Origin of the sequence: Staphylococcus saccharolyticus (genome assembly GCF_900458815.1) — a bacterium.
GTDB classification, from domain to species: Bacteria; Bacillota; Bacilli; order Staphylococcales; family Staphylococcaceae; genus Staphylococcus; species Staphylococcus saccharolyticus.
On record NZ_UHDZ01000001.1, the window covers coordinates 692,056 to 749,726 of the forward strand.

General features: G+C 32.6%; 62 protein-coding genes and 10 pseudogenes (2 of these 72 only partly in view). 64 read left to right on the top strand and 8 right to left on the bottom strand.

The window, feature by feature from the left end:
• Positions 1–601: pseudogene (locus DYE57_RS03155) on the top strand (AEC family transporter); it begins 306 nt to the left of the window's first position.
• A gap of 108 nt (positions 602–709) precedes the next feature.
• Here the strand turns inward: DYE57_RS03155 and DYE57_RS03160 are convergent.
• The 3 genes and pseudogenes from DYE57_RS03160 to DYE57_RS03170 all read right to left on the bottom strand — a co-directional run bounded on the left by DYE57_RS03160 (position 710) and on the right by DYE57_RS03170 (position 3,477).
• Positions 710–1,485: pseudogene (locus DYE57_RS03160) on the bottom strand (SDR family oxidoreductase).
• Positions 1,486–1,513: 28 nt separating this feature from the next.
• Positions 1,514–2,317: pseudogene (locus DYE57_RS03165) on the bottom strand (GRP family sugar transporter).
• A gap of 281 nt (positions 2,318–2,598) precedes the next feature.
• Positions 2,599–3,477, bottom strand: a complete 879-nt coding sequence (locus DYE57_RS03170) for a GNAT family N-acetyltransferase (RefSeq protein WP_115312841.1) — start codon at positions 3,475–3,477, stop codon at positions 2,599–2,601.
• Positions 3,478–3,629: 152 nt separating this feature from the next.
• Here DYE57_RS03170 and DYE57_RS03175 point away from each other — a divergent pair, with 152 nt between their 5' ends.
• A complete protein-coding gene (locus tag DYE57_RS03175) occupies positions 3,630–5,765 on the top strand; it encodes a DNA topoisomerase III (RefSeq protein ID WP_115312842.1) in 2,136 nt (711 codons plus the stop codon).
• A gap of 112 nt (positions 5,766–5,877) precedes the next feature.
• On the top strand, positions 5,878–7,212 hold the full coding sequence (locus tag DYE57_RS03180) for an NCS2 family permease (protein WP_115312843.1): 1,335 nt from the start codon (positions 5,878–5,880) through the stop codon (positions 7,210–7,212).
• Between the two features lie 47 nt (positions 7,213–7,259).
• Here the strand turns inward: DYE57_RS03180 and DYE57_RS03185 are convergent, their stop codons facing one another.
• On the bottom strand, positions 7,260–7,664 hold the full coding sequence (locus DYE57_RS03185; RefSeq protein WP_115312844.1) for a hypothetical protein: 405 nt from the start codon (positions 7,662–7,664) through the stop codon (positions 7,260–7,262).
• Positions 7,665–8,016: 352 nt separating this feature from the next.
• On the opposite strand from DYE57_RS03185, the gene rpsJ reads away from it, so the two are divergent.
• From rpsJ to rpsI, 35 genes are all read left to right on the top strand, one after another.
• On the top strand, positions 8,017–8,325 hold the full coding sequence (gene rpsJ / locus DYE57_RS03190) for a 30S ribosomal protein S10 (protein ID WP_001118667.1): 309 nt from the start codon (positions 8,017–8,019) through the stop codon (positions 8,323–8,325).
• Positions 8,326–8,352: 27 nt separating this feature from the next.
• Positions 8,353–9,015 (top strand): 50S ribosomal protein L3, encoded by a 663-nt coding sequence (gene rplC, locus DYE57_RS03195; RefSeq protein ID WP_115312845.1) that lies wholly within the window; start codon positions 8,353–8,355, stop codon positions 9,013–9,015.
• A gap of 29 nt (positions 9,016–9,044) precedes the next feature.
• The gene (rplD, locus tag DYE57_RS03200; protein WP_115312846.1) at positions 9,045–9,668 is read left to right on the top strand and encodes a 50S ribosomal protein L4; all 624 of its coding nucleotides are present in this window, start codon (positions 9,045–9,047) and stop codon (positions 9,666–9,668) included.
• Entirely contained in the window at positions 9,668–9,943 is a 276-nt protein-coding gene (gene rplW, locus DYE57_RS03205; RefSeq protein WP_103166936.1) for a 50S ribosomal protein L23, read from the top strand. Before rplD ends, rplW begins: the two co-directional genes overlap by 1 nt.
• Before the next feature lie 31 nt (positions 9,944–9,974).
• Positions 9,975–10,808: a 50S ribosomal protein L2 gene (gene rplB, locus DYE57_RS03210; protein ID WP_064206142.1), complete on the top strand. Its 834-nt coding sequence runs from the start codon at positions 9,975–9,977 to the stop codon at positions 10,806–10,808.
• Positions 10,809–10,875: 67 nt separating this feature from the next.
• Positions 10,876–11,154, top strand: a complete 279-nt coding sequence (gene rpsS / locus DYE57_RS03215) for a 30S ribosomal protein S19 (protein ID WP_115312847.1) — start codon at positions 10,876–10,878, stop codon at positions 11,152–11,154.
• A gap of 27 nt (positions 11,155–11,181) precedes the next feature.
• Positions 11,182–11,523 carry a 50S ribosomal protein L22 gene (gene rplV, locus DYE57_RS03220; protein WP_115312848.1) on the top strand — a complete coding sequence of 114 codons (342 nt, stop codon included), beginning with the start codon at positions 11,182–11,184 and terminating at the stop codon, positions 11,521–11,523.
• A gap of 23 nt (positions 11,524–11,546) precedes the next feature.
• Positions 11,547–12,200 carry a 30S ribosomal protein S3 gene (gene rpsC, locus DYE57_RS03225; protein ID WP_115312849.1) on the top strand — a complete coding sequence of 218 codons (654 nt, stop codon included), beginning with the start codon at positions 11,547–11,549 and terminating at the stop codon, positions 12,198–12,200.
• A 2-nt stretch (positions 12,201–12,202) separates the two neighbouring features.
• Positions 12,203–12,637, top strand: a complete 435-nt coding sequence (gene rplP, locus DYE57_RS03230) for a 50S ribosomal protein L16 (RefSeq protein WP_115312850.1) — start codon at positions 12,203–12,205, stop codon at positions 12,635–12,637.
• Entirely contained in the window at positions 12,627–12,836 is a 210-nt protein-coding gene (gene rpmC / locus DYE57_RS03235) for a 50S ribosomal protein L29 (RefSeq protein WP_000644737.1), read from the top strand. Before rplP ends, rpmC begins: the two co-directional genes overlap by 11 nt.
• Before the next feature lie 24 nt (positions 12,837–12,860).
• A complete protein-coding gene (gene rpsQ, locus DYE57_RS03240; protein ID WP_002432741.1) occupies positions 12,861–13,124 on the top strand; it encodes a 30S ribosomal protein S17 in 264 nt (87 codons plus the stop codon).
• Between the two features lie 30 nt (positions 13,125–13,154).
• Entirely contained in the window at positions 13,155–13,523 is a 369-nt protein-coding gene (rplN, locus tag DYE57_RS03245; protein WP_002432661.1) for a 50S ribosomal protein L14, read from the top strand.
• 40 nt (positions 13,524–13,563) lie between these two features.
• On the top strand, positions 13,564–13,881 hold the full coding sequence (gene rplX, locus DYE57_RS03250; protein WP_115312851.1) for a 50S ribosomal protein L24: 318 nt from the start codon (positions 13,564–13,566) through the stop codon (positions 13,879–13,881).
• Positions 13,882–13,906: 25 nt separating this feature from the next.
• Positions 13,907–14,446, top strand: coding sequence for a 50S ribosomal protein L5 (gene rplE, locus DYE57_RS03255; protein WP_115312852.1), 540 nt, complete (start codon positions 13,907–13,909; stop codon positions 14,444–14,446).
• Between the two features lie 23 nt (positions 14,447–14,469).
• Positions 14,470–14,655, top strand: a complete 186-nt coding sequence (locus tag DYE57_RS03260) for a type Z 30S ribosomal protein S14 (protein ID WP_001829713.1) — start codon at positions 14,470–14,472, stop codon at positions 14,653–14,655.
• A gap of 31 nt (positions 14,656–14,686) precedes the next feature.
• A complete protein-coding gene (rpsH, locus tag DYE57_RS03265) occupies positions 14,687–15,085 on the top strand; it encodes a 30S ribosomal protein S8 (RefSeq protein ID WP_115312853.1) in 399 nt (132 codons plus the stop codon).
• Between the two features lie 24 nt (positions 15,086–15,109).
• Entirely contained in the window at positions 15,110–15,646 is a 537-nt protein-coding gene (rplF, locus tag DYE57_RS03270) for a 50S ribosomal protein L6 (protein WP_115312854.1), read from the top strand.
• Positions 15,647–15,677: 31 nt separating this feature from the next.
• Positions 15,678–16,040 carry a 50S ribosomal protein L18 gene (gene rplR, locus DYE57_RS03275; RefSeq protein ID WP_115312855.1) on the top strand — a complete coding sequence of 121 codons (363 nt, stop codon included), beginning with the start codon at positions 15,678–15,680 and terminating at the stop codon, positions 16,038–16,040.
• A gap of 20 nt (positions 16,041–16,060) precedes the next feature.
• On the top strand, positions 16,061–16,561 hold the full coding sequence (gene rpsE / locus DYE57_RS03280; RefSeq protein WP_011275137.1) for a 30S ribosomal protein S5: 501 nt from the start codon (positions 16,061–16,063) through the stop codon (positions 16,559–16,561).
• A 16-nt stretch (positions 16,562–16,577) separates the two neighbouring features.
• Positions 16,578–16,757, top strand: coding sequence for a 50S ribosomal protein L30 (rpmD, locus tag DYE57_RS03285; RefSeq protein WP_002432330.1), 180 nt, complete (start codon positions 16,578–16,580; stop codon positions 16,755–16,757).
• Between the two features lie 16 nt (positions 16,758–16,773).
• Positions 16,774–17,214, top strand: coding sequence for a 50S ribosomal protein L15 (rplO, locus tag DYE57_RS03290; RefSeq protein WP_115312856.1), 441 nt, complete (start codon positions 16,774–16,776; stop codon positions 17,212–17,214).
• Positions 17,214–18,506 (top strand): preprotein translocase subunit SecY, encoded by a 1,293-nt coding sequence (gene secY / locus DYE57_RS03295; RefSeq protein ID WP_115312857.1) that lies wholly within the window; start codon positions 17,214–17,216, stop codon positions 18,504–18,506. The genes rplO and secY overlap by 1 nt, the downstream gene beginning before the upstream one ends.
• 17 nt (positions 18,507–18,523) lie before the next feature.
• Entirely contained in the window at positions 18,524–19,171 is a 648-nt protein-coding gene (locus tag DYE57_RS03300) for an adenylate kinase (protein WP_115312858.1), read from the top strand.
• Between the two features lie 188 nt (positions 19,172–19,359).
• Positions 19,360–19,578 carry a translation initiation factor IF-1 gene (infA, locus tag DYE57_RS03305; protein ID WP_001829792.1) on the top strand — a complete coding sequence of 73 codons (219 nt, stop codon included), beginning with the start codon at positions 19,360–19,362 and terminating at the stop codon, positions 19,576–19,578.
• Between the two features lie 31 nt (positions 19,579–19,609).
• On the top strand, positions 19,610–19,723 hold the full coding sequence (gene rpmJ / locus DYE57_RS03310; protein WP_001829709.1) for a 50S ribosomal protein L36: 114 nt from the start codon (positions 19,610–19,612) through the stop codon (positions 19,721–19,723).
• Positions 19,724–19,745: 22 nt separating this feature from the next.
• On the top strand, positions 19,746–20,111 hold the full coding sequence (gene rpsM / locus DYE57_RS03315) for a 30S ribosomal protein S13 (RefSeq protein WP_001829703.1): 366 nt from the start codon (positions 19,746–19,748) through the stop codon (positions 20,109–20,111).
• 20 nt (positions 20,112–20,131) lie between these two features.
• A complete protein-coding gene (gene rpsK / locus DYE57_RS03320) occupies positions 20,132–20,521 on the top strand; it encodes a 30S ribosomal protein S11 (RefSeq protein WP_049316025.1) in 390 nt (129 codons plus the stop codon).
• A 76-nt stretch (positions 20,522–20,597) separates the two neighbouring features.
• Positions 20,598–21,542, top strand: a complete 945-nt coding sequence (locus DYE57_RS03325; protein WP_115312859.1) for a DNA-directed RNA polymerase subunit alpha — start codon at positions 20,598–20,600, stop codon at positions 21,540–21,542.
• A gap of 16 nt (positions 21,543–21,558) precedes the next feature.
• Complete coding sequence (gene rplQ / locus DYE57_RS03330; protein WP_115312860.1) at positions 21,559–21,927, top strand: 50S ribosomal protein L17; 369 nt, start codon at positions 21,559–21,561, stop codon at positions 21,925–21,927.
• A 360-nt stretch (positions 21,928–22,287) separates the two neighbouring features.
• Positions 22,288–23,097 (top strand): energy-coupling factor transporter ATPase, encoded by an 810-nt coding sequence (locus tag DYE57_RS03335; RefSeq protein ID WP_115312861.1) that lies wholly within the window; start codon positions 22,288–22,290, stop codon positions 23,095–23,097.
• Positions 23,094–23,954, top strand: a complete 861-nt coding sequence (locus DYE57_RS03340) for an energy-coupling factor transporter ATPase (RefSeq protein ID WP_115312862.1) — start codon at positions 23,094–23,096, stop codon at positions 23,952–23,954. The genes DYE57_RS03335 and DYE57_RS03340 overlap by 4 nt, the downstream gene beginning before the upstream one ends.
• The gene (locus DYE57_RS03345; protein ID WP_115312863.1) at positions 23,944–24,750 is read left to right on the top strand and encodes an energy-coupling factor transporter transmembrane component T family protein; all 807 of its coding nucleotides are present in this window, start codon (positions 23,944–23,946) and stop codon (positions 24,748–24,750) included. The genes DYE57_RS03340 and DYE57_RS03345 overlap by 11 nt, the downstream gene beginning before the upstream one ends.
• A 3-nt stretch (positions 24,751–24,753) precedes the next feature.
• Positions 24,754–25,548, top strand: coding sequence for a tRNA pseudouridine(38-40) synthase TruA (truA, locus tag DYE57_RS03350; RefSeq protein WP_115312864.1), 795 nt, complete (start codon positions 24,754–24,756; stop codon positions 25,546–25,548).
• A gap of 267 nt (positions 25,549–25,815) precedes the next feature.
• Entirely contained in the window at positions 25,816–26,253 is a 438-nt protein-coding gene (gene rplM, locus DYE57_RS03355; RefSeq protein ID WP_115312865.1) for a 50S ribosomal protein L13, read from the top strand.
• Positions 26,254–26,272: 19 nt separating this feature from the next.
• Positions 26,273–26,665: a 30S ribosomal protein S9 gene (rpsI, locus tag DYE57_RS03360; RefSeq protein ID WP_001829714.1), complete on the top strand. Its 393-nt coding sequence runs from the start codon at positions 26,273–26,275 to the stop codon at positions 26,663–26,665.
• 61 nt (positions 26,666–26,726) lie between these two features.
• Here rpsI and DYE57_RS03365 read toward each other — a convergent pair whose 3' ends face one another.
• Positions 26,727–27,458: an NAD-dependent protein deacylase gene (locus DYE57_RS03365; protein ID WP_165417822.1), complete on the bottom strand. Its 732-nt coding sequence runs from the start codon at positions 27,456–27,458 to the stop codon at positions 26,727–26,729.
• A gap of 338 nt (positions 27,459–27,796) precedes the next feature.
• Here DYE57_RS03365 and DYE57_RS03370 point away from each other — a divergent pair.
• From DYE57_RS03370 to DYE57_RS03440, 14 genes and pseudogenes are all read left to right on the top strand, one after another.
• Positions 27,797–28,433, top strand: a pseudogene (locus DYE57_RS03370) (DeoR/GlpR family DNA-binding transcription regulator).
• A gap of 358 nt (positions 28,434–28,791) precedes the next feature.
• Positions 28,792–29,220 (top strand): galactose-6-phosphate isomerase subunit LacA, encoded by a 429-nt coding sequence (gene lacA, locus DYE57_RS03375; protein WP_115312867.1) that lies wholly within the window; start codon positions 28,792–28,794, stop codon positions 29,218–29,220.
• An 8-nt stretch (positions 29,221–29,228) separates the two neighbouring features.
• A complete protein-coding gene (lacB, locus tag DYE57_RS03380; RefSeq protein WP_115312868.1) occupies positions 29,229–29,744 on the top strand; it encodes a galactose-6-phosphate isomerase subunit LacB in 516 nt (171 codons plus the stop codon).
• 11 nt (positions 29,745–29,755) lie between these two features.
• Positions 29,756–30,673 (top strand): annotated as a pseudogene (lacC, locus tag DYE57_RS03385) (tagatose-6-phosphate kinase).
• A 3-nt stretch (positions 30,674–30,676) separates the two neighbouring features.
• A pseudogene (lacD, locus tag DYE57_RS03390) lies at positions 30,677–31,679 on the top strand (tagatose-bisphosphate aldolase).
• Positions 31,660–31,956, top strand: a pseudogene (locus DYE57_RS03395) (PTS lactose/cellobiose transporter subunit IIA). Before lacD ends, DYE57_RS03395 begins: the two co-directional pseudogenes overlap by 20 nt.
• 5 nt (positions 31,957–31,961) lie before the next feature.
• Entirely contained in the window at positions 31,962–33,638 is a 1,677-nt protein-coding gene (locus DYE57_RS03400; protein ID WP_115314117.1) for a lactose-specific PTS transporter subunit EIIC, read from the top strand.
• Between the two features lie 83 nt (positions 33,639–33,721).
• Positions 33,722–35,081 (top strand): annotated as a pseudogene (lacG, locus tag DYE57_RS03405) (6-phospho-beta-galactosidase).
• Positions 35,082–35,266: 185 nt separating this feature from the next.
• Positions 35,267–36,128 (top strand): annotated as a pseudogene (locus DYE57_RS03415) (alpha/beta hydrolase).
• 437 nt (positions 36,129–36,565) lie between these two features.
• On the top strand, positions 36,566–37,573 hold the full coding sequence (locus tag DYE57_RS03420) for an NADP-dependent oxidoreductase (RefSeq protein WP_115312870.1): 1,008 nt from the start codon (positions 36,566–36,568) through the stop codon (positions 37,571–37,573).
• 537 nt (positions 37,574–38,110) lie between these two features.
• A pseudogene (locus tag DYE57_RS03425) lies at positions 38,111–39,126 on the top strand (zinc-binding alcohol dehydrogenase family protein).
• 400 nt (positions 39,127–39,526) lie between these two features.
• Entirely contained in the window at positions 39,527–40,063 is a 537-nt protein-coding gene (gene amaP, locus DYE57_RS03430; protein ID WP_115312871.1) for an alkaline shock response membrane anchor protein AmaP, read from the top strand.
• 12 nt (positions 40,064–40,075) lie between these two features.
• On the top strand, positions 40,076–40,315 hold the full coding sequence (locus tag DYE57_RS03435) for a DUF2273 domain-containing protein (protein WP_115312872.1): 240 nt from the start codon (positions 40,076–40,078) through the stop codon (positions 40,313–40,315).
• Positions 40,316–40,395: 80 nt separating this feature from the next.
• Positions 40,396–40,902 (top strand): Asp23/Gls24 family envelope stress response protein, encoded by a 507-nt coding sequence (locus DYE57_RS03440; RefSeq protein WP_115312873.1) that lies wholly within the window; start codon positions 40,396–40,398, stop codon positions 40,900–40,902.
• Between the two features lie 59 nt (positions 40,903–40,961).
• Here DYE57_RS03440 and DYE57_RS03445 read toward each other — a convergent pair whose 3' ends face one another.
• On the bottom strand, positions 40,962–42,926 hold the full coding sequence (locus tag DYE57_RS03445; RefSeq protein WP_115312874.1) for an IucA/IucC family protein: 1,965 nt from the start codon (positions 42,924–42,926) through the stop codon (positions 40,962–40,964).
• 103 nt (positions 42,927–43,029) lie between these two features.
• On the opposite strand from DYE57_RS03445, the gene DYE57_RS03450 reads away from it, so the two are divergent.
• From DYE57_RS03450 to DYE57_RS03480, 7 genes are all read left to right on the top strand, one after another.
• Positions 43,030–44,211, top strand: a complete 1,182-nt coding sequence (locus tag DYE57_RS03450) for an MFS transporter (protein ID WP_115312875.1) — start codon at positions 43,030–43,032, stop codon at positions 44,209–44,211.
• The gene (locus DYE57_RS03455; protein WP_115312876.1) at positions 44,201–45,958 is read left to right on the top strand and encodes an IucA/IucC family protein; all 1,758 of its coding nucleotides are present in this window, start codon (positions 44,201–44,203) and stop codon (positions 45,956–45,958) included. Before DYE57_RS03450 ends, DYE57_RS03455 begins: the two co-directional genes overlap by 11 nt.
• 3 nt (positions 45,959–45,961) lie before the next feature.
• Entirely contained in the window at positions 45,962–47,023 is a 1,062-nt protein-coding gene (locus DYE57_RS03460; protein ID WP_115312877.1) for an alanine/ornithine racemase family PLP-dependent enzyme, read from the top strand.
• Between the two features lie 244 nt (positions 47,024–47,267).
• On the top strand, positions 47,268–48,263 hold the full coding sequence (locus DYE57_RS03465) for an ABC transporter substrate-binding protein (protein ID WP_115312878.1): 996 nt from the start codon (positions 47,268–47,270) through the stop codon (positions 48,261–48,263).
• A gap of 11 nt (positions 48,264–48,274) precedes the next feature.
• The gene (locus DYE57_RS03470; RefSeq protein ID WP_115312879.1) at positions 48,275–49,306 is read left to right on the top strand and encodes a FecCD family ABC transporter permease; all 1,032 of its coding nucleotides are present in this window, start codon (positions 48,275–48,277) and stop codon (positions 49,304–49,306) included.
• Positions 49,303–50,271, top strand: coding sequence for a FecCD family ABC transporter permease (locus DYE57_RS03475; RefSeq protein WP_115312880.1), 969 nt, complete (start codon positions 49,303–49,305; stop codon positions 50,269–50,271). Before DYE57_RS03470 ends, DYE57_RS03475 begins: the two co-directional genes overlap by 4 nt.
• Positions 50,272–50,517: 246 nt before the next feature.
• Complete coding sequence (locus tag DYE57_RS03480; protein WP_115312881.1) at positions 50,518–51,894, top strand: YjiH family protein; 1,377 nt, start codon at positions 50,518–50,520, stop codon at positions 51,892–51,894.
• 180 nt (positions 51,895–52,074) lie between these two features.
• On the opposite strand, the gene DYE57_RS03485 is transcribed toward DYE57_RS03480, so the two are convergent.
• Positions 52,075–52,389 carry a heme oxygenase gene (locus DYE57_RS03485; protein ID WP_115312882.1) on the bottom strand — a complete coding sequence of 105 codons (315 nt, stop codon included), beginning with the start codon at positions 52,387–52,389 and terminating at the stop codon, positions 52,075–52,077.
• Positions 52,390–52,581: 192 nt separating this feature from the next.
• Positions 52,582–52,842 (bottom strand): SunI/YnzG family protein, encoded by a 261-nt coding sequence (locus tag DYE57_RS03490; protein WP_115312883.1) that lies wholly within the window; start codon positions 52,840–52,842, stop codon positions 52,582–52,584.
• 182 nt (positions 52,843–53,024) lie between these two features.
• Between DYE57_RS03490 and DYE57_RS03495 the strand changes: the two genes are divergently transcribed.
• From DYE57_RS03495 to DYE57_RS03515, 5 genes are all read left to right on the top strand, one after another.
• Positions 53,025–53,534 (top strand): metal-dependent hydrolase, encoded by a 510-nt coding sequence (locus tag DYE57_RS03495; protein WP_115312884.1) that lies wholly within the window; start codon positions 53,025–53,027, stop codon positions 53,532–53,534.
• Between the two features lie 57 nt (positions 53,535–53,591).
• Positions 53,592–54,779, top strand: coding sequence for a UTP--glucose-1-phosphate uridylyltransferase (locus DYE57_RS03500; RefSeq protein ID WP_115312885.1), 1,188 nt, complete (start codon positions 53,592–53,594; stop codon positions 54,777–54,779).
• 18 nt (positions 54,780–54,797) lie between these two features.
• On the top strand, positions 54,798–55,484 hold the full coding sequence (trhA, locus tag DYE57_RS03505) for a PAQR family membrane homeostasis protein TrhA (RefSeq protein ID WP_115312886.1): 687 nt from the start codon (positions 54,798–54,800) through the stop codon (positions 55,482–55,484).
• Between the two features lie 141 nt (positions 55,485–55,625).
• A complete protein-coding gene (gene sdrM / locus DYE57_RS03510) occupies positions 55,626–56,972 on the top strand; it encodes a multidrug efflux MFS transporter SdrM (protein ID WP_115312887.1) in 1,347 nt (448 codons plus the stop codon).
• A gap of 415 nt (positions 56,973–57,387) precedes the next feature.
• Positions 57,388–57,671: the 5' portion of a SepA family multidrug efflux transporter gene (locus DYE57_RS03515; RefSeq protein ID WP_165417854.1), read on the top strand. 184 nt of this gene lie beyond the right edge of the window; 284 of the gene's 468 nt are visible here — the first part of the coding sequence; it begins with the start codon at positions 57,388–57,390; the stop codon falls past the right edge of the window.

Genomic DNA, 57,671 nt, shown 5'->3' on the forward strand with positions numbered 1-57,671 from the left:
TTTTCCTATCCTCTTGTTGATGCAATATGGCCTACTAAAGGTATGATTTATTTTGGAATGGTCGATATTGGTGGAGCAATCATAATGTTTGGAGTAACTTACTTTGTAGGAAGTTACTTTAGTGAAGGTAGTGATCAGTTTAACTTTAAATTTTTAGGTAAAAAATCGATTCAATCTGTACCTTTTCACATATATTGTTATGTTCATCCTTAATATGTCAGATATTCATATTTGGAACCCAGCAATCGACTTTTTTGGAATTTTATCAAAAGCTAATATGCCACTTTCTATGATTTTGTTAGGAGTTATGTTAAGTTTCAGTATTGATAAGGAATACTTACCTGTAACAATTAAATATTTATGTCTACACTATGGTTTAGGTATGATAGCAGGAACACTTGTCCATTTGTTCTTACCTGTATCAGAAAACGTAATTAAAACAACTTTACTAATAACTTGGTTGTTACCAATAGGGTTAGCAAATATCCCATATTCAATCCAATTTAAATATAAAATGCTTCCCTTTGTTGGAATGATGACAAATTTAACAATAGTTATAAGTATTGTCATATTGTATATCTATCAAGCTATTTTTGTTTAAAAAAGAAAACACCATGAAAAGTGAATTTGAATAAATTATATATGAAAAAAGCATGTAAGTGACTTTCATCAGCCACTCACATGCTTTCACTTATATGGGAGATTAAGGTTAACCTTTACCTCCCATAAATGCAGGATAGTTCATCATACCACCATCTACATAAAGAGTCGTACCATGAATATAACTAGCTAAATCTGAAGATAAGAATAAAGCGGCATTAGCAATAACTTGTGCATTTCCAATCTCACGTGCGGGTATCATTTTAATTGTTTCTTCACATGTTTTAAGATCAGAAAATTTTTCTTTGGTGTGTTCGGTTACAACTGCACCAGGTGAGATATTGTTAATACGAATATCATATTGTGCGTATTCCATTGACATTGTTTCCATCATTAATTTTAAACCGCCTATAATGCACATAGTTAGGACAAGGAATGGTGTCATGAACACTTGAGGTATTAATTATAATGCCTTTTTTATCTTCTTTAAGAAATTGATTAATAGCTTCTCTTGAACCTATAAACGCACCAGTTAAATTGATATCAATCACTTTTTGCCATTCGTCAAGTGTCTATGAGTCGGGATTGGGCTTTCAAAGCCAGCGTTATTAATCATTATATCAAGCGTACCAAAGTGTTTCACTGTAGTTTGTACTAAACGTTTAACATCGTTTTCTAAAAATATGTCATCTTGAACAGCTATTGATTCACTGCCAGCTTGAGCAATCGTTTTTTTATTTCTTCAATTTCATCATGGTGTCGTTCAGAACGATAGTTAATAACCACTTTGGCTTTTACTTTACCAAAATTTTCAGGAAAGGATTTACCGATACCAGAAGCAGCACCAGTAATGATAACTACTTTATTTTCTAAATCTTGAAACATTTGAACTCCCCCTAAAATATTATTGACTCTATTTTAAATTTCCTAGAAGAATAGAAGCGATAACAATCACGATAATTCCAGACCATATTCCTATCATTTGGCGACGATCTTTTTTCTCGCCTAAAATGAAAATACCACCTAAAGTAGAAAAGATAACAAGTAATTGTGATAAAGAAAAGCTTGTAGCCACGCCAACTTTAGGTTGAGAATAGAACATGAATAAGTTACCTATGTCTCAAATAACACCAGGTATAAGATTTAACGTTGTTGATTTAATGGAAGTTTTATGATTCATAGATAAGATGAATCTGCCGATAGCCATACCAATTGATTGAAAGAATAGGGCGTCTCTACCACTGACACCAAAGATATCTCCAAGTACGAGATAACCTACATATCCAACTGTAGATATTATTAAAATACCCATTGCTTTTTTAAACTCAGGATTGTCGGATGTACTTTCATTTTTTGCTTTCAGAGATGTTAAACCAATATCAACTACAAGTAGAATCATTGCGATTAACCCCATTATTACTTGAGTTAAAGTACTCCACTCACCTAAGAAAATGTTACTAAATAAAGTAGTACCTACGAGTTGCATACCTGTTGAAATAGGCATTGTTTTAGAAACACCTATTAAATTGACAGATTTTAATTGGTTACCTTGACCGAATGCCCATAAGGCACTAGAAATTAAACCAACAATGATAACAGTTAAATTGTCAAAAGCTGTATTACCTGTAACAAGTAAACAAAATCCAACTATTAATGTCCCTAAGGTTGTGCCACGAATTTGATTATAAGGTCCTCCACCTACAAAGACATTGATGATGACTACACTACCCTAAAAAAGGGCTGGTAAAAGTGCGATTAAAAAGTCTAAAACTTGCACTTATTACTCACTCTCCTAAAAATGATTAAGTGCCCATAAACACTTGGAAATCATTCTAAAGCAAATAAATATAGAAGTAAAAACAAAAACTTGAGAAAAATGATATTTTTTATAATTAATAAATATTTAGTGAGTATATTGTATTTTGCAAAGTAGTTATTAACTTTATGAATTTTGATTAAAGAACATTATTGTTTTTTATTGGACATATTTAGTAGTAGTTAGAAATCCTCATGAAGATGTCTTGATTCGTATTTATATTTCTTATATTCACTGTTGATTTGAAATCCCAATTCGTTAAAACGTTCAACACGCTTATTATTTTTACTACGAATTTTAAAATATACTTTGTGGAGAGGATAAAATTTGAAAGCAACATGTAACGCGTATTCTAATAAGTCAAAAGCAATCCCTTTTAGACGATAATTTGAGTGAGAACTAAAATACTTAATTTCTGCACTGTTACGTTTTTCATCAATAACTAAGTGTAAATAACCTTTAAGCAAACCTTCACTGACAAATAAAAATAGACGATGATGTTCGTTGAGAGAAGTTATAATATCTTGAGGTTTCATTGCATCATGTTTAAAGGTCATGTTATGCAATTTGCTAAATGCCCGATAAAAACCCTGTTGATATTCAATAATGGTTTGATTATTCAAAGATGAACCTAAGTCTTCGTGCGCCTCTAAATAATAATCTGTGAAGTTATAACTTGCATGTATAACTTTTATCAATGATTTATAATTTTGAGTTTCTTCCTCAAAGGAGAAGTTAAACACAGCGTCTTCAGGTTGATTTTTAATGAGGGTATCAAAGAGTGATTTAAATAGTTCTTGTGTTAATTCAAAATCTTCAGTTATAAATGGTCCAACAATTTTAAAACGATTGTAATCATAAGAAAACGCAAATAATAAACATTTGATTTCATTACCTGTTTGAAGCGCAACAATCCCTGGATTAATGATTGATTGTTTAAGTAGTGTATCTACATTTTCGTGATGTTGAGGAAGTTTATATAAGTAGGATGTTGAGAAGTAACTAGATGTTTCTATAAATGCTTTGACTTGTATTATATCTTTCAAATGCACAATGTTCATCAATATACCTCCGTCACTTATTGTATTAATTTAATTATATTATATTTCAAAAGAATTGAAAGTTTATCGATAACTTCACATGTTACAATGTGAATATTAATAACAATTAATGATACTTTGTTATGCAATTATAGACTAGAAAGGGAAATTTTATGAAATCTTTAATCTTAGCTGAAAAGCCTTCAGTGGCCAGAGATATCGCCAACGCTCTAAATTTAAATAACAAGAAGAATGGATATATTGAAGGTAGTCAATATATCGTAACATGGGCATTAGGTCATCTTGTTACTAATGCAACCCCTGAACAATATGATTCTTCTTATAAAGAATGGAATTTAAATGATTTGCCGATTATTTCTAAAAAGATGAAAACAGTTGTCATCGGTAAGACAAGTAAACAGTTTAAAGTTGTTAAATCATTAATATTAGATAAGAAAATAAAAAATATTATTATAGCAACTGATGCAGGTCGAGAAGGGGAATTAGTTGCACGATTAATTCTAGATAAAGTGGGCAATCAAAAACCTATTAAACGGTTATGGATTAGTTCTGTAACAAAAAAAGCAATACAAGACGGTTTCAAACATTTGAAGGATGGTCGAGCTTATAGCCATTTATATGAAGCAGCACTTGTTCGAAGTGAAGCGGATTGGATTGTAGGTATTAATGCGACGCGAGCACTTACAACCAAATATGATGCACAGTTATCGCTAGGACGTGTTCAAACTCCAACAATTCAGTTAGTACAGTCTAGACAAGAGGATATCAATCATTTTAAACCTGAAAAGTATTATATTTTATCAATTAATATAGAGGGCTATGAATTTCAATATGATACTCATCAGTGTTTAAGTAATAAACAAGAGCTGGAAACAGTAACAAATGAATTGAAAAACAAAGAGGGACGTGTTTTAGAAGTTAACTCTAAAAATAAAAAAACGTATCCTCAGCCACTTTATAATCTAACTGATTTACAACAAGATGCATATCGTCGTTTCAAAATGGGACCTAAGGAAACATTAAATATCCTACAAAATTTATACGAAAGACATAAAATTGTAACTTATCCCCGTACGGATTCTAATTACTTAACCAATGATATGGTAGAGACTATTAAAGAACGCTTGCAGGCGGTATTAGCAACAGAATTTAAATCACAAGCACAAGAATTAATGGGAACTGAATTTTCCAGTAAGATGCACATTTTCAATAACCAAAGGGTATCCGACCACCATGCGATCATACCTACAGAAGTAAGATCGACAATTGATTATTTAAGTAACAGGGAGTATAAGGTTTACATGCTTATTGTTGAAAGATTTTTAGAGGTATTAATGAAACCTTATAAATATGAGGCTATTACAGTTCATTTTAAAGTAGGACAATATCAATTTATTTTAAAAGAAAATATCCCAACACAATTAGGATTTAAAGTACTTAAACCTGATCAATTGACTAAAGAACAACGTCATCAATTTAAAGAGGGACAAACATTTAAAGTTCAAAGCTTAGAGATACATGAACATGAAACGAAACCACCAGAATATTTTAATGAAGGATCTTTATTAAAGGCTATGGAAAATCCGCAAAACTTTATTGAACTCAATGATAAAAAACATGCTCAAACACTTAAACAGACAGGCGGAATAGGAACAGTTGCGACACGTGCCGATATTATAGATAAGTTGTTTAATATGAATGCTATAGAATCTCGTGATGGTAAAATCAAAGTCACTTCAAAAGGAAAACAAATATTAGAGTTATCGCCGATTGAATTAACTTCGCCATTATTAACTGCACAATGGGAAGAAAAGTTAACTCAAATTGAGAAAGGAAAATACAATTCTCAAATATTCATGCAAGAAATGAAAGACTTTAGCTATGCAGTTGTTAATAAAATAAAGAATAGTGATCAAAAATATAAGCATGACAATTTAACCACTACGGAATGTCCTACGTGCGGTAAATTTATGATTAAAGTAAAAACAAAAAGTGGGCAAATGTTAGTTTGTCAGGACCCATCATGTAAAACTAAGAAAAATATTCAACGAAAAACAAACGCTAGATGCCCAAATTGTAAGAAAAAAATGACACTATTTGGTAAAGGTAAGGAAGCATTCTATAGATGTGTATGTGGTCATACTGAAACTCAAGCCCATATGGATAAGCGCATGAAAGACAAAACAAAAGGAAAGATTTCTCGTAGAGATATGAAAAAGTATATGAATAATAATGAGAAAGTTGATAATAATCCATTTAAAGATGCTCTAAAGAATTTGAAATTATAATTAAATATCGAACATAAAATTCACTGTTAATCAAAAAGTTCGCATTTAGTGTTGTTTTTTGGGAAATTAGGTATTAAACTATTAAAGTATTTCAAATAAAGGAGCATTTATTGTGAAAAAGTACTTCCAGTTCGATAAATATGGAACAAGTTATAAGAAAGAAGTTTTAGGCGGAATTACTACGTTTCTATCAATGGCTTATATTTTAGCTGTGAATCCACAAGTTTTAAGCTTAGCGGGTGTTAAAGGTGTTTCAAGCGATATGAAGATGGACCAAGGAGCCATATTTGTAGCAACTGCTTTAGCTGCATTCGTTGGTTCATTATTTATGGGGCTTATAGCTAAATATCCAATCGCATTAGCAACAGGTATGGGATTGAATGCATTTTTTGCGTTCACAGTTGTTTTAACTATGGGAATTCCATGGAAAGTTGGGTTAACTGGGGTATTATTCTCTGGAATATTCTTTGCAATTCTAACAGTTACAAGGTTGAGAGAAACTATTATTAATGCAATACCATATCAGATGAAGATGGCTGTTTCAGCAGGTATAGGCTTATTTATTACTTTTGTTGGTTTACAAAGTTCAGGGATTATTATTAAAAATGATTCAACATTAGTTACTTTGGGACATCTAACTCAAGCGCACGTTTTACTAGCAATATTTGGAATTATTATTACGGTCATCTTATATGCTAAAAAAGTTCCAGGATCAATTTTCATTGGTATGATTGTTACTGCTATTGTTGGTATGATTACTGGACAAATTCATCTGCCTTCAGAAATAGTAGGGAAAGTGCCAAGTATTAAACCAACTTTTGGAGCTGCTTTGGAGTCTTTTAAAGATCCAGGTCAATTATTTAATTTAAAGTTCTTAGTTGTTATTCTTACATTTTTATTTATCGATTTCTTTGATACAGCAGGAACACTTGTCGCAGTTGCCACTCAAGCTGGTTTAATGAAAGACAATAAATTACCAAGAGCTGGAAGAGCCTTGTTCTCAGATTCATTAGCTACCATTGTTGGTTCAATTTTTGGTACAACAACAACTACATCTTATATTGAGTCCACTTCAGGAGTTGCTGTAGGCGCTAGAACTGGGTTCGCAAGTATTATTACAGGAATTTGTTTCCTACTTGCTTTATTCTTTAGCCCGTTAATTGAAGTTGTGACAAGTGCAGTAACGACTCCAGCATTAGTTGTAGTTGGGGTATTAATGGCTGCGAACTTTGCTGAAATTAATTGGAAACGTTTTGAAGTTGCAGTGCCTGCGTTTATTACAATTATTATGATGCCGTTATCTTATTCTATTGCGACTGGTATTGCATGTGGCTTTATCTTTTATCCAATCACAATGTTAATTACTAAAAAGCATAAAGAAGTACATCCAATTATGTATGTTTTAATGTTTTTATTTATACTTTACTTTGTTTTTGTTCATAAGTAATACAAAAAGGTCGAAACCATAACAAGTTTCGACCTTTTTGTATAATACTATTTATTTTCATTATTGTCTCGTGTATCGTTCTTATATTGTGTATAGATAACTTTAGCATTTTTATTTGGCAAATAAGTAGGAGCAGACAATACAATAAATACAAAGAAAATCATTAGGAAAAATAAAATCCAGTGAATAATCATGCCTACTACAGGGATGACTGCTACAAAAGAGCCAATAATTCCAATGATGGGAATAATTACCATTGGCTTAATGGCATTTTGATTATCTACTAACAATATAATTGTAAGAACTAGATATAAGAAAGCATTAAATAGTAGTGGCTGCCAGCCAAAACTTAAAATAACACTTCCTCCTAGAAATGGAATACCGTAGAAAAACTCACATACAATTAAAAAGATACCGATGATTGCCAAAGTCATTTTAACTCTATTTTTCATTCTAATCACTCCCATTCTCTATCTATTATATATAAACATTTAGCACAAATATAATAATTCGTTCGAAAATAATAAAAGTTAATATAAAAAAGTAAAAAAGTTCCTTAAAAGGGTTGAACAACAATATTATTTCAAGTACAATAACCAAGTATGTGTTAGACAAAATATAGAACATTATTGAAAAACCTTGATTTATCAATGTTTTTCATGTATCATTTCTAATGTTGTACTTTAAGAAAGCGATGAAGCGAAAGGTTACTGACACACCCGGCCGCTTTGCCATGGCGTTGTGTGAGATAGTTTTCGTGGAGAAGTCTATCACTTAAATGTAGACGAATAAGGAGGGAAAATTATGGCAAAACAAAAAATCAGAATCAGATTAAAAGCTTATGATCATCGCGTGATTGATCAATCAGCAGAAAAAATTGTTGAAACTGCAAAACGTTCTGGTGCAGATGTTTCTGGACCAATTCCGTTACCAACTGAAAAATCAGTTTATACAATTATCCGTGCTGTGCATAAGTACAAAGATTCTCGTGAACAATTCGAGCAACGTACTCACAAACGTTTAATCGATATTGTTAACCCGACACCTAAAACAGTTGATGCTCTTATGGGCTTAAACTTACCATCAGGTGTAGACATCGAAATTAAATTATAATAGAAAATTTTAGGAGGTGGACTTTCTATGACCAAAGGAATCTTAGGAAGAAAAATTGGGATGACACAAGTTTTTGGTGAAAACGGTGAATTAATCCCTGTAACTGTAGTAGAATCAAGCCAAAATGTTGTATTACAAAAGAAAACTGAAGAAGTTGATGGATACAATGCAATTCAAGTAGGATTTGAAGATAAACAAGCATATAAAAAAGGTTCTAAATCTAATAAATATGCAAATAAACCAGCTGAAGGTCATGCTAAAAAAGCTGACACAGCACCTAAGCGCTTCATTCGTGAGTTCCGCAACGTAAATGTTGACGAATACGAAGTAGGTCAAGAAGTCTCAGTTGATACATTTGAAACTGGTGAGATCATTGATGTTACTGGAGTTTCTAAAGGTAAAGGTTTCCAAGGTGCTATCAAACGTCATGGACAAGCACGTGGACCAATGGCACACGGTTCTCATTTCCACAGAGCGCCAGGTTCTGTAGGGATGGCATCAGATGCTTCAAAAGTATTTAAAGGGCAAAAAATGCCAGGTCGCATGGGTGGAAACACTGTTACTGTTCAAAACTTAGAAGTCGTTCAAGTAGACACTGAAAATAGTGTGATTTTAGTTAAAGGTAACGTACCAGGACCTAAAAAAGGTTTAGTAGAAATCACAACTTCAATCAAAAAAGGTAATAAATAATTTAAAAAGCGAAAGGAGGAAATTGCATAATGGCTAATTATGATGTTTTAAAAGTAGATGGATCTAAATCCGGTTCTATTGAATTAAGTGATTCAGTATTCGCTATCGAACCTAATAATAGAGTTCTATTCGAAGCTATTAACTTACAACGTGCGTCATTACGCCATGGTACTCACGCTGTCAAAAATCGTTCAGCAGTACGTGGTGGTGGACGTAAACCATGGAGACAAAAAGGAACAGGGCGTGCACGTCAAGGTACAATCCGTGCACCACAATGGCGTGGTGGTGGTATCGTATTTGGACCAACACCAAGAAGCTATTCTTACAAAATGCCTAAGAAAATGCGTCGTTTAGCATTGCGTTCAGCATTATCTTTTAAAGTTCAAGAAAATGGATTTACAGTAGTAGATACTTTTGATTTTGATGCTCCAAAAACAAAAGAATTTAAAAATGTTTTATCAACTCTTGAACAACCAAAAAAAGTATTAGTTGTAACTGAAGACGAAGATGTAAACGTTGAATTAGCAGCTCGTAATATTCCTGGTGTGCGAGTTACAACTGCACTAGGTCTTAACGTTTTAGATATCACAAGTGCTGACAGTATTGTAATAACAGAAGCAGCTGCCAAAAAAGTTGAGGAGGTGCTCGCATAATGGAAGCAAGAGATGTTCTTAAGCGCCCCGTAATCACCGAAAAATCTTCTGAAGCAATGGCGGAAGATAAATACACTTTTGATGTAGATACCCGTGCAAATAAAACACAAGTTAAAATTGCTGTTGAAGAAATCTTCGATGTCAAAGTTGAAAATGTGAATATCATTAATTATAAACCTAAGAAAAAACGTATGGGCCGTTACCAAGGTTACACAAACAAAAGAAGAAAAGCGATTGTTAAATTAAAAGAAGGTTCAATCGACTTATTTAACTAAAAATAATTTACCAATAAGGAGGTAAGCGACAATGGCTCTTAAAAAATATAAGCCAATTACAAATGGTCGTCGTAATATGACTACTTTAGATTTCGCAGAAATCACTAAAACAACTCCTGAAAAGTCATTATTACAACCGCTACCGAAAAGAGCGGGACGTAACAACCAAGGTAAATTGACTGTTCGCCATCATGGTGGAGGACATAAACGTCAATACCGTGTTATCGATTTTAAACGAAACAAAGATGGAATCACTGCAAAAGTTGATTCAATTCAATACGATCCAAACCGTTCAGCAAATATTGCATTATTAGTTTACGCTGATGGTGAAAAACGCTATATTATTGCACCTAAAGGATTACAAGTAGGCCAAACAGTTGAAAGTGGTGCTGAAGCAGATATCAAAATTGGTAATGCTTTGCCATTACAAAACATTCCTGTAGGTACTGTAATTCATAATATCGAGTTAAAACCAGGAAAAGGTGGGCAACTTGCTCGTTCAGCTGGTGCTAGCTCACAAGTATTAGGTAAAGAAGGTAAATATGTATTAATCAGATTAAGATCTGGTGAGGTACGTATGATCTTATCTACATGCCGCGCTACAATAGGTCAAGTAGGTAACTTACAACATGAACTTGTTAATGTTGGTAAAGCAGGACGTTCTAGATGGAAAGGTGTCCGTCCTACTGTTCGTGGTTCTGTAATGAACCCTAACGACCACCCACATGGTGGTGGTGAAGGTCGTGCTCCAATCGGTAGACCATCTCCAATGTCACCATGGGGTAAACCTACTCTTGGTAAGAAAACTCGTCGTGGTAAAAAATCATCAGACAAACTTATCGTTCGTGGACGTAAGAAAAAATAATATAAAAAACTTATTTGGGTGTGCGGCTTAAAAGCTGCACGCACACAATAAGAAGGGAGGCGCCCAAATGGCTCGTAGTATAAAAAAAGGACCTTTCGTCGATGATCACTTAATGAAAAAACTAGAAGCTCAAGACGGAAGTGAAAAGAAACAAGTAATTAAGACATGGTCTCGTCGTTCTACAATTTTCCCAAATTTCATCGGTCATACTTTCGCAGTATACGATGGACGTAAACATGTACCTGTATATGTAACAGAAGATATGGTAGGTCACAAATTAGGTGAATTTGCTCCAACTCGTACATTCAAAGGACATGCTGCAGACGACAAAAAAACTAGAAGATAATTTTAATAAGTAGAGGAGGAAATCCTGATGGAAGCAAAAGCGGTTGCTAGAACAATAAGAATCGCACCTCGTAAAGTCAGACTGGTTCTTGACTTAATTAGAGGAAAAAATGCTGGAGAAGCTATTGCTATCTTAAAAGTAACAAATAAAGCTTCATCGCCAGTAATTGAAAAAGTATTAATGTCCGCCTTAGCAAATGCTGAGCACAACTATGATATGAATACAGATGAATTAGTTGTTAAAGAAGCATATGCAAATGAAGGACCAACTTTAAAACGTTTCCGCCCACGTGCACAAGGTCGTGCAAGTGCAATTAACAAACGTACAAGCCACATTACAATCGTCGTAAGTGACAGTAAAGAAGCTTAATAACTTTCTAAGGAGGGAATACTGTGGGTCAAAAAATTAATCCAATCGGACTTCGTGTTGGAGTTATCCGTGACTGGGAAGCAAAATGGTATGCTGAAAAAGATTTCGCTTCACTATTACACGAAGATTTAAAAATCCGTAAATTTATTGATAATGAATTAAAAGAAGCATCAGTTTCTCACGTTGATATCGAACGTGCTGCTAACCGTATCAACATTGCAATCCATACTGGTAAACCAGGTATGGTTATTGGTAAAGGCGGTTCGGAAATTGAAAAACTTCGCAACAAATTAAACACTTTAACAGATAAAAAGGTACACATTAACGTAATTGAAATTAAAAAAGTTGATATTGATGCACGATTGGTTGCAGAAAATATCGCACGTCAATTAGAAAATCGTGCTTCATTCCGTCGTGTACAAAAACAAGCTATCACAAGAGCTATGAAAAATGGTGCTAAAGGTATTAAAACTCAAGTATCAGGTCGTTTAGGAGGAGCTGACATTGCTCGTGCTGAACAATATTCAGAAGGAACTGTTCCACTTCATACATTACGTGCTGACATTGATTACGCACATGCTGAAGCCGATACTACTTATGGTAAATTAGGCGTTAAAGTATGGATTTATCGTGGAGAAGTTCTTCCTACTAAGAATGCTAGTGAAGGAGGAAAATAATAATGTTACTACCAAAACGTGTGAAATATCGTCGTCAACATCGTCCAAAAACAACTGGTCGTTCTAAAGGCGGTAATTACGTAACATTTGGTGAGTATGGTTTACAAGCTACTACAACGTCTTGGATTACATCTCGTCAAATCGAATCTGCTCGTATTGCTATGACACGTTACATGAAACGTGGTGGGAAAGTTTGGATTAAAATCTTCCCTCATACACCATATACTAAAAAACCTTTAGAAGTACGTATGGGTGCTGGTAAAGGTGCGGTTGAAGGCTGGATTGCAGTTGTTAAGCCTGGTAGAATCTTATTCGAAGTAGCTGGTGTACCTGAAGAAATTGCTCGTGAAGCATTACGTTTAGCAAGTCACAAACTTCCAGTAAAAACTAAGTTTGTAAAACGTGAAGAATTGGGTGGTGAAACAAATGAAAGCTAAGGAAATTAGAGACTTAACCACTTCAGAAATCGAAGAACAAATTAAATCTTCAAAAGAAGAACTTTTTAACCTACGCTTTCAGTTAGCTACAGGTCAATTAGAAGAAACTGCACGTATTCGCACAGTAAGAAAAACGATTGCACGTCTAAAAACTGTTGCTCGTGAAAGAGAAATTGAACAAAGTAAGGCTAATCAATAATAATTGAAAGAGGAGGTTACAAAAGTGAGTGAAAGAAACGATCGTAAAGTTTATGTAGGTAGAGTTGTTTCAGACAAAATGGATAAAACAATTACAGTTCTAGTAGAAACTTACAAAACTCACAAATTATACGGTAAGCGAGTAAAATACTCTAAAAAATATAAAACTCATGATGAAAACAATTCAGCTAAATTAGGAGACATTGTTAAAATTCAAGAAACTCGTCCTTTGTCAGCAACAAAACGTTTTCGTTTAGTTGAAATTGTTGAAGAGTCAGTAATTATATAATCAAGAATAGAGATAAGGGAGGTTTAACGAATGATCCAACAAGAAACACGTTTAAAAGTAGCAGATAACTCTGGTGCTCGTGAAGTTCTTACAATTAAAGTATTAGGTGGATCTGGTCGTAAAACAGCGAATATTGGCGATATAATCGTGTGTACTGTTAAAAATGCAACACCAGGTGGCGTTGTCAAAAAAGGCGACGTTGTCAAAGCTGTTGTAGTTCGTACTAAATCAGGTGTTCGCCGTAACGACGGTTCATATATTAAATTTGATGAAAATGCATGTGTTATCATCCGTGATGACAAAGGTCCACGTGGTACTCGTATCTTTGGTCCTGTTGCTCGTGAATTACGTGAAGGTAACTTCATGAAAATCGTATCATTAGCACCAGAAGTACTATAATTAAAAATCAACCAATCATACTATTTAAGGAGGTGCCCACATGCATATTAAAAAAGGTGACAACGTAAAAGTTATCGCAGGTAAAGACAAAGGTAAAGAAGGTAAAGTAGTTGCTACTGAACCTAAGAAAGACCGTGTCGTTGTGGAAGGTGTTAACGTTATTAAAAAGCACCAAAAACCAACTCAATTAAACCCTGAAGGTGGAATCTTAGAAACAGAAGCAGCAATCCATGTTTCTAATGTACAATTATTAGACCCTAAAACGAATGAACCTACTCGTGTTGGATATGAAACAGTTGATGGTAAAAAAGTTCGTGTTGCTAAAAAATCAGGCGAAGAAATTAAAACTAATAATTAATAACTAGGTGAAAGGAGGATCCACTTTGAACCGTTTAAAAGAAAAGTACAATTCTGAAGTTACAGAGAACTTAGTAAAGAAATTTAACTATAGTTCAGTAATGCAAGTACCTAAAATTGAAAAAATCGTAGTGAACATGGGTGTAGGTGACGCAGTTCAAAACTCTAAAGTATTAGATAATGCGGTAGAAGAGTTAGAACTTATCACTGGTCAAAAACCATTAGTAACTAAAGCTAAAAAATCTGTTGCAACATTTCGTTTACGTGAAGGTATGCCTATTGGTGCAAAAGTAACGCTTCGCGGAGAAAGAATGTATGAATTCTTAGATAAACTAATTGCAGTTTCATTGCCTCGTGTTCGTGACTTCCAAGGTGTTTCTAAAACAGCATTTGACGGTCGCGGTAACTATACATTAGGTATTAAAGAACAATTAATTTTCCCAGAAATTGACTATGACAAAGTAACTAAAGTTAGAGGAATGGATATTGTAATCGTAACAACTGCTAACACTGACGAGGAAGCTCGTGAATTGTTAACAAACTTCGGTATGCCATTTCGTAAATAATCTCTAAAAAGGAGGCTAATTAAGTGGCTAAAACTTCAATGGTTGCTAAGCAACAAAAAAAACAAAAATTCGCAGTTCGTGAATACACTCGTTGTGAACGCTGTGGTCGTCCACATTCTGTATATCGTAAATTTAAATTATGCCGTATTTGTTTTCGTGAATTAGCTTATAAAGGCCAAATTCCTGGCGTACGTAAAGCTAGCTGGTAATAATTAAGAGTCTGAAAGGAGGCAACAATCAATGACAATGACAGATCCAATCGCAGATATGCTAACTCGTGTGAGAAACGCAAACATGGTTCGTCACGAGAAGTTAGAATTACCTGCGTCTAATATCAAAAAAGAAATTGCTGAAATCTTAAAAAAAGAAGGTTTCATTAAAAATGTTGAATATGTTGAAGACGATAAGCAAGGTGTTATTCGTTTATTCTTAAAATATGGTCAAAATAATGAACGTGTTATTACAGGTTTAAAACGTATTTCTAAACCAGGTTTACGTGTTTATGCTAAAGCTAACGAAGTGCCTAAAGTATTAAATGGTTTAGGTATTGCACTTGTTTCAACTTCTCAAGGTGTTATCACAGATAAAGAAGCAAGAAAACGTAATGTTGGTGGAGAAATCATCGCATACGTTTGGTAATAATTAATAAGGAGGTGCCATAACATGAGTCGTGTTGGTAAGAAGATTATTAACATTCCTAGTGACGTAACAGTAACTTTTGATGTAAGTAATGTAACTGTTAAAGGTCCTAAAGGTGAATTAGAAAGAACTTTAAACGAAAGAATGACATTTAAACAAGATGAAAACACTATAGAAGTTGTAAGACCTTCTGATTCTAAAGAAGATAGAACAGATCATGGTACAACTCGTGCTTTATTAAATAATATGGTACAAGGTGTTTCACAAGGTTTCGAAAAAACACTTGAACTTGTTGGTGTAGGTTACCGTGCTCAAATGCAAGGTAAAGATTTAGTACTTAATGTTGGATACTCTCACCCAGTTGAAATTAAAGCTGAAAATGGCATTACTTTCGCTGTTGAGAAAAACACTACTGTTAAAGTATCTGGTGTTTCTAAAGAATTAGTTGGTGCTACAGCATCTAACATCCGTTCAGTTAGACCTCCAGAGCCTTATAAAGGTAAAGGTATCCGTTACCAAGGTGAATATGTTCGCCGCAAAGAAGGTAAAACAGGTAAATAATAGATAAATCTCTAAAGAAAGGAGTATTGAAATGATCAGTAAAATTGATAAAAACAAAGTACGTTTGAAAAGACATGCACGTGTTCGTACTAAATTATCAGGTACAGCTGAAAAACCACGTTTAAATGTGTATCGTTCAAACAAACACATCTATGCTCAAATTATTGATGACGTTAAAGGCGAAACTATAGTCCAAGCATCATCTCAAGATAAAGACATTGCAAGCGAATCTGCTTCAAAAGTAGACTTAGCTACTACAGTTGGTCAAGCAATTGCTAAGAAAGCAAACGACAAAGGTATTAAAGAAATCGTATTTGACCGTGGAGGCTATTTATACCATGGACGAGTTAAAGCATTAGCAGATGCTGCCAGAGAAAGCGGATTAGAATTTTAATTTAAAGGAGGGACACATTCATGGCTCGTAGAGAAGAAGAAACTAAAGAATTTGAAGAACGCGTTGTAACGATTAACCGTGTTGCTAAAGTAGTAAAAGGTGGTCGTCGTTTCCGTTTCACTGCATTAGTAGTTGTAGGTGATAAAAATGGTCGTGTAGGTTTCGGTACTGGTAAAGCACAAGAGGTACCTGAAGCTATCAAAAAAGCTGTAGAAGCTGCTAAAAAAGATTTAGTAGTTGTTCCACGTGTTGAAGGTACAACTCCACACACTATTACAGGTCGCTATGGTTCAGGTAGCGTATTTATGAAACCGGCTGCACCTGGTACTGGGGTTATTGCTGGTGGACCAGTTCGTGCCGTATTAGAATTAGCAGGTATTACTGATATCTTAAGCAAATCACTTGGTTCAAATACTCCAATTAATATGGTTCGTGCGACTATCAATGGTTTACAAAACTTAAAAAATGCAGAAGATGTTGCTAAATTACGTGGCAAATCTGTAGAAGAATTATACAATTAAGGAGGGAAAATAAGTTATGGCTAAATTACAAATTACCCTCACTCGTAGTGTTATTGGTCGTCCTGAAACACAACGTAAAACTGTTGAAGCATTAGGTCTCAAAAAAACTAATAGTTCAGTAGTTGTTGAAGATAACCCTGCAATCCGTGGGCAAATTAACAAAGTTAAGCATTTATTAACAATTGAAGAAAAATAATTAAGGAGGTGTCGAAATGAAATTACATGAGTTAAGAGCAGCTGAAGGATCACGTCGTGTACGTAATCGTGTAGGTCGTGGTGCTGCAACTGGTAACGGTAAAACAAGTGGTCGTGGGCAAAAAGGTCAAAAAGCACGTTCAGGTGGCAAAGTAAGACCAGGATTCGAAGGTGGACAATTACCTTTATTCCGTCGTCTGCCAAAACGTGGTTTCACTAACATTAACCGTAAAGAATATGCTATTGTTAACTTAGACCAACTTAATAAATTTGAAGATGGTACTGAAGTAACTCCAGCTTTATTAGTAGAATCTGGTGTTGTTAAGAATGAAAAGTCTGGTATTAAAGTACTAGGTAATGGTTCACTAGATAAAAAATTAACAGTGAAAGCTCATAAATTCTCAGCTTCAGCAGCAGAAGCTGTTGATTCAAAAGGTGGAGCACACGAGGTGATCTAATGTTTCAAACGCTTGTGCGTTTCTTTACAACAAGAGAAGTGCGTAACAAGATTTTCTTCACTCTAGCAATGTTAGTTATTTTTAAAGTAGGAACGTATATTCCAGCTCCAGGAGTTAATCCTGAAGCATTTAATCATCCACAGGGTTCTCAAGGTGCCACTGAGTTATTGAATACTTTTGGTGGCGGTGCCTTGAAACGTTTCTCTATATTTGCTATGGGAATTATGCCCTACATCACTGCATCCATTGTTATGCAGTTATTGCAAATGGATATTGTACCTAAGTTCACAGAGTGGGCTAAACAAGGTGAAATGGGTAGAAGAAAAATTAATAATGTAACACGTTATTTCGCTATTATTCTAGCTTTTATTCAATCAATAGGTATGGCATTCCAATTCAATAATTATCTCAAAGGGCAACTGATTATGGAAAAATCAGTTATGAGTTATTTATTGATTGCAGTTGTTTTAACAGCAGGAACAGCGTTCTTAATTTGGCTTGGTGACCAAATCACTCAGTTTGGTGTTGGTAATGGTATTTCTCTTATCATCTTTGCTGGTATTTTATCTACTTTGCCTTCAAGCATCGAGCAATTTGCACAATCAGTTTTTGTAGGCCAAGATGATAATTCATTGGCTTGGCTAAAAATTGTTGGATTAGTCGTTTCATTAATCTTACTAACTATTGGAGCAATTTTTGTACTTGAAGCCAAACGTAAAATTCCAATTCAATATGCAAAGAAACAATCTGCTCAACGATTAGGTTCACAAGCAACTTATCTACCTTTAAAAGTTAATTCGGCCGGTGTTATTCCAGTAATTTTTGCGATGGCGTTCTTCTTGTTACCAAGGACTTTAACTTTATTCTTCCCTAAAGCAGAATGGGCACAGAATATTGCTGATACTGCCAATCCTTCAAGTAATATTGGAATGATTGTTTATGTTGTATTAATTATTGCTTTTGCATATTTCTATGCATTTGTTCAAGTTAATCCTGAAAAAATGGCTGACAATCTAAAAAAACAAGGTAGTTATGTCCCAGGTATTAGACCTGGTGAACAAACCAAAAAATATATTACTAAAGTACTTTATCGTCTAACATTTGTAGGTTCTATTTTCTTAGCAGCAATAGCAATTTTACCGATTATTGCGACAAAATTTATGGGATTACCACAATCAATACAGATTGGTGGTACAAGTCTTTTAATCGTTATCGGTGTTGCAATAGAAACTATGAAAACTTTAGAAGCACAAGTGACTCAAAAAGAATATAAAGGCTTTGGTGGTAGATAATTTGTAGGAGGGCATTTATGAATATCATTTTAATGGGTTTACCTGGCGCAGGTAAAGGAACTCAAGCGAGTGAAATTGTTAAGAAATTCCCAATACCACATATTTCTACTGGCGACATGTTCAGAAAAGCGATTAAAGATGAGACAGATTTAGGTAAAGAAGCTAAATCATACATGGATCGTGGAGAATTAGTTCCTGATGAAGTTACTGTAGGTATCGTTAAAGAAAGAATTTCGGAAGACGATGCCAAAAAAGGATTCTTACTAGATGGCTTTCCAAGAACAATTGAACAAGCTGAGGCATTAAATCAAATCATGTCTGAGCTCGATAGAGACATTGATGTTGTCATCAATATTGAAGTTCCTGAGGAAGAATTAATGAATCGTCTTACAGGTCGTCGTATCTGTGAAAAATGTGGTACAACATATCATCTTGTATTTAATCCTCCAAAGGTTGATGGTATCTGTGATATCGATGGTGGAAAGTTATATCAACGTGAAGATGATAATCCAGAAACAGTATCAAATCGTTTGAGCGTTAATGTTAAACAATCAAAACCTATTTTAGAGTATTACAATGATAAAGGTGTTTTGAAAAACATTGATGGTTCAAAGGATATCGAAAAAGTAACTGATGATGTCATTGGTATCTTAAATCATTTGTAATAGATCAACGCTTTACGATCTATTTTTGTAGTGAATATTAGAGAAAATTGAATAGAATGAGTGACAAATAACGATAGTTAATTCCCGTATTTTTGTTAAACTTATATTATTTAATCACGAATAGATTCGTATCGTTAAGTTGTCTATTGACGATTACCTTACTATTGCAAGAAGGGGGAAGTTAATCAATGGCTAAACAAGATGTAATTGAATTAGAAGGTACAGTATTAGATACTTTACCAAATGCAATGTTTAAAGTAGAATTAGAAAATGGTCATGAGATTTTAGCACATGTAAGTGGTAAAATTAGAATGAATTACATTCGTATTCTACCTGGCGACAAAGTAACTGTTGAGATGTCTCCGTATGATTTATCGCGTGGTAGAATAACTTATCGTTATAAATAATCGTCACTCCATAATATAGGGAGGTATAAAAATGAAAGTAAGACCATCAGTAAAACCAATTTGCGAGAAATGCAAAGTCATTAAACGTAAAGGTAAAGTAATGGTAATTTGTGATAATCCTAAGCACAAGCAAAGACAAGGTTAATAAAAGAGAGGTGTAATTTAATATGGCACGTATTGCAGGAGTGGATATCCCACGTGAAAAACGCATTGTTATCTCATTAACATACGTATATGGTATTGGTACTTCAACTGCTAATAAAATCGTTGAAGAAGCAAACGTATCAGCAGATACACGCGTTAAAGATTTAACTGACGACGAATTAGGTCGTATCCGTGAAGTTGTAGATGGATACAAAGTAGAAGGTGACTTACGTCGTGAACAAAACTTAAACATTAAACGTTTAATGGAAATTTCATCTTATCGTGGAATTCGTCATCGTCGTGGCTTACCAGTTCGTGGACAAAAAACTAAAAACAATGCACGTACACGTAAAGGCCCAGTTAAGACAGTAGCTAACAAGAAAAAATAATAGGTAAAGGAGGCAAAATAATGGCACGTAAACAAGCATCTCGTAAACGTAGAGTGAAAAAGAATATTGAAAATGGAGTAGCACACATCCGTTCAACATTCAATAATACTATCGTAACTATCACTGATGAATTCGGTAATGCATTATCTTGGTCATCAGCTGGTGCATTAGGATTCAAAGGATCTAAAAAATCAACTCCATTTGCAGCTCAAATGGCTTCAGAAACAGCTTCAAAATCAGCTATGGAACATGGTTTGAAAACAGTAGAAGTAACAGTTAAAGGACCTGGTCCAGGCCGTGAATCAGCTATCCGTGCATTACAATCTGCAGGACTAGAAGTAACTGCAATTAGAGACGTTACTCCAGTACCACACAATGGTTGTCGTCCGCCAAAACGTCGTCGCGTCTAATTTATGATTGTATTGTTACAGGTCACTGAGCAAACAGTTTAAATCTAGTCGACGTATTTAAGGAGGATATTTGTAAATGATAGAAATTGAAAAACCTAGAATTGAGACAATTGAAGTTAGTGAAGATGCTAAATTCGGTAAATTCGTTGTTGAACCACTTGAACGTGGCTATGGTACTACACTAGGAAACTCCTTACGTCGTATCCTACTATCTTCATTACCAGGTGCAGCCGTTAAATACATTGAAATTGAAGGAGTTTTACACGAATTCTCAGCAGTAGATAATGTTGTTGAAGATGTTTCAACTATTATTATGAACATTAAGAAAATCGCATTAAAAATTTACTCTGAAGAAGATAAAACTCTAGAAATCGATGTTAAAGATGAAGGCGAAGTTACTGCAAGTGACATTACTCACGACAGTGATGTTGAGATTTTAAATCCAGAACTTAAAATCGCAACTGTGTCTAAAGGTGGACATCTTAAAGTGCGTCTTGTTGCTAATAAGGGTAGAGGTTACGCATTAGCTGAACAAAATAATACTAGTGATTTACCAATTGGTGTAATTCCTGTTGATTCACTATATTCACCTGTAGAACGTGTTAACTATACAGTTGAAAATACACGTGTAGGTCAAAGTAGTGATTTTGATAAATTAACTTTAGATGTTTGGACAAACGGTTCAATCACACCACAAGAGTCAGTCTCATTAGCAGCTAAAATAATGACTGAACACTTGAATATCTTTGTAGGTCTAACTGATGAAGCTCAAAATGCTGAAATCATGATTGAAAAAGAAGAAGATCAAAAAGAGAAAGTACTTGAAATGTCTATTGAAGAATTAGACTTATCTGTACGTTCTTATAACTGCTTAAAACGCGCAGGAATCAATTCTGTACAAGAGTTAGCTGATAAATCTGAAGCTGACATGATGAAAGTGCGTAATTTAGGTCGTAAATCTTTAGAAGAAGTAAAATATAAATTAGAAGATTTAGGATTAGGATTAAGAAAAGAAGATTGATAAAGGAGGTTAACTCATGGGTTATAGAAAATTAGGTCGTACTTCTGATCAACGTAAAGCAATGTTACGTGACTTAGCTACTTCACTTATTGTTAGTGAACGTATTGAAACTACAGAAGCTCGTGCTAAAGAAGTTCGCAGTATCGTAGAGAAGTTAATCACTCTAGGTAAAAAAGGGGACTTAGCTTCTCGCCGTAATGCAGCTAAAACTATACGTAACGTTGAAATCTTAAATGAAGATGACTCAACTCAAACAGCTCTTCAAAAATTATTTGGTGAAATCGCTGAACGTTACAATGAACGTCAAGGTGGTTACACTCGTATCCTTAAAGTAGGCCCACGTCGTGGTGACGGTGCTGAATCAGTATTTATTGAATTAGTTTAATATATAAGAGTAGGGCTTTAATCTAGTTTTTATGAACTAGATTGTTTATTCTAACTCTTCACCTTAATAAATACACTTACTACTTATATATAAAGCAAATGAGTGCAATGATAATGTTTGCCACATACAAATATTGTCTAGCTCAGAGTACCCCATCTAACTTAATATTTTTTAAAGCGTGAACTCAACATTTTGATGGGGTGCGCGCTTTTTTATTTAAGCTATAGTCAGTTATGCTATAGCTTTTTTTGATAACTTAATGTTAAAATGTATTATTCATACATATCCGATATACAGACAAATTGAATTATTGTAAAATATTAGAGTAATATAAAATATTAAAAATGAGGAGTGTTTAATGTGAAGGAGCTTAGCAACATAATAGAATTTCAAAATGTATCATTTCAATACCAAAGTGATGCTGCTTTCACATTAAATCAAGTTTCTTTTACAGTACCTTTAGGACAATGGACTTCAATTGTTGGTCATAATGGATCTGGTAAGTCTACTATTGCAAAGTTAATAGTAGGGGTAGAAGAAGCCAGTGAAGGAAAAATCCTCTTCAAAGGAAATACTGTAGATTCATCTAACCAGCACGAGGTTAGAAAACACATAGGCATCGTATTTCAAAATCCGGACAATCAATTTGTGGGCTCCATTGTGAAATTTGATGTTGCTTTTGGACTTGAAAATCATCAAGTTCTTCATGATGAAATGATTAACATAGTCGATACAGTTTTATATGAGGTTGATATGTTAGATAAAGCTGACTATGAACCTCAATCTCTTTCAGGAGGTCAGAAGCAACGTGTTGCAATAGCAGGAGTATTGGCACTTAATCCAGATATGATTATACTAGATGAAGCAACAACTATGCTTGATCCAAAGGGGAAAATCGCATTATTAAATCTTGTGAAAGAAGTAAAAGACAAAAATGATGTAACAATCGTTTCAATCACCCATGAGTTAGATGAAGTTATGGACGCTGATAACGTCATTGTTATGAATAAAGGATCAGTATTTAAACAAGGGAGACCGCAAGAAATATTTAAGTATGCTGATGAACTAACTGCTATTGGATTGAACTTACCTTTTCCATTAAAAATAAATCAACTTTTAGGGTTAGATTCATCTTTTGTATCTTATGAAGGACTATTAAAACTATTATGAGTATACGTTTAAACCATGTGAGTTATACCTATCAAAAGGGGACGCCATATGAATATAAAGCAATTGAAGACATTACCTTAAAGTTTGAGCAAGGAAAGTATTATGCAATTATTGGTCAAACAGGTAGTGGTAAGTCTACTTTAATTCAACATTTAAACGCTTTATTAAAACCTTCGGATGGATCAATCAATATTGATAGTGTAGAAATAACTAATAAAACAAAAGATAAATATTTAAAAAATATACGTCAATACGTTGGTATAGTCTTTCAATTTCCAGAATCGCAATTATTTGAAGATAGTGTAGAAAAAGAAATAGAATTTGGACCTAAAAATTTTAATATGGACTTAGAAAAAGTAAAAAATAAAGCTTTTCAATTATTCATTGATTTAGGATTCTCTAGAGAAGTCATGTCTCTTTCACCATTTCAAATGTCTGGCGGTCAAATGAGAAAAGTTGCGCTTGTATCAATATTAGCTATAGATCCTAAAATTATTATTTTAGATGAACCGACAGCTGGGTTAGATCCTAGAAGCAAAAATCAAATTATGTCTTTAATTAAACGTATTCAATTAGAGGAAAATAAAACAATTATTCTCGTATCACACGATATGGATGATGTAGCGCGATATGCTGATGAAATTATTGTCTTAAATAAAGGTAAAGTGGTTGAACAAGCAGAACCAAGATTTTTATTTAAACAAGTAGACAAGTTAATAAATTGGCACATTAATCTGCCTAAAACCATAAAGCTACAAAGAGATTTTGAGAATAAATACAACATATCCCTACCAAAATTAGCTTTGAATGAAGAAGAATTTGTGGAAATGTATAAGGAGTGGCGCAATGAAAAATAAATTGATCATTGGTCGTTATCTACCTACACAATCTGTTGTTCATCATCTTGATCCTAGAGCTAAGCTTATATTTGTTTTCTTTTTCATTATTCTAATATTCTTTTGTCATTCATTCGGAACGTATGCTTGGCTATTTGTATTAATTTTAATCTTTATGAAATTAGCGAAAATACCTTTTGGATTTTTAATGAAAGGATTAACGCCAATATTTTTCTTCTTAATATTTACATTTATAATGCATATTCTCTTTACTAGTGGTGGAGAGGTTCTTTTACACTTTGGATTTATAACAATTGAATCAAATGGAATCATCGAAGGTATATATATATCATTAAGACTGATTTTAATTGTTATGATTGCAACAATTATGACATTAACCACTAGTCCAATTGATTTAACAGATGCTTTTGAAAGGTTATTTGCGCCATTAAAAGTGGTAAAGGTACCTGTACACCAATTAAGTATGATGATGTCTATATCTTTAAGGTTTATACCAACATTGATGGATGAATTAGAAAAAATTATTTTAGCACAAAAATCTAGAGGTTCAGAAATAAGCTCTGGAAGTTTAATGACAAGAATCAAAGCCTTTATTCCTCTGATGATTCCGCTTTTTATTTCTGCATTTCAAAGAGCGGAAGAATTAGCAATTGCTATGGAGGTTAGAGGATATGATATGAATGTGAAACGGACAAGTTACAGATTGTTACAATGGAAATTAAAAGATACTATTACAATTACTTTGTTATTACCCATTGGAATACTTTTATTTATTATTAAATTCTCAGGAGTGTAACCATTGCGAATTTTAGTTGAAATTGCTTATCAAGGAAACCAATTTTTAGGATTCCAAATTCAACAACAAGGTCGTACCGTTCAACAACAATTTGAAAAGATACTTAAACGAATACATAAACATCATGTTAGAATCCATCCGTCAAGCAGAACAGACAGGGGAGTGCATGCATATCAGCAATATTTTCATTTTGATACTGAATTGCAAATAGACAATCAACGATGGAAATATGCGATGAATAGCGCTTTACCTAATGATATTTATGTTATAAGTGTGCAAACGGTAGATAAAAATTTCCATTGCCGATATGATTGTGTGGGAAAACGTTATCGTTACAAAGTTTATCAAGGTAAACATCGTAACCCCTTTAAAAGTGGTCTTGAAACATTTATAAAAGAAGATTTAGATTTTGAAAAAATGAATGAAGCAGCTCAACAATTTATAGGTTCTCATGATTTTACTGGTTTTTGTTCTCAGAAAACTGAAGTTGAAAGTAAGGTAAGGACTTTGTATCAAAGTGAAATAGTTCCTACCATTCAAGGATTTGATTATGTAGTTACAGGTTCAGGATTTCTCTATAATATGGTTCGTGTACTTGTAGCGTTTTTAATTGAGGTTGGAAAGGGAAAACGTCGACCTGATGAAGTGAAAAAACTTATAGGTGAGAAAAATCGAAATAATGTGCCATTTACGGCACCTGCGGAAGGCTTATATTTAGAGAAAATATATTTATTCCCAAAAGACTTACAAAAAGACTTTGGAAATCACATTAAGATACACTATAAAAAATCATTGTAAAATGATTAATTGTCATTGACAAAAACAGTATGAAATTATAAGATTATTAACGGTATTATTTTATATCACCCCGCGATAAGCCCCGGAAACTTATTGTGTTACAAAATATATAAGCAAAGTAGAACAACAGTTATTAAAATAAATGAAATCTTACGCTTTTAATCGTAACAATAATTAAGATTGGAAATGAGATAGTCATAGGTTCGAATGTGATTTATCATCACAACAATCATAAGCAAAGCATTTGTTTTTAGGAGGACAATTATTATGCGTCAAACATTTATGGCAAATGAATCAAACATTGAGCGCAAATGGTACGTTATTGATGCTGAAGGCCAAACATTAGGTCGTTTATCATCAGAAGTAGCTGCTATCTTACGCGGTAAAAATAAAGTAACTTATACACCACACGTTGATACTGGTGATTATGTAATCATTATTAATGCATCTAAAATCGAATTTACTGGTAATAAAGAACAAGATAAAATTTATTATCGTCACTCAAATCATCCAGGTGGCTTAAAAGCAATCACTGCTGGTGAATTAAGAAGAACAAATCCTGAACGTTTATTAGAAACTTCTATCAAAGGTATGTTACCAAGCACACGCTTAGGTGAAAAACAAGGTAAAAAATTATTTGTATATGGTGGCGCTGAACATCCACACGCTGCACAACAACCAGAAAACTACGAGTTACGTGGTTAATTAGAAGGAGGAAATTACATTGGCACAAGTTGAATATAAAGGCACAGGCCGTCGTAAAAACTCAGTAGCACGTGTACGTTTAGTACCAGGTGAAGGTAACATTACTGTTAACGAACGTGACGTACGTGACTACTTACCATTCGAATCATTAATCTTAGACTTAAATCAACCATTCGATGTTACTGAAACTAAAGGTAACTATGACGTTTTAGTAAACGTTCATGGTGGTGGATTCACTGGACAAGCTCAAGCTATCCGTCATGGTATTGCTCGTGCTTTATTAGAAGCAGATCCAGAATACAGAGGTTCTTTAAAACGCGCTGGATTACTTACTCGTGACCCACGCATGAAAGAACGTAAAAAACCAGGTCTTAAAAAAGCTCGTCGTTCTCCACAATTCTCAAAACGTTAATTTTGGCGAACTAACAAAAATAAGAAAGATAGTGCTTTTTCTTGCACTATCTTTCTTTATACTAATGTTTTATAATTTCTTTAATAATTTTTGTCATATCATCGTGTATAACTAATTTAGCAGCATAATCATATGGGGTTGGATCTCTATTGATAATAACTAAGTTGTCACCTTTGAATTCTGAAACAAAATCAGCAGCAGGTTGTACTATAAGTGATGAACCTAACACGATAAGTGTATCGGCTTTTTGAATTTTTTCTAATGCTTTGAATACAGTTTTTTGATTTAGCATTTCACCATAAAGAACAATATCTGGCCTAATTACACTACCACATTCTTCACAGTATTTAAGATGATGATTCATTACATACGATTTTGAATATTCACTATAACAGTTAATACAATAAAAGCGATTAAGAGTGCCATGTAATTCATCTATATAATGGCTACCTGCATCTTCGTGTAAGCCATCAATATTCTGTGTAATGACACCTAAAGATTTATGGTGTTGTTCCAACTGAGTTATCCATTGGTGTACTACATTTGGTTTTTTATCAGCTATTAAAAGTCTTTTATGATAAAAATCAATAAAGCTTTCTTTATCATCGTGTAAATGATCAATACTTAGTAAATATTCTGGAGACTGACCTTGTTTTGAAATTTCATCAAAAAGACCGCCCATTGAACGGAAGTCTGGAATACCACTTGCTACTGAAACACCTGCACCTGTAAAGAAGACTATTTTACTAGAATCGTCGATAATATGTTTCAATTGTTGAACTTCATTCCCCATTTTTTTCACCTCATTAGTATTTTCTTATTTGAACTAACTTGAAAATGATTTTTCACATGCTTATTATAATTTATTATTAAAGAATGCATGTTATGATTTAAAGTGAAGACGATAAACATTTTTAACTATTTATTGAAAATGTATTATTCTAAATAAAAATTCAAGCTATTTAAAGTATAATTTTAAATCATATAGTGTTATTGAAAGAAAGTAACTATCTCATTTTTAGAAAAATATTAGACACTAGTTATTTATATAAAATTAATAAAGAAACACATTTTTTATAATGAAATGTAGGAAGTGAAAAAGAAATGAATAAATATGATAGATTAGATTAAATTACTAAATTAGTAAACAAAAGAGGAACTGTAAGAACAAATGAAATTGTTGAAGATTTAAATGTATCTGATATGACTGTACGTCGTCGTTTAGCAGAACTAGAAGAGAAAGGTGTCCTTACGAAAATACATGGAGGTGCTAGAAGTAATTCAGCTTTTCAATACAAAGAGATGTCTCATCAGGAGAAACATACACATTATATGGAAGAAAAGAGATATATAGCAAAGAAAGCAGTCATCATACGCTTACAGTCATAACGAATTGTCTACTAGTGTTTAAAATATTAATGAAAAAACAATCATTACATTTTAGAGTTTACTTATTAGGAGGAGAAATGCGTGATTTAACTGAAGCATTGTTGGGGAAATGACAAACCAATTATTAGAACAATTAAGGTTTAGTAGTAATGGTGTTAAAGACGGTCTTGCAATGACTTCGTTAATTGATGAAGCTTATACACAACAAATAGCATTAAATCACTCACTTGAAAAATATTTACTTATTGATTCATCTAAAGTTGGTAAAGATGATTTTTCTTCATTTTGTGACCTTAAAGAATTGAATGCAGTCTTAATGGATAACAAAGATTTAGAGAAAAAAGAACGAATAGAATCGTATGTTGAAGTTATCAGTTAAAGTAAATTAATTCTATAAAGAGCCTGTGACATAAATAGTATGTTACAGGCTCTTTAAGGTTTTCACAGTAGTTAAAAGTCTTAAAAATACGCTTATATCAAGCTTTTTAAGTATAGTCTGGGGTTCTAACAAAGAGAATTTCATATAGAAATTCAACAAACAAAGCAAGTTGGGGTTACTTCACTAGGGTGAGACAACGAATTCAGAATGAATTCGATCTCACTTCTTTTTTGTTGGATTCAAAAGTTTAAATAAACATAAATTCATAAAATGTTTGAATTTAAACATAGTTAATTGAAAGCGCTTTTCTATTTTGAAACATATGTGCTTTCAAAATTAATTCACAAGGAGACTTATTATGACGATTATTATTGGATCAGATGTAGACGGCAAATGCTTAAAAGACTTAATTAAAGTTTACTTGGAAGAAAATGATAATGATATTTTAGATGTCACAGAGGGAAAAGATTTAGATTTTGTTGATTCAACAGTGTTAGTAGCTAAAGAAGTACAAAAATCTGATGAAAACTTAGGAATTGCTATAGATGCATATGTCGAAGGAAGTTTTATTGTTGCTACTAAAATTAAAGGCATGATTGCAGCGGAAGTTTCAGAAGAACGTTCGGCTTATATGACACGAAGTCATAATAATGCACGCATGATTACGATGGGATCTGAAATTGTAGGAGATACATTAGCTAAAAATGTAGCTAAAGAATTTGTGAATGGTCATTACGATGGTGGACGTCACCAAATCCGTGTATATATGTTAAATAAAATGTGTTAATTGGAGGAATGAAAATTGCTATAGGTTGCGATCATATTGTTACTGATACAAAGATGGAAGTTTCACAACATTTAAAAGCACAAGGTCATGAGGTCATTGATGTAGGTACTTACGATTTCACACGTACACACTATCCCATTTTTGGTAAAAAAGTAGATGAAAAAGTTGCGAGTGGCAAAGCAGATTTAGGAGTTTGTATCTGTGGTACTGGCGTAGGTATTAGTAATGCGGCAAATAAAGTGTCAGGAGTTAGAACTGCATTAGTACGTGATATGACATCAGCCCTTTATTCAAAAGAAGAATTAAATGCGAACGTTGTAAGTTTCGGCGGTAAAGTATCTGGAGAACTCTTTATCTTCGATATCGTTGATGCATTTATTAAAGCTGAATATAAATCTACTAAAAAAAATAAAAAGTTAATTGCCAAAATTGAACATCTTGAAAGTCATAACGCTAATCAAAATAATCCACATTTCTTTGATGAATTTTTAGAAAAGTGGGATAAAGGCGAGTACCACGATTGAGGAAGATAATCATGATATTAACTTTAACACTCAATCTGTCAGTAGATATTTCTTATCCACTAGAAGAATTACACATCAATACAATAAATAGAGTAAGTCAAGTAAGTAAAACAGCTGGAGGAAAGGGGCTTAACGTTACAAGAGTGTTGGATCAACTTAATGAGAATGTTTTAGCTACAGGATTTATTGGTGGTAAAATAGGAGAATTTATTGAAAGTAAACTCGATGAACATGAAGTTTCACACTCATTTTATCAAATTAAAGGTGAAACCCGTAATTGTATCGCTATATTACATAGCAGAAATCAAACAGAAATATTAGAAAAAGGTCCAACTGTTAGTAGAGAAGAGGCAAATGGATTTATAAACCATTTAAAACACTTAATTATTAAGGAAAAATGCGTTGTTATATCTGGAAGCCTTCCTGACGGTCTTGATACAAATTACTATTTAAAAATTATCGATATCTGTAGCACAAATAATAAACCGACAGTACTTGATTGCTCAGGTTTAGCGCTCAAAGCAGCACTTAAGAATAGTAATAAACCAACTGTTGTTAAACCTAACAATTATTAGCAATAACTATTCATGAATCAGTAGACGAACTAAAGCAAGCAACTACAAGTGAATTATTTAATGGAGTCGAATGGATTATCGTTTCGTTAGGCGCTAATGGTGCATTCGTTAGACATAACCAACGATTTTATAAAGTCAATATTCCTTCAATTGAAGTGATTAATCCCCGTTGGTTCTGGTGATTCTACGGTAGCTGGAATAGCTTCTGCAATCGTCAATCATGAAACAGATGAAGATTTGCTGAAAAAAGCTAACACATTAGGGATGTTAAACGCTCAAGAGGAACAAACTGGTTATGTGAATAAATCTAATTACGAGAAACTTTTTGATCAAATTGAAATCATAGAGGTGTAAAAAATGGTGAAAACAACTCAAAAAACGACATCAATAGAACAGCTTAGTAATAATAAAGGTATTATTTCTGCATTAGCATTTGACCAACGTGGGGCTTTAAAACGGATGATGGCTAAACACCAATCAGAAGATCCGACAGTAGAACAAATAGAACGCTTAAAAGTATTAGTTTCTGAGGAGTTAACGCAATATGCTTCATCAATTTTATTAGATCCAGAATATGGATTGCCAGCATCAGAAGCAAGTAATAACGATTGTGATTTATTACTTGTATATGAAAAAACAGGATATGACGTCAATGCGAAAGGACGATTACCAGACTGTTTAGTTGATTGGTCTGCAAAGCGTCTTAAAGAACAAGGTGCAAACGCAGTTAAATTTTTACTATATTACGATGTTGATGACGCTGAAGAGATTAACATTCAGAAGAAAGCATATATTGAACGTATTGGTTCAGAATGTGTCGCTGAAGACATACCATTCTTCTTAGAAGTCTTAACATATGATGATAATATTCCAGATAATAGTAGTGTTGAATTTGCCAAAGTTAAACCAAGAAAGGTTAATGAAGCTATGAAATTATTTTCTGAAGAACGCTTCAATGTTGATGTTTTAAAAGTAGAAGTTCCAGTTAACATGAAATATGTTGAAGGGTTTGCTAAGGGTAAAGTTGTTTATTCAAAAGAAGCAGCAGCACCATACTTTAAATATCAAGATGCTTCAACGCACTTATCATATATTTATCTTAGCGCTGGGGTTTCCGCAGAGTTGTTCTAAGAAACTTTAAAATTTGCACATGATGCTGGTGCTAAATTTAATGGTGTACTTTGTGGTAGAGTAACTTGGTCTAGTGCGGTTCAAGTTTATATCGAACAAGGTGAGGATACAGCTAGAGAATGGTTGCGTACCTACAGGATTTAAAAATATTGATGAATTAAACAATGTTCTTGAAGTAACTGCTACGTCAGGGGACGAACACATCATGAATAGAGAAGAAGTACATTGAAATAGTTGCCTACGCTTGAGACGCACGGTCTAAGTTTCTAGAAGCTTTAACAGCGGCACAAGAGGGAGATTTTGTCAAAGCTGATTCATTGATTGAGGAAGCAGAGCAATGTATTGCTGATGCGCATCGTGCACAAACGAGTTTACTTCAAAAAGAAGCACAAGGTGATGATATTGCTTATAGCGTGACAATGATGCATGGTCAAGATCACTTAATGACTACAATTTTACTCAAAGATTTAATGAAGCATTTAATACAACTATATAAAAGAGGGTGATGAGCTTGATGAAGAAATTAATAGCTCAGATAGAAAAGGGAAAACCATTTTTCGAAAAATTATCTAGAAGTATCTACCTAAGAGCAATTCGTGATGGCTTTATTTCAGCTATACCAGTCATCTTATTCTCTAGTTTGTTCTTATTAATTGCTTATGTACCAAATGTCTTTGGCTTTAAATGGAGTAAAGACATGGAAATGATTTTAATGAAAGCTTACAATTATACGATGGGTCTCGTTGCATTTCTTGTTGCAGGTACAACAGCCAAATCTTTAACAGATTCATACAATCGTAAATTAGAAAGTACGAATCAAATCAACTTTATCTCAACCATGCTTGTATCAATGTGTGGATTCTTATTCTTAGCTTCAGATCCAGCTAAAGATGGTGGCTTCTTGAGTGCATTTATGGGAACAAAAGGTTTATTAACAACCTTTTTAAGTGCATTTATCACAGTGATTATCTATTACTTCTGTGTTAAAAAGAATATCACTATCAAAATGCCTAAAGAAGTACCACCTAACATTTCTCAAGTATTCAAAGATATTATTCCATTTTCAATTGTTATATTAGTACTTTATGCGTTTGATTTAATCATTCACTCAACTGTTAAAACGAATGTTGCAGAAGAGGTACTGAAAGTCTTTGAACCACTATTTACTGCAGCAGATGGATGGATAGGTGTGACAATTATTTTTGGAGCGTTTGCTTTCTTCTGGTTTGTTGGTATACATGGACCTTCAATCATCGAACCTGCAATTGCAGATATTACTTATGCCAATGTTGAAACAAACTTAAAGTTATTACATACTGGGGAACACGCTGATAAAGTTATTACTTCTGGTACTCAAATGTTTATCGCAACAATGGGTGGTACCGGTGCCACTTTAGTTGTTCCATTTATGTTTATGTGGATGACGAAATCAAAACGTAACAAAGCAATTGGACGTGCATCGGTAGTACCAACGTTCTTTGGTGTTAACGAACCAATTTTGTTTGGTGCACCATTGGTACTCAATCCAGTGTTCTTTATTCCATTTGTTTTAACGCCAATCGTCAATGTGTGGATTTTCAAGTTCTTCGTTGATGCACTCGGAATGAATAGTTTTAGTATTAACTTACCTTGGACAACTCCCGGACCTTTAGGAATTATTATGGGTACACAATTTGTATTATTATCATTTGTATTAGCCATTGTCTTAATCATTGTGGATATTATTATCTATTATCCATTCTTAAAAGTATACGATAGCGAAATCTTAGATGAGGAAGAAGGGCGCGTAGAAGTTGATAATGATTTAAAAGATAAAGTAGCTGCCAATTTTGATACTAAAAAAGCAGATGCTATTATTACAAACGCTTCTGAATCAACTGCATCAGAAACTCATTCATCAACGGTCGAAACATCTACCAACACAGCTACAAATGATTTAATTACTGAGCAAATCAATGTACTTGTGTTGTGTGCCGGTGGTGGTACAAGTGGTTTATTAGCAAATGCTCTAAACAAAGTCGCAAAAGAGTATGATGTATCAGTAAAAGCAGCAGCTGGAGGGTATGGCTCGCATGTAGATATTATGAAAGAATATCAACTCATTATTTTAGCCCCACAAGTGGCATCAAATTATGAAGATATTAAACAAGACACTGATAAATTAGGTATTAAATTAGTTAAAACATAAGGTGCTGAATATATCAAATTAACTAGAGATGGCGAAGCAGCATTATACAACAACAATTTAAAAACTAGATAGGAGTTTTATACATGACTAAGAAATTACCTGAAGACTTTATTTTTGGTGGAGCAACAGCAGCTTATCAAGCAGAAGGTGCAACTCAAACTGATGGTAAAGGACGTGTCGCATGGGATACGTACTTAGAGAAAAATTATTGGTATACTGCAGAGCCTGCAAGTGACTTTTATAATAAATATCCCATTGACTTAAAATTAAGTGAGGAATTTGGGGTAAATGGCATTTGTATTTCAATTGCATGGTCTCGAATTTTCCCTAAAGGATATGGTGAAGTAAATACCAAGGGTGTTGAATATTACCATAAACTCTTTGAAGAATGTCACAAGCGTCATGTAGAACCATTTATAACACTTCATCATTTTGATACACCAGAAGTCATAAAGATGGAGATTTCTTAAATCGTAAAAAAATTGACTATTTTGTAGATTACGCAGAGTTTTGTTTTAAAGAATTTCCTGAAGTTAAATACTGTACAACATTTAATGAGATTGGACCTATTGGAGATGGCCAATATTTAGTTGGCAAATTCCCACCAGGTATTAAATATGATTTTGAAAAAGTATTTCAATCACATCATAACATGATGGTTGCACATGCACGAGCAGTGAAACTCTTTAAAGATTGTAATTATAATGGTGAAATCGGCGTGGTACATGCATTACCAACCAAATATCCATATGATTCTTCTAATCCTGAAGATGTTAAAGCGGCAGAACTTGAAGACATCATTCATAATAAATTTATCTTAAATGCTACGTATTTAGGGAAATACTCACGTGAAACAATGGCCGGTGTACAGCATATTTTATCGGTAAATGGTGGTCAACTTGAAATTTCTGATGAAGATTACAAAATTTTAGATGCAGCTAAAGATTTAAATGATTTTTTAGGTATCAACTATTATATGAGTGATTGGATGCGTGGATATGAAGGAGAATCAGAAATCACGCACAACGCTACCGGAGATAAAGGAGGCTCTAAATATCAACTTAAAGGCGTTGGGCAACGTGAATTTGATATTGATGTACCACGTACAGATTGGGATTGGATGATTTACCCGCAAGGTTTATACGATCAAATCATGAGAGTAGTTAAAGATTATCCTAGTTATCATAAAATATATGTAACTGAAAATGGATTAGGATATAAAGATGAATTTGATGAAAAAGAAAAGACTGTTCATGATGATGCATGTATAGATTATGTTAAAAAAATTTAAACGTCATTGCAGATGGGGCGAATGTTAAAGGATATTTCTTATGGTCTCTAATGGACGTATTCTTATGGTCAAATGGCTATGAGAAAAGATATGGTCTTTTCTATGTAGATTCTGATACTCAAGAAAGATATCCGAAGAAAAGTGCCTATTGATATAAAGAACTAGCAGAAAGTAAGGAAATTAAATAATAAATTTTATAATCAGTAAAAAGTACACTTATTTTTCAGTGTATTATTATAAATGAGGATCAGACCGTCATCTGATCCTTTTTTTCAATCGGATAAATGCTCATCGAGAAGACGAATGGTATATAATAAATAAAAAAAGAGTGGTAATGATGAAATCAAAACTAGCAACAATAGTCTTTATTGTCATTGCAGCTGGAACATTAATTTTAATTATTATTTTTAATAATAGACAAACAGTGACATATACGTCATCTCCAACATCTTTTACTACAAATCAAATTGCAACAGTATTTGTCCTTGGTTATGGCGGAAGTGAGAACTCTGAGACGTTTATGGTTAATCAAGCAGTAAAAAAAGGTGTTACCAAAGATATAACTACAGCTAAAGTTACGCCTAATGGGAAAGTGACCTTTGATACAAAGTTGAGTCTTTACGCTAGAAACCCAATTATTAAAGTGGAGTTTACAGATAATCAAAACGGCGATTTTAATCTGAATGCACAATGGATTAAGATGAATTAACACAACTTAAAATGCGGTATGATATTCAACAATTCAACTTTGTTGGTCATTCAATGGGAAACATGTCATTTGCATTTTATATGAAAAACAATGGTATTGATAATGATTTACCTCAATTAAAAAAGAAGTTAATATTGCTGGTGTTTATAATGGCGTTTTAAATATTAATGACAAAGTGAATGAAATTAGCATAAATATAAATGGTAAACCTAGCAGAATGAATGACGGTTACAAATAACTTTTAATACTCAAGAACATCTACAAAGGAAAGTAAATTGAAGTGTTAAATATCTACGGTGATCTTCAAGATGGTTGTCATTCGGATGGACGTGTGTCAAATAGTTTATCACAATCTCTTAAGTATTTACTAGGTAATAGCCCTAAATTTTATAAAGAAATAAAATATACAGGTAAGACAGCTCAACATAGTCAATTACACGAAAATAAAGATGTTGCTAATAAAATTAATCAATTCTTGTGGAATAAATAACTACACAAGCCCACTACACGACTACTTCTTAGGGTAAACGGGTCATAATATAAAGTAGTTATATGTTGATTCATTCAAGACATTAGTATGTTAAATGACTTAATCATTTTAATTAAGCAACTACGTTATTCAAACATTTCGTCAAACACTTAACAAAGTGCAACATTTATTTTCCCCATAACCCATCTATCAATACAGCGACAAAATCTAGCACTTTTACAATTAATTAGCAAAGTCTAATATTCTATTAATCCTTCATGTCAAAAAATATTAACCTAATAATCCTCGGTAAATCTAGACCTACAGTAAACTCTTGTCACAACAGCCAGTTCTTCACCAACTATTGCAATATTCAATCAAAAGTTAACCTAATAATGATTGCGATAGTTCTTTAAGAGGTATAGTATAGCTATAAACTATTTAAAAAGGGTGAGATTATGAATAACAATCAACAAATTGTTTTTAATAAAGTACCTGAGGGTATGCCTCAAGATGATACTTTTAAATATGAGGATACTGAAGTTATAGAACCTTCAGGTCATGAAGTACAATTAAAGACATTATATATTTCAGTAGATCCGTATATGAGAGGACGTATGACAAATGTAGATTCATATGTGAATCCTTTTAAACAAGGAGAGCCATTCAACGGGCACATTGTAACTAAAGTATTAAAATCAAATGCCAATGAATTTCAAGAAGGAGATATCGTTGTAGGGATGCTCCCTTGGAAGAAAATTAATACAGTAAATAGTCAACAAGTGAATAAAGTACCTTCAACTGATGTTCCGCTTTATTTATATTTAAGTGTCTTAGGAATGCCTGGACAAACAGCTTATCATGGTTTGTTAAATATTGGAGAACCACAAGAAGGCGAGACAGTTGTAGTCTCTGCAGCATCAGGAGCAGTTGGTTCAGTAGTAGGTCAAATTGCTAAAATTAAAGGTTGCAAAGTCGTAGGTATTGCCGGTGGAGACAAAAAAGTGAGTTATCTCACTGAAGAATTAAACTTTGATGGTGGAATCGATTACAAAAAAGATAATTTTGCACAAGCGCTTAGAGAAGCTGTGCCGAATGGTATAGATGTTTACTATGAAAATGTAGGTGGTGAAATAGGAGACGAAGTCTTCAAACATCTTAATACTCATGCTAGAATACCAGTATGTGGGGCTATTTCTTCTTACAATCACCCAGAAAAAGACATAGGTACAAGAATTCAAGGAACACTTATTAAAAAACAAGCAATGATGAGAGGTTTCCTTGTAGCAGAATTTGCTGATGATTTTAAAAATGCTAGTGAACAACTTGCGAAATGGGTACAAGAAGGTAAAATCAAAACGGAAGTGTCAATTGAAGAAGGGTTTGATAGAGTACCCAAAGCTTTCAGAAACTTATTGACTGGAGATAATTTTGGTAAGCAAGTCATTAAAGTCGCTGATGATTAGAGGTTTAAACTATAAGTACTTTTAATCTAGAAAATTTATTGATAACGTTCCAGAAGTAAAGTTTTTATTAGAAGAGGGCTTCTTAGCCAAATGATGGTGAAACATAAATCGTAATTATAGATGATTAAACATATTCATAATTATTGACTGATAAATAATGAGATTAACTCGTGATTTTCATTTTTAAATTGGAAACCTCAACTCAAGATTATCCTTAAATCAATTTTTAAACTGAGTAATTTTGGGAACGAAACTACAACAAAAAGAATTTCATAACGAAATTTTACAGACAAAGCATGTTGGGTAAAAGTAGGTTTGTGAATTTAAAATGAATGCTGTCCAACTTTAAACAAGTATCGTAAACTAGGTTGGTATTAAGTTAATAACATTTCCGAAAAAACTTTGCTCATTGTTTGATTTTACATAAAACCTAAATGCAGTAGTCGAAATTATATTGTTAACTTAATGCTCAAATTCAACCGATGTGTTCGAACTTAATGCTATAATCAATATAAATAAGTTTTAAGAGGTGGCATAATGAAAGCAATAGGATATAATGCGCCATTTAAAATTAGAAGAGGGTAATCAATTTGAAGCATTTGATGTTGATATTCCGATGCCTTCTGGACATGAATTATTAGTTAAAATACAAAGTATAAGTGTGAATCCCGTAGATACAAAGCAACGACTAATGTCAGTAGACGAAGCACCACGTATACTTGGGTTTGATGCAGTTGGTATAGTTGAAAAAGCTGGTGACCAGGTATCCATGTTTGAAACCAGGAGATAGAGTCTTTTATTCGGGTTCTCCTAACCAAAATGGATCAAATGAAGAATATCAACTTATAGAAGAATATTTAGTTGCCCTTGCACCAAATCATTTGAGCGCAGAGCAAGCAGCGAGTTTGCCACTAACTGGTATAACAGCTTATGAAACTTTGTTTGACGTATTCGGTATTTCACAAGATTCTAGCGACAATAATGGCAAATCGCTTCTTATTATTAATGGTGCTGGTGGTGTAGGAAGTATTGCTACACAAATCGCTAATTATTATGATTTAAAAGTAATAACAACGGCTTCAAGAAAAGAAACAACACAATGGTCAAAAGACATAGGTGCAGATATTGTATTAAATCATAAGGAAAATTTACAACGGCAATTTAAAGCACATGGCATTGATGGCGTAGATTGCATTTTTTGTATGTTTAACTCAGATATGTATTATGAAACTATGATTGATTTAGTGAAACCTAGAGGTCACATTGCTACAATTGTTGCATTCAATGAGCATCAAGACCTAAATGCATTGAAATCAAAGAGTATTACTTTTACACATGAATTTATGTTTGCGCGTCCACTCTGTAATACTCAAGATATGATAAAACATCATAATTATTTAAAAGATATTGCAGAAAAGGTAGAGCAAGGACATTTTCGTCATACATCTACAAAAGTTATTGAAGGTTTAAATGCTGAAACGCTTTATCAAGCATATCAAATTTTAGAGTCAAATACTATGATTGGAAAACTAGTAATCAATATAGAAAATTAGTGGTTTAGGAAAAGATATTTATTGATTCATTGCTTCTATATGTTTTAAAATAATTATCACACCTACGACACGCTAACTATTCGTTATAAAAAGAGTATTATTATACAGTGTTTGAATAATTATCGAAATATTCAGTTAGAGTTAGTGACTCTTTACTAGTTAAAAATAAAGGTGACAATAGTCGGTATTATTACAAATCAATCAATAATAAACGATGATTTAATCAATGAGTGTTTTCAAACATAGGCAATAAGGAATAGATGACTATAAGTCGTACTTCTTTAAATATTTTTAAAATTAGATATAAATTTGTTTTTTTTAATGTTTTGAAAATTATTTATAGGGTACATATTTTATGTAAAAACTTAATTCATCATTGCCTAAGGAGGTGACATGCGAGGTGAAAAGACTTAAGAATTTTATTCTCGGCCTATTAATTGTTGCAATTGTTGGATTCTTATTGTTTATGTACATAAAAGATAGTCGCATCAAAAATTATCAAGACTACTTTTTACAAATCAACTGGTTCCAACCATTATTAATTGCACTTGCGGGACTACTGATATTAATAGGTATCATTTTAGTACTAAGTACATTCAAACCTACGCATCGCAAACCTGGACTTTATAAAGATTTTGACGACGGTCATATTTATGTTTCTCGAAAAGCAGTAGAAAAATCTGCTTATGATACTATCACAAAATATGATCAAGTAAGACAACCTAATGTTGTAAGTAAACTATACAACAAGAAAAACAAATCTTTTATTGACATCAAAGCTGACTTTTTTGTTCCAAATAATGTTCAAGTAAAAACTTTATCTGAAAGTATCCGTTCAGACATTAAACATAATGTTGAACATTTTACAGAAATACCAGTACGAAAATTAGAAGTAAATGTTCGTGACCAGAAAACATCTGGACCACGTGTGTTGTAAGGGAGGGATATCATGGCTGATAATAATAATCAAAACGGACAAGACTCTACACAACAATTAATAAATATTTTAAAATCTTTCAAATGGCGTATTATTGGATTTTTAGCATTTTTAATTATAGCTATATTATTCCTAACTCTTGGATTCTGGAAAACAATTTTAATCATTATCTTATGTTTAATAGGAATTGGTATTGGGTATATGAAAGACCGTACACAAGATTTCTTGAATTTCCTTAATAGATGGAGTTAGCTCTCAATATTAAAAATTTTCTAAAGAGCTTATTAAAATAAATAACGTTTATAAAATTTTAAAACAAAGGAGAATTTATTATGGCAGTAGATAACAATAAAGCTAAACAAGCATATGATAACCAAACTGGAGTTAACGAAAAAGAAAGAGAAGAAGAACAACAAGCTCAACAAAATCAACAACCTCAATTTGAAAACAAATTAACTTTTTCTGATGAAGTTGTTGAAAAAATTGCTGGTATTGCAGCTCGTGAAGTTAAAGGTATCTTAGACATGAAAGGCGGATTTGCGGATAGCTTCACTAATGCATTCTCTAGTGGCAACAATGTAACAACTGGAGTATCAGTTGAAGTAGGAGAAAAACAAGCAGCTGTAGACTTAAAAGTTATTTTAGAGTATGGCGAATCAGCTCCTAAAATCTTCCGTAAAGTAACCGACTTAGTTAAAGAACAAGTTAAATATATCACTGGTTTAGAAGTTGTTGAAGTTAACATGCAAGTTGACGATGTTATGACTAAAAAAGAATGGCAACAAAAAAATGAAAAAGATAACAAGGATAATAATAGTGAAAGAGAAGGTTTAAAGTAAAAAACCTATAACGCATACTAAAAAGCACTTGAGCGCAATGCTCAAGTGCTTTTGTGGTTTTATAAATCATTGTTTCTACAAAGAGGGTTGTTTACTTTAATATACGTATATTCATGAGATCGATCTTCCAATCGCATTGTTGTTACACATTTATAATCGATAATTGGAGCAAAGATAATCTTTTCAATTTCTTTACGTTTATCTGTTGATATATGAGTCATATTTGCAAAAATATCTTTTAAAACAATGGCTATGTGTTGCCAAATTTCATTTTCAAGCGTTTTTTGAGGTGACGCTTTAGCAATTGTGAGCACAAGTTCACCAAGATGATTTTGAATTGTTGAATAAAACATTTTATTGAAAACCGATGTGGATGAGTTTGTGAGGATTCTTGACTTTCCATGGAAATGATCAGTCGTAAATCCAGCTTGATTTAATCGATATTCATCAATACGAAGACCTTCAAAGTCTCTAATATAAATCGTATGTAGAGAGCCATCTTCTTTAAAAGTTACTACTGAATTCTGTAAGTGTGCTTCTAATGATATACCGTATTTTGAATATAATGGTATCACTAATCCTAAAATCGCTTTACTATAGTCTATCATCCAAGCTTTAGCAGCTTCTTCAAATAAATCGTATTTATGTGAAGTTTGGTATATTTTGATTAGCGAAACAATTGGTGTTTCTTTATTGAATGGATATGTTGCTACCAAACTTGATGGAATAACAGGTGTAACATTTTTAGGAATAAAACGGTATAAATTATTTCTAAATAAAGTACCTAACTGTTCGCTACGATGCGTCTGTATCTCTTCATTTTCATCATTGTCACTATAAAAATGTATTCCAGCGATTTCATCAATAACAGCAGAATAGTATTTTGAAAAATCTTTATCCTGTTTCATAATATCTCTTAAAATTCGAGTAACTAAAGGTCCGTTATGAGTGGTTTGTTCTGATAACGTACGAATTTCTCCAGTAATGTGAACATTAGTTGACAATTTAATATGTGGTGATTGATCAGGGGATTTTGGTACCAACGTTCTAAACGATAATCCTGCGTAATAAGGTATGGAATAATCGCTAATGAGTATTAATTGTTGTTCGATTTCATCCCTATAATCTTGGTATAACACGTGGTCGAATTGCCAAGGATGTATCACCATTATATGATAATCATTCAAATCAACTTTATTCGAAAGTTCCTGTTCTAAATTCTTAAACATGTCCGGGAACGTACGTCTAAGTGAATCATTGTAATTTGCATCTAAAGTTTGTATACAACTTAAACTATGATGCAGTAATACTACTTTAAGTTGAATAGGTTGTGCAAATTCAGAAGAATATTTAAAGTTTTCAAAGGCATCCATACCTTTTCTCAGCTTGGCTCCTGGATGAATAGGATGACCTTCAATGACAGCTTGTTCAGAACGTAAATAACTATCTTGGTTATCTTTAATGATTTTAAAAAGTGTATCTCTGTCATTTTGCATTGTGAAATATTGGAAGCTAAGAGCAAATGTCATATTGGCAGCGCTATTTACTAAGTCATCTCTAAACTGCATGCTTGCATGATTATCTAACTTTTCATCTTCTGTAAGTATCCAGTCTAATATTAAATTTGGATGTAATACTCGTTTAAATTCATCTTCATTATTTCCTCTTCGATAGTAGAATGGACCTTCCACATCTAGCCGGTCAAATGCATGTTGTCCTGTCACTGGTGCATATAAATATATATTAGATTTAGAGAAGTAAATTTCCAATATAGCAATAACATTAACATCATAACCTGCAAATTTACGTCGATTAAGTAACTGACTGTTATCACGGCCATGCACTAAATTTTCTCTATGAATTGAAGTGATGAGACGTTGAGTTACTTTATCTCGTCCAACTAATATTTTATCTTTATATATAGATGCCCAATGTTCATCATAATGTTGGAGAAACTGATAAACATTATGTTCGTCTGCGGTCATTTGGATATTTTTTTTGTTTATAAATTGATTGAAATTCATAATTCACCTCTAAAAATTATTTTACAAAAATAAATAAGATTTGTATAATCCATATTAATGATAATGATAATTATTATCAATTTAGAAGACAGGTGGAAATTAAATGGCAAAATATTTCTTCTCCAGTTCATTTCTTCTGTTCTTAGGTAACTGGATTGGACAAGTAGGGTTAAACTGGTTTGTTCTTACAACTTATCATAATGCAGTGTACTTAGGCTTAGTAAATTTTTGTCGGCTTGTGCCTATTTTACTACTAAGTGTTTGGGCAGGATCAATTGCAGATAAATATGATAAAGGATACTTGTTAAGAATAACCATATCATCATCATTTGTCGTAACTGCATTACTATGCGGACTCACATTTATTTTTGAGTCTATACCAATTGCGGTTATCTTAATATATGCATCATTAAGAGGTATTTTAAGTGCAGTAGAAACACCAGTGAGACAAGCAGTACTTCCCGACTTATCTGATAAAATTTCTACAACTCAAACGGTGTCATTTCATTCTTTCATCATCAATATATGTCGCTCTATAGGATCAGCTATTGCAGGTGTTATATTAGCAATTTATCACGCACCGACAACCTTTTTAGCACAAGCCATTTGCTATTTAATTGCAGTTATATTATGCATACCTATTTGTTTCGATGTCATTTCTCATCAAACGGAAGATAAAGAGTTTTCTTTAAAAGTAGTGATGCATTACTTCAAGAGAAATTTTGAAGGAAGTCAAATATTTATTACGTCATTACTCTTTATGGCAACAGGCTTTTCTTATACTACGTTGTTGCCAGTACTTACAAATCATATTTTTTCTGGTAAATCTCAAGTATTTGGGATAGCTATGACATTTTGTGCAATAGGTGGAATTATAGCAACTTTAATTTTACCAACTATATTAAATTACTTGAGTGCAGTTAAGATGTACTATTTAAGTTCGCTATTGTTTGGATTAGCTTTATTGGGTGTTGTAATACATAACTTGACTATCGTGTTTATGTGTATTACTTTGATTGGATTATTTAGCCAATGGGCAAGAACAACAAATAGAGTATATTTTCAACATAGTGTGAAAGATAATCAAAGAGGGAAAGTATTAAGTATTATTATGATGGATCGTGGAATGATACCCCTAGGTAGCTTGTTAATGAGTTTCTTTGCTGAACTATTCGGTATTTTAACTACCTTTATAATAATGGGTATAAGTACAATAAGTATCTCAGTCATTTTCTACTTAATATGGTGTATTTCAAAAGCGGAGGAAAGTAAAAATGAAACATAATGAATGGCTATTAGCAGATAAAAATATACAGTACCGAATCATTAACGCAATAATTAAAGAACATATTTTTCCTGAGGGTCTACAAATGATTGAAGAACCACAATTTATCAAACTTCAATATCATGACAATCAGCTCTTGATTCATATTAAACGTAAAAGTGCAATGAAAAGATATGAGTTTACAAAAGATATTATGTTTAATAGCGGTAAATCATCACATCTAATTGAAAGTTTAGAAGAGTTACTTAGATTCTTAACACAAGCTTTTGATATCAATATTTCAGAAAAACTTTTTAAAGAGTTAATCCATAGTAGAGATAGTATGGCTGAAACTTATAAACAATTTAATCATAGGCAATCACTTATTCATCAAAGTATGAAATTTACTCGTTTGCCTGAAGCACTAAACTTTATCACTTGGTTGCAGCATTTACAAGATAGTGGCATAACGGGTGCTTTGAGTTATTCTGAAAGTTTAGTCTTAGAAGGACATCCAACTCATCCGTTAACAAAGACCAAGTTACCTTTATCAATGACGGACCTAAAGGTTTATGCTCCTGAATTTGAAAAGGTCATTCCATTAAAGATAATGTTAATTGAAAAAAAACATATAGTGTCTACTTCAATGGAAAAGGATGATCAATTTATCTTGAATGAAGTAATTCCGGATCATTATCATCGCTTAAAAGGATTTTTAGAGCCTCTAAACTTAAATATCGCAGACTATCGTGTGATGTTCGTACATCCATGGCAGTATGATCATACAATTGGTGAGCAATTTAATGAATGGATTGCTAAAAAGGTGCTGATACCTACCCCTTTTACAGTATCATCAAAGGCAACTTTATCTTTTAGAACAATGGATTTGATTAATACTCCATATCATGTTAAGTTACCTGTAAATGTACAAGCAACAAGTGCTGTGAGAACTGTTTCAACGGTTACAACAATCGATGGTCCAAAATTGAGTTATGCATTACAAGGATTGCTTCAACAATATCCTAGTCTTCAAGTAGCGATGGAACCCTTTGGTGCCTATGCTGATGTTAAACCAGATATAGCTAGACAACTCGCTATGATTATTCGTCAGAAACCAGCTATATTTGATAATGGTTGTACAATCGTAACTGCTAGCCTAGTAAATCCTAATCCCATTGATAATAAAGCATTAGTAGATAGCTATTTAGATTGGTTAGAAAATAAAGTAACTATCGATCATATTAAACATTTTATAGCTACATACACACAAAACTTAGTTCAACCTTTAATAGCTTATATCCAAGATTATGGTATTGCACTTGAAGCACATATGCAGAATACAATCGTTAATCTTGGACCTAATTACAATATGAAATTTCTAGTAAGAGATTTAGGTGGCTCACGCATTGATATAAAGACGCTACAAAGACAAGTGCCACAAATTGAAATAACTAATAGCAGTCTCTTAGCTGACACAATTGAAGAAGTGATAGCTAAATTTCAACATGCTGTTGTGCAAAATCAATTAGCTGAACTTATTCATCATTTTAATCAATATAATGAGGTTATTGAGCAGGAACTTTTTGATATAGTGCGTGAAGAAATTGAATTGGCAATTGATGATACTAAAGCACATGCAGATACATTAAAAAAAGTATTGTTTGATTCTACCATAACAGTTAAAGCATTACTTAGTATGAGAATGGAAAACAAAGTTAAAAAGTATTTAAATATAGAATTAAATAATCCTATAAAAAAAGAGGTGTAGTACATGGCTAGAATAAATGTTAATTTATCTAAAATTAAATATAATGCCAAAGTACTTCAAACAGTATTGGAACGTAAAAACATTCATTTTACTCCTGTAGTGAAGTGTGTTGCTGGCGATAAACGCATTGTTTCAACAATAGAGTCATTAGGCATTACTCATTTTGCAGAGTCTCGTCTTGATAATATCGAAAGACTTAAAGATTTAAAGGTAACTTTTACATTGTTACGAGCACCTTCAGAGTCTGAATTTGACTCAATGATTTCAAATGTTGAAATAAGCATCCAAACAGAGCTAGGGACTATACGAAAGTTAAATACTATTGCTAAGAGATTAAGTATGACACATCAAATCATGCTCATGATTGATTGGAAAGATGGTCGAGAAGGTGTTTTAACGTACGATATGATCGATTACGTCAATGAAATACAGAAACTATCACATATAGAACTCGTAGGAATAGCCTTTAATTTTATGTGTTTTAAATCATTGGCTCCAGATGAAAATGATATATTTATGATGAATCAATTTGTTACTGCAATTGAACAAGAAATGGGTTATAAATTCAAAGTTGTTTCTGGTGGCAATTCAAGCATGTTACCTCAGACAATGTATAACAATCTTGGAGAAATCAATGATTTACGTATAGGGGAAGCACTTATCAGAGGTGTTGATACAACAACTTATAAACCAATTGCAAGTTTATACCAAGATGCGATTGTGTTAGAAGCGGAAATTATCGAAATCAAACCACGTTTAAATCAAGGAACGAATCAGTCTTATTTGCAAGCAATTGTTGATATTGGTTATTTAGACACTTTTACTGATGGTATTCAGCCAGTCGCAAATGAAATTAAAATTATTGGCGCATCAAGTGATCATTTAATGATTGATTTAAATAACCAAGATCATTATCAAGTGGGCGATAGAATACAGTTTAGTTTGAATTATGAAGCATTATCACAAAGCATGTATATGAAAAATTTAACTAAAACTTACATCTATGATTCAAAGATTCAAACGCTAATTGAAAATTTTAATACTCCTGAGTATTCACGTAATTAAAACAATTTTTAATTAATGATTGAGTTAGATAATTAACAAAATGAGTTGTAATATAGTACATCTAGTCATAAATATTACATGTAAAATTATATATCGTTTTGAGATGCTTTCGAGTTAATATGCAATATGATTAAATTCAAATAGAGTAAATTTAATTAATGAAATAATAAAATAAGTTATTGACATTGATAATCGTTATCAATAAACTATAAGTGTAAGCACATACATATTAAGGAGTGGAATCATGAGAGGTTATAAATTTTTTAGTGTAATTGGCTTAATGCTTGCATTAATCCTTGTAGCTGCATGTGGAATTAAAGGATCAAATGATTCAAATAATCAATCATCTAAAGATGGGATAGAAATAAAACATGAAGAGGGTACAACAAAAGTTCCTAAACACCCTAAACGTGTTGTTGTACTTGAATATTCATTTGTGGATGCATTAGCTGCCTTAGATGTTAAACCCGTTGGTGTGGCTGATGATAAGAAGAAAGATCGTATTATAAAGCCATTAAGAGATAAAATTGGAAAATATACGTCAGTAGGTACGCGTAAACAACCTAACTTAGAAGAAATTAGTAAACTTAAACCCGATTTAATTATTGCTGATAATAATAGACATAAAGGCATTTATAAAGATTTAAATAAAATTGCTCCGACAATTGAACTTAAAAGTTTCGACGGGGACTACAATGAAAATATTGATGCTTTCAAGACTATATCTAAAGCTTTAGGTAAAGAGGAAGAAGGTAAAAAACGTTTAGCTAAACATGATAAAATGATTGAAAAATATAAAAAAGAAATTACTATGAATAAAGACCAAAAAGTGTTACCAGCAGTAGCATCTAAATCTGGTTTACTTGCTCACCCAAGTAATTCATATGTTGGTCAATTCTTGAGTCAACTTGGTTTTAAAGAAGCATTAACTGATGACGTTACTAAAGGTTTAAGTAAGTATCTTAAAGGACCATACTTACAAATGAATACTGAAACATTATCTAAAGTAAACCCTGAGCGCATGTTCATTATGACAAACAAAGCAAGTTCAGATGAACCATCATTAAAAGATTTAGAAAAAGATCCAGTGTGGAAAAAATTAAATGCAGTTAAAAATAATCGCGTTGATATCGTAGACCGCGACTTATGGTCAAGATCACGTGGACTTATTTCTTCTGAAGAAATGGCCAAAGAACTTGTAGAATTATCTAAAAAAGATAGCAAAAAAGACAATAAGTAAGGTGGAAAACAATGGCTATGGGAATGTATGATAGTCAATCCGCTATTGAACAAAAAAAGAGAAAGCGCACTACACTCACTTTTATAGTGGGTGTGTGCCTTCTTTTTATTTCAATGTATTTGAATTTAGCGATTGGTTCTTCAAAAATACAATTTAATGATATTTTAAGTTATGCCACAGGACATATTGGTATAGAACAAACATTTTTAATACACAATGTACGTATGCCAAGGATGCTTGCTGGATTAGTGATAGGTGGAGCTTTAGCTATAGCCGGTCTTTTAATGCAATCAATTACTAAAAATCCTTTAGCATCACCACAAATTTTTGGGGTTAATGCAGGAGCGTCTTTTGTTATTGTACTTATCACAGTTTTAGTTCCATTTCTAGGATCGTACTCAACAATTTTAGCGATAATTGGCGCCTTTTTGGGTGGTTTAACGGTCTATACACTTTCAGGCTCTACAAAATCTGTGACACCCATTAAATTAGCTTTAGCAGGAATAGTAATACATTTATTCTTTAGTAGTATGACGCAAGGAATTATTATATTAAATGAAGATTCTAATGATACAGTTATGTTTTGGTTAATAGGCTCTCTAGCTAATATAAAGTGGCAACAGATTACAATTATTTTACCTTGTCTTCTAGTTGCAGTATTAGTAACAATTTTTATGGGACGTCAGCTTATGATTATGGAATTAGGTGATGACATAGCTAGAGGTTTAGGACAAAGAACTGAGATTGTGCGCATGATAGTAGGATTACTTGTTATTATTTTAGCTGGAGTATCTGTATCTATTGCTGGGCCTATAGGATTTGTAGGATTAATTGTGCCACACATTGTAAAAAGATATGTAAGTAAAAATTATTTAGTAATGATACCTCTAACATTTATATTTGGAGCTAATTTACTCCTTATTTCAGATGTTTTAAGTCGGTTAATAACTTATCCATTTGAATCACCAGTAGGTATTGTAACCTCATTTGTTGGTGCCTTTTACTTCTTATTTATTACAGTTAGAGGGGGGAATCGCATATGATTAAGCAAAAAAACAGTATGCGATATATCATCGTAGTCATGCTCTTAGTTATTAGTATTATATTCAGCTTATGTATTGGTTCAGTATTGATTAACCCAATTCATGCTGTTGTCGGTTTTTTTACTCACGATGATTTTATTTTAAACGAATATCGTATACCAAGAACTTTATTAGGTTTAGTCATTGGAAGTAGCCTAGCAATTTCTGGTGCTGTTATTCAAGGTGTGATAAGAAATCCGCTTGCTTCTCCTGATGTTATAGGGATAACAAAAGGTGCTAGCTTAGCAGCAGTTTTAATTTTAATGATTTTCCCATCAGCACCTTTATTTGTATTACCAGTGGGCTCATTCATAGGAGCATTAATCATCAGTTTAATTCTTTCAATACTTATATCTAAATTCGATATCAAAGGTTCTAAACTGGCGTTAATAGGTTTAGCTATAGGTGCAATTTGTATAGCTATTGTGCAGTTTTTACTTATACGTAATCCTTTAGATGCAAATAACGCTTTAATTTGGTTAACAGGTAGTTTGTATGGCCATAATATTTCAAATTTTTACAGTGTTTTACCATGGTTTATGATTACAGTTCCTCTAGTTTTACTCTTATGTTATCAACTCGATATTTTAAATTTAGGTGATCATGTTGCTATTGCACTTGGAGCGCGAGCAAAATTTTTAAAAATGATTCTTCTTGTTTTAGCTGTGATGCTGGCAGGTGCATCTATTGCTGTTGTCGGTGGAATTAGCTTCTTAGGATTGATAGCGCCTCACATTGCTAGACAACTTGTAGGACATAAGAATTTACATGTAATTGTTATGTCTGGCTTAATAGGAGCGATTTTATTAACATTCGGAGATGGATTAGCACGTGGAATACAACCACCACTTGATATACCAGTAGGTGTTGTTATTGCAATTATTGGGGCACCATATTTCTTATTCTTACTACGTAAAATGAAATAACACAATTATTATTTATAAAGTATTTCTGTATAAGCTCGTTACTGATTTTAATACCCCCTTTAAAGTAAACATTTAAAAATGAAAACTTTAAAGGGAGTTATTTTTAGTATAGGATTGCGCTCACTTAATAAATAGCGTATAGTGGTCTATACGTAATTATTCATAAAATTGCATATATATGAAAATGTTAAACTAGTTTTTGGAATTAATTTAAAACCTAAATAGATAGAAATGGATTGAATGATTATGAAAGGATATACGCAAAGAGACATCTTAAAGGGAAGAGTCAAATTTATTACGATGTCGATCTTAGGGATTATTTTATTTTTAATCCCTATACCAGTCGTTCAGGATGGTAAAAAGCAGACCACTTTGCCAGTAGCATTTTTAGCAAATTGTTTAAAAGATTGGTTAGGAGGAATCATGTCGCCATTGATTGTTTTGATTATCACAATTTCTGGAATTCTAACCATATTATGTTCCACAGTTTTTAAAAATCAATTGAACCCACAAGGATTAATGAACAGTGCGTTTAACGTAAAAATAGGGTGGTTAATACTTCGAATATTAGCCGTTGTATTTGTTTGGTTAACTTATTTAAAGATAGGTCCTGAGATGATTTACACAGAAGATACGGGGGGGGGATTGGTATTTTCAAGCTTATTACCAACGCTTGTAGCTGTTTTCTTGTTTGCTGCTTTATTCTTACCATTATTAATGGAATATGGATTGCTAGAATTATTAGGACCAATATTTAGACCGATTATGCGACCATTATTTACTTTACCAGGTCGATCAACTGTTGATAACTTAGCATCATTTATTGGTGATGGTACTGTGGGGGTTTTAATTACTAGTAGACAGTATGGAGAGGGTTATTATTCTAGAAGAGAAGCAACAGTGATTTCAACAACTTTTAGTGTTGTGTCAATTACATTCGCTATTGTCATTGCTGAAACGATTAAAATGCAAAATCAATTTTTTTACTTTTATATCACTGTAGTTATCTCTTGTTTAATCGCCGCAATGATTATGCCTAGAATATGGCCACTTAAGAATATACCTGATGAATATGCAAAAGATGTTTCTGATGAAGCAAGGACTGAACAATTACCAGAGGGTAAAACAGCTTTAAGACATGGTTTTGATATGGCAACTGACGTGGGAATCAAAGCACCTGGAATCAAGGATTTTTTCATTTCTGGATTGAAAACTGTTGTAGATATGTGGTTTGTTATTTTACCAGTTGTAATGAGTATAGGTACAATTGCTACTATTATTGCTAACTATACATCATTATTTGAAGTGATAGGTAAACCATTTGTACCATTATTAGAGTTATTACAAATACCAGAAGCAGCTCAAGCTTCTCAGACTATCCTTATTGGTTTTGCTGATATGTTTTTACCTTCTATTCTAATTGAAGGTGTTAAAAGCGATGTAACTCGTTTTGTTATAGGTGCATTGAGTATTTCTCAACTTATTTACTTATCTGAGGTGGGTGGCGTCATACTAGGCTCTAAAATACCTGTGAGTATAGGTAAGCTTTTTATGATTTTTTTAATTCGAACAATCATAACGCTTCCTATCATAGCGCTATTAGCTCACTTATTTTTTCATTAGAACAAATAAAAATAAATGGGAGGGGGACAGAATTCATATTGAATTCGTTGTCTCACCCCTGCAACGAGGACTAGAGTTGAAAAAAGCTTGATATAAGCGCATTTTCAATTCAGTCATCGACTGCCAATATGCTAAAAATACCTGATGATTGATGTCCCAAGCTCATTTCCCTGGATTTGCTTATAGTCTATCTAAAGGTGATAGTACTTTAGCCTTAACTATTTCACTATTAATGACGGGTGGATCTTTTGATTGCCCACTATTTTTATGGGCTTCTTTAAATACATCACTGTTAACCCAATTTTTAAAATCTTCCTCGGTTTCCCACCAAGAGTTAACATACAAGTCTTTACTATATACGTCTCTCTCAATTTGCCAAACTTCAATGCTATTAAAGTCTTTTAAAGATTGAAGTTGACCACCTTTTGTAAATCTGAGTGCCATTTTTTCTGCAAATCCTTTTTTTACTGTAATTCTATTAGTTACCACAAACATATATGTCATACCTCCAAATGTATTACCTTCAATATAATATGAAGAAGCTTTAATATCAATTTAATCATCTAATTATGAATATGAATGAAGTGAAATAGTTGTTAATAACGTATGATAAATAAAAATATATAAAATTGTCGACAAAGTTTAGAACTTTGTCGACAGTAAATTTATTTAAAAAGTATGTACTTATTATTTAGTTAATTCGTTATATACCTTTTGGTCATTTTGTGTGTAGATAATGCATAAATGATGATCAGTATCAATAAGAACACGATTAGTTTTTCCAAATGTAGAACCGATTCGAGAAATCTCCTTACCGTTTTCTTCTGGTACTGCATGAATATCTTGGTCTTGTGAAACATGTTTAATTTCATTAGTTGGAATTTTGATATCTGCAACTCGCCATTGAATTCGTACCTCATTATCATTTTTCTTTACTGTCATTGCCATTAAAAATACTTCCTTTAAATAGTTTGTACGTTTATCATAAATAATTTTGTAATCGCTTTCAAGTATTATGTGATGCTTTTTATATATTGTGCCATACTAATTGTTTTGTGTGAATAACACGAAAGTATGTTCGCTTTTTGGTTACATATGTGATAAGATACATACAAGAAGGAGAACGTTCAATGACAGGAAAAACACATGCATCATGCGGCTTTTTAGTTGGCGCACTTACTACTCAATATCTTCAAACAGATGTATTTACTTCAGTTACTATTATTATATTATCAGTAATTTCTAGTTTGCTCCCTGATATATGTCATACGCAAAGTAAATTTGGGAGACGATTTAAAATATTAAGTTTTATAACTAGATTATTATTTGGGCATAGGACTTTTACCCATTCATTATCCTTTATCGCTACTATTATTTTTTTACTGTACTTAATCCAAACTCCGGTGTATTATATGGTTGCAATTGTTATTGGTATGATTTCACATGTTATACTAGACATGTTAACCCCAAAAGGTGTTAAGTTATTTTACCCATTACGAATTAATGTAGTATCACCAATTCATTTTAAAACTGGGGGACTAGTGGATTTGTCTTTAGCTACTGCGTTAGGTGTTGGAGCCTTATATACACTATTTCAACCATATATCAATCACCTCACTCAACAGTGGTTATCACATTAAGTTTGTGTGAGTCAGGGAATAAACATTTAAAATCATTAATGCACAAGGAGAGTTATCATGTTAGACAAAAATCAATTGGAAAAATATAACCAAGAACATTTGTATGAATATGAGAAATTAATGAGTAATAATGAAAAATATGCTTTAGAAGATAAAGTAGAAGAACTCAATCTTGAAGACATACAAAAGTTATATCAACATTTGTACGTTAATAGACAATCTATTGATGATATATCTTCTGTCTCTGAAGTTGAGTATGAAGTAAAATCAAAATTCACTGAAAAAGAAAAATATACATATGAACAAAAAGGGTTTGAAGCGATTAGAAATGGTGAATTTGCAGTTTTACTAATGGCTGGCGGACAAGGTACACGTCTTGGCTATAAAGGACCTAAAGGTTCATTTGAAATAGAAGGAATAAGTTTGTTTGAACTTCAAGCCCGCCAATTGATTCATCTTAAGAAACAAACGGGGCATACTATCAACTGGTATATCATGACAAGCGATATTAATCATGAAGAAACATTAAACTATTTCAAACAGCATCATTATTTTGATTATGATTCTAATCACATGCACTTCTTCAAACAAGATAATATAGTAGCTTTAAGTGAAGAAGGAAAGCTTATTTTGAACAAAGATGGACATATTATGGAGACGCCAAATGGTAATGGTGGTGTATTTAAATCACTTAAGCAAGCTGGATACTTAGATAAAATGGAAAGAGATCATGTTAAATATATATTTTTAAATAATATTGATAATGTACTTGTTAAAGTTTTAGATCCACTATTTGCAGGTTACACAGTCGTACATAATAGAGATATTACTTCTAAATCAATTCAGCCAAAAAATGGGGAAAGTGTTGGACGTTTAGTGAATATTGATTGTAAAGATACAGTATTAGAGTATTCTGAACTAAATCCTGAAGTGGCTAATGATTTTTATAACGCCAATATAGGTATACATGCATTTAAGCTTGCGTTTATTAATAGTGCTGTAGATAGAGAGTTACCTTATCATTTGGCTATCAAGAAATTAAAACAGTTAGATGAAAATTTTGGAGTAGTTGAACTACCTACACTAAAATTTGAATTGTTTTATTTTGATATTTTTAAATATGGAACAAGTTTTATTACGTTACAAGTCCCAAGAGAAGAAGAATTTTCGCCTTTAAAAAATAAAGAAGGAAAAGATAGTGTAGAAACTGCTACAGAAGATTTGAAAAGAATGGGCTTGATTTAATTAAAGGCGGTGGCATAGATGCCTCAATCATCTAAGCATAAAAAAAACGAGTCTGTTGTAGAAACATTCAAGGATATCATTCCTTTATCATTCGGAGAAGAAATAGGTAATGCAGCGTCACATGGTGCAGCTGCATTACTAACGTTATTTATTTTACCTTATGCAGCAGTACATAGTTTTAATAAAGGCGGTACATTAGAATCAGTTAGTGTTTCAATTTATGTCATAAGTATTTTTATGATGTTAATCTCATCAACAATCTATCATTCAATGCAGAATGAAACAGCTCAGAAATATATTTTAAGAATTATAGATCACAGTATGATATACGTTGCAATATCAGGAACATATACACCTGTGCTGCTGACTGTTGTTGGAGGATGGCTAGGGTGGTTAGTTACTATCTTATTATGGGGAACTACTTTATGGGGTATCTTGTATAAATCTATTGCTACAACTGTAAATCATAAACTTAGCCTCATTGTTTATTTAATCATGGGATGGGTTGGAATTATATTTTTACCAATTATCATCATAAGAACTTCATGGTTGTTTATTTTATTTATTTTTCTCGGTGGCCTTTCATATACAATAGGCGCATGGTTTTATGCTCAAAAGAATAGACCATATTTCCATATGATTTGGCATATATTTATAGTTTTAGCTTCTTTCTTACATATGATAGGTATTCTTTATTTTATGTAGGTAAGAATAAGCGGTAGAGCACATTTGGCTCTGCCGTTTATTTTTTCATTTATTAAAATTTATCATAATGGATGACTGTATACAAATTTTGATAATCTTATGATTTTAAAGTTCAATTTAAGTTTAAAGGAGATTTTTACTATGAGGATAAAGTCAATAGTAACTGTTACAGCACTTATACTTATCATGTTTATGGCTGCTATAGAAACATCTATTATTTCTTTAGCTTTACCAACCATAAAGACCAATCTGCATGCTGGAAATTTTGTGTCGTTAGTTTTTACGGTGTACTTTATAGCTTTAGTAATTGCTAATCCGATTGTCGGAGAATTATTATCAAGATTTAAAATTCTTTACATAGCTGTTATAGGTGTCTCTCTTTTTGCCATCGGTAGTTTGATGTCAGGGTTGAGTGACACATTTACTTTTTTAATTATTTCTAGAGTTATACAGGGCTTTGGAGCAGGCGTTATGATGTCTCTATCACAAATTGTACCTAAGTTAGCATTTGAAATACCACTTAGATATAAAATAATGGGAATTGTGGGAAGTGTTTGGGGAATTTCAAGTATTATAGGGCCTTTATTAGGCGGAGCTATTTTGGAGTTTGCTACATGGCATTGGTTGTTCTTTATAAATTTACCGATAGCAATCATAGCTATTATATTAGTTTTTATTACTTTTCACTTTCCAAATGAAGAACATGCTAATCCAAGTCGCTTTGATGTAAAGGGCTTAACCATATTTTACATTTTTATAGCGTTGTTAATGTTTGGATTACTTAATCAACATCAAATCATTTTTAATATTGTTTCTATTATTTTAGCAGTTATTGTCCTTTGGCTGTTATTTAAAATAGAAACTAAAGTAGAACAGCCATTTTTACCAATTTCAGAATTTAATACTTCTATAGTTTTAGTATTTATAACTGATTTGTTTATAGCTATGTCGCTAATGGGCTATAATTTGTACATCCCAGTATACCTTCAAGAGAAATTAAGCTTATTCCCATTACAAAGTGGTTTAATTATTTTTCCATTATCAGTAGCTTGGATTACACTTAACTTTAATTTAGCTAAAATTGAGATGTACATGACTAGAAAAGCATTGTATATTTGTTCTTTTACGGTTCTTATACTATGCAGTATTATAATTATTTTTGGCTTAAAAGTCCCTTTACTTATCGCTTTTGCGGTAATTTTTGCAGGGCTTAGCTTTGGTTTTGTTTATACTAAGGATAGTGTTATAGTGCAAGAGGAAAGTACACCAAAAAATATGAAAAAAATGATGTCATTTTATGCATTGACTAAGAATCTAGGTTCTTCAATGGGCTCGACGATTATGGGATACATGTATGCTATAAACTTTGGATTATTAGGAGATAACTTACATAATGTATTAGGATTGATAATTATCATTTCATTATGTTTAACAATAATGTGGTTTTTTATTTATAAAGATGAAAATATCATAAGCCAAAAAAGTTAAATACTTCTCTTAAAAAGACCAATTGCATCAATGTATAATGATTAATTTTGAGTGAAGTGGGACAGAATTCGTATTGAATGCGTTGAACCAGCCCTGAACCCCAACTTACACTGTATGTAGAATTTTTGTAATGAAATTACTTTTGTTGGGGTCCCGAACTATAGTTGAGAAGAGCTTGATATAAGCGTATGTTCAATTCAGTCATCGACTGTCAATGCGTTAAAAACACCTAAGACATGAATTGATGTCCCAGGAACTTACTTTTTAAGTGATACTATATAATTTTTTAACTTAGACAAGATATTAAAATTGTACATGTAATAGTTAAATCATCACTAAAATTTTATATTTTATATGATAATGTATACGTGATAATATAAACATGTATTATAAAAAGTAAGGGGGGACAAGTGTGATGAAATTTTTTAAAAATAAATCTTATAATTTATTTGTAACACTTATTGTTCTCGCTATCTTTGTATTATCAGGTGCAATTTTTTTAACTTTCTTAGGATTTGGATTGTATGGTTTAAGTCGAATTCTTATTTTCTTTCATTTAGGTTATTTCGGATATAATAAAAATTTTTATGATAATTTATTTTATTATGGCAGCTATATCGTATTAGGCTATTTTACTTTATTTGCAGTTGAGCATTTAATGAATTATTTTAAGAAAAAGCTACCTAGTAATCCATATTT

Bases quoted from the DNA above. Each gene is read 5' to 3' on its own strand.
- lacA (WP_115312867.1), top strand. From the start codon at position 28,792: ATGACGATTATTATTGGATCAGATGTAGACGGCAAATGCTTAAAAGAC.
- DYE57_RS03170 (WP_115312841.1), bottom strand. From the start codon at position 3,477: ATGAACATTGTGCATTTGAAAGATATAATACAAGTCAAAGCATTTATA.
- infA (WP_001829792.1), top strand. From the start codon at position 19,360: ATGGCTAAACAAGATGTAATTGAATTAGAAGGTACAGTATTAGATACT.
- DYE57_RS03475 (WP_115312880.1), top strand. From the start codon at position 49,303: ATGATTAAGCAAAAAAACAGTATGCGATATATCATCGTAGTCATGCTC.
- lacB (WP_115312868.1), top strand. From the start codon at position 29,229: ATGAAAATTGCTATAGGTTGCGATCATATTGTTACTGATACAAAGATG.
- rplM (WP_115312865.1), top strand. From the start codon at position 25,816: ATGCGTCAAACATTTATGGCAAATGAATCAAACATTGAGCGCAAATGG.
- rplN (WP_002432661.1), top strand. From the start codon at position 13,155: ATGATCCAACAAGAAACACGTTTAAAAGTAGCAGATAACTCTGGTGCT.
- DYE57_RS03495 (WP_115312884.1), top strand. From the start codon at position 53,025: ATGACAGGAAAAACACATGCATCATGCGGCTTTTTAGTTGGCGCACTT.
- sdrM (WP_115312887.1), top strand. From the start codon at position 55,626: ATGAGGATAAAGTCAATAGTAACTGTTACAGCACTTATACTTATCATG.
- DYE57_RS03345 (WP_115312863.1), top strand. From the start codon at position 23,944: ATGAAAAATAAATTGATCATTGGTCGTTATCTACCTACACAATCTGTT.
- rpmC (WP_000644737.1), top strand. From the start codon at position 12,627: ATGAAAGCTAAGGAAATTAGAGACTTAACCACTTCAGAAATCGAAGAA.
- rpsM (WP_001829703.1), top strand. From the start codon at position 19,746: ATGGCACGTATTGCAGGAGTGGATATCCCACGTGAAAAACGCATTGTT.
- DYE57_RS03175 (WP_115312842.1), top strand. From the start codon at position 3,630: ATGAAATCTTTAATCTTAGCTGAAAAGCCTTCAGTGGCCAGAGATATC.
- rpsH (WP_115312853.1), top strand. From the start codon at position 14,687: ATGACAATGACAGATCCAATCGCAGATATGCTAACTCGTGTGAGAAAC.
- DYE57_RS03445 (WP_115312874.1), bottom strand. From the start codon at position 42,926: ATGAATTTCAATCAATTTATAAACAAAAAAAATATCCAAATGACCGCA.
- rplX (WP_115312851.1), top strand. From the start codon at position 13,564: ATGCATATTAAAAAAGGTGACAACGTAAAAGTTATCGCAGGTAAAGAC.
- trhA (WP_115312886.1), top strand. From the start codon at position 54,798: ATGCCTCAATCATCTAAGCATAAAAAAAACGAGTCTGTTGTAGAAACA.
- DYE57_RS03325 (WP_115312859.1), top strand. From the start codon at position 20,598: ATGATAGAAATTGAAAAACCTAGAATTGAGACAATTGAAGTTAGTGAA.
- DYE57_RS03450 (WP_115312875.1), top strand. From the start codon at position 43,030: ATGGCAAAATATTTCTTCTCCAGTTCATTTCTTCTGTTCTTAGGTAAC.
- DYE57_RS03185 (WP_115312844.1), bottom strand. From the start codon at position 7,664: ATGAAAAATAGAGTTAAAATGACTTTGGCAATCATCGGTATCTTTTTA.
- DYE57_RS03300 (WP_115312858.1), top strand. From the start codon at position 18,524: ATGAATATCATTTTAATGGGTTTACCTGGCGCAGGTAAAGGAACTCAA.
- DYE57_RS03420 (WP_115312870.1), top strand. From the start codon at position 36,566: ATGAATAACAATCAACAAATTGTTTTTAATAAAGTACCTGAGGGTATG.
- DYE57_RS03460 (WP_115312877.1), top strand. From the start codon at position 45,962: ATGGCTAGAATAAATGTTAATTTATCTAAAATTAAATATAATGCCAAA.
- rplP (WP_115312850.1), top strand. From the start codon at position 12,203: ATGTTACTACCAAAACGTGTGAAATATCGTCGTCAACATCGTCCAAAA.
- rplQ (WP_115312860.1), top strand. From the start codon at position 21,559: ATGGGTTATAGAAAATTAGGTCGTACTTCTGATCAACGTAAAGCAATG.
- DYE57_RS03465 (WP_115312878.1), top strand. From the start codon at position 47,268: ATGAGAGGTTATAAATTTTTTAGTGTAATTGGCTTAATGCTTGCATTA.
- DYE57_RS03480 (WP_115312881.1), top strand. From the start codon at position 50,518: ATGAAAGGATATACGCAAAGAGACATCTTAAAGGGAAGAGTCAAATTT.
- DYE57_RS03340 (WP_115312862.1), top strand. From the start codon at position 23,094: ATGAGTATACGTTTAAACCATGTGAGTTATACCTATCAAAAGGGGACG.
- DYE57_RS03490 (WP_115312883.1), bottom strand. From the start codon at position 52,842: ATGGCAATGACAGTAAAGAAAAATGATAATGAGGTACGAATTCAATGG.
- DYE57_RS03365 (WP_165417822.1), bottom strand. From the start codon at position 27,458: ATGGGGAATGAAGTTCAACAATTGAAACATATTATCGACGATTCTAGT.
- rpmD (WP_002432330.1), top strand. From the start codon at position 16,578: ATGGCTAAATTACAAATTACCCTCACTCGTAGTGTTATTGGTCGTCCT.
- rpsS (WP_115312847.1), top strand. From the start codon at position 10,876: ATGGCTCGTAGTATAAAAAAAGGACCTTTCGTCGATGATCACTTAATG.
- rplD (WP_115312846.1), top strand. From the start codon at position 9,045: ATGGCTAATTATGATGTTTTAAAAGTAGATGGATCTAAATCCGGTTCT.
- DYE57_RS03440 (WP_115312873.1), top strand. From the start codon at position 40,396: ATGGCAGTAGATAACAATAAAGCTAAACAAGCATATGATAACCAAACT.
- DYE57_RS03485 (WP_115312882.1), bottom strand. From the start codon at position 52,389: ATGTTTGTGGTAACTAATAGAATTACAGTAAAAAAAGGATTTGCAGAA.
- rplW (WP_103166936.1), top strand. From the start codon at position 9,668: ATGGAAGCAAGAGATGTTCTTAAGCGCCCCGTAATCACCGAAAAATCT.
- rplB (WP_064206142.1), top strand. From the start codon at position 9,975: ATGGCTCTTAAAAAATATAAGCCAATTACAAATGGTCGTCGTAATATG.
- rplR (WP_115312855.1), top strand. From the start codon at position 15,678: ATGATCAGTAAAATTGATAAAAACAAAGTACGTTTGAAAAGACATGCA.
- DYE57_RS03500 (WP_115312885.1), top strand. From the start codon at position 53,592: ATGTTAGACAAAAATCAATTGGAAAAATATAACCAAGAACATTTGTAT.
- secY (WP_115312857.1), top strand. From the start codon at position 17,214: ATGTTTCAAACGCTTGTGCGTTTCTTTACAACAAGAGAAGTGCGTAAC.
- rplF (WP_115312854.1), top strand. From the start codon at position 15,110: ATGAGTCGTGTTGGTAAGAAGATTATTAACATTCCTAGTGACGTAACA.
- rplV (WP_115312848.1), top strand. From the start codon at position 11,182: ATGGAAGCAAAAGCGGTTGCTAGAACAATAAGAATCGCACCTCGTAAA.
- rpsK (WP_049316025.1), top strand. From the start codon at position 20,132: ATGGCACGTAAACAAGCATCTCGTAAACGTAGAGTGAAAAAGAATATT.
- DYE57_RS03455 (WP_115312876.1), top strand. From the start codon at position 44,201: ATGAAACATAATGAATGGCTATTAGCAGATAAAAATATACAGTACCGA.
- rpmJ (WP_001829709.1), top strand. From the start codon at position 19,610: ATGAAAGTAAGACCATCAGTAAAACCAATTTGCGAGAAATGCAAAGTC.
- rpsJ (WP_001118667.1), top strand. From the start codon at position 8,017: ATGGCAAAACAAAAAATCAGAATCAGATTAAAAGCTTATGATCATCGC.
- rplC (WP_115312845.1), top strand. From the start codon at position 8,353: ATGACCAAAGGAATCTTAGGAAGAAAAATTGGGATGACACAAGTTTTT.
- rpsE (WP_011275137.1), top strand. From the start codon at position 16,061: ATGGCTCGTAGAGAAGAAGAAACTAAAGAATTTGAAGAACGCGTTGTA.
- DYE57_RS03470 (WP_115312879.1), top strand. From the start codon at position 48,275: ATGGCTATGGGAATGTATGATAGTCAATCCGCTATTGAACAAAAAAAG.
- rplO (WP_115312856.1), top strand. From the start codon at position 16,774: ATGAAATTACATGAGTTAAGAGCAGCTGAAGGATCACGTCGTGTACGT.
- DYE57_RS03435 (WP_115312872.1), top strand. From the start codon at position 40,076: ATGGCTGATAATAATAATCAAAACGGACAAGACTCTACACAACAATTA.